The organism is Brevibacterium sp. 50QC2O2, assembly GCF_024580675.1.
Taxonomy (GTDB): domain Bacteria; phylum Actinomycetota; class Actinomycetes; order Actinomycetales; family Brevibacteriaceae; genus Brevibacterium; species Brevibacterium moorei.
Genome location: NZ_JANIJZ010000005.1, coordinates 57672 through 115342, shown reverse-complemented (window position 1 = coordinate 115342; position 57671 = coordinate 57672). Strand labels below are relative to the sequence as shown.

Here is a 57671-nt window from a genome sequence, read left to right as displayed (position 1 = left end):
TGCGGGGGCCCACAGGCCCACCGATTGGTAGGTCGGCAACATGCCGATGGCCAGCGTGGACACGCCCATGATGAGCAGGGTGGCCAGCAGCATGGGCTTGCGGCCCCAGCGGTCGCCGAAGTGGCTGAAGACGATGCCGCCGATGGGCCGGCCGATGTAGCCGATTGCGAACGTCAGCAGCGCGCTGATCGTCTGCGCGGCGGGCGACTGGCTGGGGAAGAACAGCGGGCCGAAGACCACTGCTGCGGCCAGGCCGAACAGGGTGAAGTCGTAGAACTCGATGATGCTGCCGACGATGCCGGCCGCCGCTGTCCGTTTGACGTTCTTCTTCCGGTCCGCGGGTATTGCGGGTGCGGTCTGCGATCCGTCCTTGGATCGATCGAGCGCGATTGCCATCGGGCATGCTCCTTTGCACGGGGTCACGGCGGAGGCTCTCACCGTTCCGTCATGTCACTTATCGGGCGTTCCTATAGGAACTTCAAGTAACCTATAAGACATCGGGGTTATGCGCAAGGAGACACCGAATTCGGTTGACCGCGCGAAACATCCTATGTTTGAATCAAGACATGACGGGCAGCGCCGCCAGATGTCGAGTATCGTGCACTGGCCGCCGCCCGAATCCACCAGTGATCTCCACGGAAAGGCCATCATGTCCACCATCTCCGACATCGATGTCGTCGACCTGCGCTTCCCGACGTCCAAGAGCCTCGACGGCTCGGACGCCATGAACCCGGACCCTGACTACTCAGCCGCCTACCTGATCGTGCGCACCACGGACGACGCCGCGGGCGCCCCCGACGCCGGCCACGGCTTCGTCTTCACGATCGGACGCGGCAACGACATCCAGACCGAGGCGATCCGCGTCATCGCCCAGACGATCAAGGGCCGCGAGGTCGAACCGATCCTCGAAGACATGGGATCTTTCTGGCGTGAGCTGGTCCACGACTCCCAGATGCGCTGGCTCGGCCCGGAGAAGGGCGTGAGCCATATGGCGATCGGCGCCGTGGTCAACGCCATGTGGGACCTCAAGGCCAAGCGCGCCGGCATGCCGCTGTGGGAACTGCTGGGCACCATGAGCGCCGAGGACCTGCTGGACCTGGTCGACCTGCGCTACCTGAGCGACTTCATGACCCGCGAGGACGCCCTGGCGATCCTCAAGCGCGGCGAGGCCGGCAGGGCCGAACGCATCCAGTACCTCAAGGACAACGGCTACATGGCCTACACGACCAGCCCCGGCTGGCTGGGCTACTCGGATGAGAAACTGGCCCGACTGTGCCGCGAGGCGATCGCCGACGGCTTCGAGCAGATCAAGCTCAAGGTCGGCGCCGACCGCGCAGACGACATCCGCCGCCTGTCGATCGCCCGCGAGATCTGCGGTGAGGGCTTCCCCATCGCGATCGACGCGAACCAGCGCTGGGACGTCGCCGAGGCGATCTCCTGGATCAACGACCTGGCCAAGTTCGACCTGCGCTGGGTCGAGGAGCCCACCAGCCCCGACGACGTGCTGGGCCACGCCGCGATCCAGCAGGGCATCTCGCCGACCCCGGTGGCCACCGGCGAACACTGCCAGAACCGCATCCTGTTCAAGCAGTTCCTGCAGGCCGATGCGCTGCGCGTCATGCAGATCGACGCCTCCCGCGTGGCCGGCGTCAACGAGAACATCGTGAACCTGCTGCTGGCCGCCCACGCCGGCGTGCCCGTGTGCCCCCACGCCGGCGGCGTGGGGCTGTGCGAGCTGGTCCAGCACATGTCGATGTTCGACTTCGTGGCAGTCTCCGGCACCATGGAGGGCCGCTGCATCGAGTTCGTCGACCACCTGCACGAACACTTCGTCACCCCCACCGATGTGCACGCCGGACGCTACTGGGCACCGGCCGCACCCGGCTCCGGCGCCGAGGTCCTGCCCGCCACCCTGCACGACTTCGCCTTCCCGTTCGGCCCCGAATGGGCCGACACCCCCGAGGGACGCGCCGCCATCGCAGCGGCGCCGGCGGCTCCCGCCGCCCAGTAGTCCACCATCGAACCACCGCTTCACGAAAGAAGGCATCCAGCCTTGACTACAACCTCGGCCCACGCCGCTGTGGACCATTCGAAGGAGCCGATCACGGGCAAGGTCGTGTTCATCGCGATCCTGGCCGGATTCTCCGGACTGCTCTACGGGTACGACTCCGGGGCCATCTCCGGCGCGCTGCCGCCGATGACCGAACAGCTGGGGCTCGACGCGGGCCAGCAGGGGCTCATCACCTCGCTGCTGCTGTGGGGTGCCCTGCCCTCGATCATCGGCGCCTCGATCGCCGCGCGCCGGTTCGACCGCCGCCACCTGCTCATCGTCGCGGCCGTCATCTTCCTCGTCGGCTCGCTCGTGTTCTTCTTCGCCCCCGGCGTCGGGCTGATCGGCACGACCCGCTTCTTCCTGGGCCTGGGCGTGGGGATCGCGAACATGTTCGGCCTGATCTACCTCTCCGAGCTCTCCCCCACCCGGATCCGCGGGCTGCTCACCGGCATGTACCAGCTGGCGGTGAACCTGGGCATCCTGTGCGCCTACATCGTGGGCGACGCCTTCCAGGCATCCGGCAAATGGGAGTGGATCCTGGGGTTGGGCGCCGTGCCCGCCCTGATCTTCCTGATCGGCATGATCATCGCGCCGGCCAGCCCGCGCTGGCTCATCACCCGCGGCCGCCACGAGGACGCCGTCAAGGTGCTTTCCACCCTGCGCGCCACCGAGGACATCGCCAGGGCCGAGGCCGATGACATCGCGGGCAGCCTGAGCCGCCAGACCGGCGGGATCAAGGCGCTGTTCACCTCATCGCGCAAACCGCTGATCGTGCTGTTCATCCTGACGTTCTTCCAGGTCTTCACCGGCATCAACGCGGTCGTCTACTACGCCCCGATCATCTTCCAGGAATCCGGGATGGGCGATTCGGCCGGCATGTACGCCAACTACGGCGTGGGCATCGCCCTGGTCGTGTCCACCGCGATCGCCCTGCCGATCATCGACCGGCTGGGCCGCGTGAAGCTGCTGGCCATCTCCATGGCCGGCCAGACCATCGCGATGATCGCCCTGTGGCTGCTGCCCGACGCCGGCTGGTTCTCGATCGCCGCGGTGTTCGTCTACACCTTCGCCTTCGGCATCGGCATGGGTCCGGTGTTCTGGCTGCTGGTGCCCGAGGTCCTGCCCCTGTCGGTGCGCGCGATCGGCACCGGGGTCATCACCTTCACCCAGTACCTGTTCAATGCCATCTTCTCCGCGATCTTCCCCGTCGTGCTCGCCGGGATCGGGCCGTGGGTGTTCTTCATCTTCGCCGCCCTGTCCGCTCTGGCATGCTGGTATGTGCTGGCGCGGGTCCCGGAGACCAGCGGCAAGTCGCTGGAGGAGATCGAAGCGCACTGGCGCCAGGCCTCGGCCACGGCCTGAGGCTTTCAGAAAGGGGAACCGATATGCTCAAGACTCCACTGCTCCACCCCGAGCTGCTGGCGGCCCTGGGCCGTTGCGGCCACGGCACCCAGGTGCTGTTGGCCGACGGCAACTATCCGCACAATACGGGGGCTCCGGCCGCGGCCACCCGAATCCCGCTGAACGTGACCCCGGGACTGCTGAGCGTCGATCAGGTGCTTGAGCCCCTGGCCGCCACGGTCAACATCGAGGCCGCGACCTTCATGCTCGACGCCACCGGCGGGCGGGCCCCTGCGGTCGACGGCTACGGCGCGCTGCTGCCCGATGTGCCGTTCACCGGCCTCGAGCGCTTCGCCTTCTACGATGCCGCCCGCGATCCCAACATCGCGGTGGTCGTGGCCACCGGGGATCAGCGTCAGTACGCGAACCTGCTGCTGACCATCGGGGTCGTGGCCTGATGTTCGACGCGCACCTGCACCTGTGGGACAGGGACCGCTTCGCCTATCCGTGGATGGACGGCAACGCGGACCTGCCGCAGGCCAGTCTCCCGGGAGCCCCCGGCTTCCCCGCTGGGGGCTTGCCCGCCGGCGCGGTGTTCATCGAGGCCGGGGTGGCCGAGGCCCAGCGCCTGGACGAGGTCGCCTGGGTCACGGACTTGGCCGCGGCCGCAGACATCCGCGGGATCGTCGCGGCGGCGGACCTGCTCGACACCGTGGCGCTGACCGGGCATCTGTCCGCCCTGCGGGAATTCCCCCTGGTGGTGGGGGTGCGCGATAACTTCGAGGGCCTGCCCGCCGGGGCCCTGGCCGAGCGCCTGCCCGGCCTGTTGGCCGTCTTGGCGGCCGGTCTGCGGGTGGATGTGTGCATCCGCCACGAGCAGGCAGCAGAACTCGCCGGGCTATTGGAGGCCGTGGCAGCGCAGCGCGGGGACGCCTCGGGCGTGGTGCTCGACCACATCGCCAAACCCGGCCTGGAGGGGCTGGCCGGGGTGTCCGGGGCCGCGCAGCGCTCGGCGGTGCTCACCGCGGCGCGGGACGCCTGGCTGCCGGGGATCCGGCGCCTGGCCACGATCGAGTCCCTGGCCGTGAAGGTCTCCGGCCTGCCCGGCCAGGTGCCGGGCCCCGTCGCCGGCGAACTGGCCGGTGAACTGGCACAGACCTTCATCCCACCGCTGTTGGAGGCCTTCGGAGCGGACCGGGTGATGTTCGGCAGCGACCACCCGGTCTCCACCCTGGCGCACGGACTGGACTACCGGGTCTGGTTCGGCGCGCTCCACCTCACCCTGGCCGGCATCCTTGAGGCCGATGAGCTCGAGGCGGTCCTGAGCGACAACGCCCTGCGGTTCTACGGCCTCGCAGACGTGCCGGCAGACGACGACGTGCCCGCAGACGACCAGGCCGGGAACACACAGACTATGAAGGAGTCACGATGACTGTGAAGAATCCGCTGATCGGCCGGCTGGCCGATCTGCACACGCTGGGCTTCGGCGGCGCCCCGATCGGCAACCTGTACAAGCAGATCACCGATGACGAGGCCCAGGCCGCCGTATCCGCCGCCTGGGACGCCGGGATCCGGTACTTCGACACCGCCCCGCACTACGGGCTGGGCCTGAGCGAGAAGCGCACCGGCGCGGTCCTGGCCGACAAGCCACGCGATGAGTACATCCTGTCGACCAAGGTCGGCAGGCTGATCCGGCCCGCCGAACACCCGAAGGAGTTCGACGACGAGGGCTTCGCGGTGCCCGGTGATATGGCGCGGGTGCGCGACTATTCGCCGGCCGGGATCGAGCGCTCCATCACCGAATCGCTGGAGCGCCTGGGCGTCGATCGGATCGACATCGCCTATATCCACGATCCGGACGAATTCTGGGCCGAGGCGCTCGAGGGCGCGGTGCCCACCCTCAACCGGCTGCGCGATGAGGGCGTGATCGGGGCCTGGGGCGCGGGGATGAACCAGGCGCAGATGCTGACCCGCTTCGTCCAGGAGACGGACATCGACGTCGTCATGCAGGCCGGGCGCTATACGCTGCTGGAGCAGGGCGGGCGCACCGACCTGCTCCCGGCCGCCGCGGCACGCGGCGTGGGCGTGGTCAATGTGGGCGTGTTCAACTCCGGCATCCTGGCCAATGAGAACCCGCTGACGCAGGCGAAGTACAACTACGAGGAAGCTCCTGCGGACATCGTGTCCAAGGCCCAGGCCCTGGCGGACCTCGCCAGGGCCCACGGCACCACGCTGCCCGCGGCGGCCGTGCAGTTCAGCCTGCGCGATCCGGCGGTGACGAATGTGACCCTGGGGATGCGCACGCCCGAACAGGTGGCGCGCGACATCGAACTGTTCGACGCCGAAGTCCCCGAGGCCTTCTGGGCCGAAGCGGTCTCGCGTGGCCTCCTGGAACGCGACCCCGCCGACTACCGCTGACCTGAAAACACCTATATAAGGAGACGTTATGGAATTCCTGCGCATCGGCGAGAAGGGGCATGAGACCCCCGTCGTCCACGCCGGCGACAAGCACTACGACATCAGCTCCATCGGCGACATCGACGGGAAGTTCTGGGCCGAGGGCCCGGCCCGGGTCGCCGCCGCACTGGAGGCCGGTTCCCTGCCCGTTATCGATGTGGCCGGCCAGCGCATCGGCGCGCCGATCGCCGCGGCAGGCTCCGTGATCTGCATCGGCCAGAACTACGCCGAGCACGCCGCGGAGTCCGGGGACAATCCCCCGGAGTCGCCCATCATCTTCTTCAAGACCCCCAATACGGTCACCGGCCCCTACGATGCCGTTGGCATCCCGCCGCAGGCGCAGAAGTTCGACTGGGAGGTCGAACTGTGCGTGGTCATCGGCAAGCAGGTCGAATACCTGACGAACACCGACGACGCCCTGGATGCGATCGCCGGCTACATGGTCGCCAACGACCTGTCCGAGCGCGATTACCAGCAGACCTACTCCGGTGGCCAGTGGGCCAAGGGCAAGTGCGTCAAGGACTCGATGCCGGTGGGCCCCGTGCTGGTCACCGCCGATGCCATCGACCCGCACAATCTCAACCTGTCCAGCCGCGTCAACGGCGAACCCCGGCAGGGCTCGAATACCTCCGACATGATCTTCCCGGTGGAGGAGATCGTCTACCACCTGTCCCAGTTCATGCAGCTGGAGCCCGGTGACATCATCTCCACCGGCACGCCCAAGGGCGTAGCGCTGTCGGGCAAGTTCCCGTTCCTGGCTCCGGGCGATGTCTCCGAGGTCGAGGTCGAGGGCCTGGGCGCGCAGAAGCAGGAGTACTTCCAGGTCACCGTCCCCGCCGGCGCGGGTGCTGTGACCGCTATGGATCGTCTGAAGGGAGACAAGTGAACATGGGTGCTATCGAGAGCATCGATACGGAATTCGCGGGCCTGTCGGCCATCGTCACGGGTGGGGCCTCGGGAATCGGCAAGGCCGTAACCGAACTGCTGCTGGCCCGTGGGGCCAAGGTCGCGGTCTTCGACCTCAACCCGGATGCGGCACCGGCCGGTGCCCTGGGCATCAAGTGCGACGTCTCCGACCGTGATTCGGTCAACGCCGCCGTCGCGTCGGCCGCCGGCGAATTCGGTGGGATCGACATCGTCATCAACAACGCCGGGATCGGCGCGCAGGGACAGGTCGACGCCAACGACGATGCCGAGTGGAACAAGGTGCTCAACGTCAACGTGGTCTCGGTGGCCCGGGTGACCGCTGCGGCCCTGCCCCACCTGCGCAAGTCCGAGCACGGCGCCGTGGTCAACACCGCCTCGATCGCCGCGACCGCGGGCCTGCCCGAGCGCGTGCTGTACTCGGCGACCAAGGGCGCGATCTACTCGATGACCCTGGCCATGGCCGCCGACCACATCCACGAGGGCATCCGCGTCAACGCCGTATGCCCCGGCACCGCCAACACCCCCTGGGTCACCGGTGGACTGCTGAGCAAGGCGGAGAACCCGGAGGAGGAGCTGCGCCAGCTCAACGCCCGCCAGCCCCACGGCCGCCTGGTCGAGCCGACCGAGGTCGCCAGGACCATCGCGTTCCTGGCCAGCCCCCTGCAGGGTTCGACCACCGGCACCGCAGTCGCCGTGGACGGCGGCATGCAGGGCCTGCGCCTGCGCAACTGACGCCGGGGCTGATTCCGGGGCCGGGCCCGGGCCCAGAACCCAGAACGCCGCCCCGTCACACATATTCCTCGGTTCAACCGATGCGCGAATATGTGTGACGGGGCGGCGTCTTTCTCGGGGTCTCTATTCGGGTCCGCCCGTCTCCGCCGCCCAGTCCTGGACTCCGGAGACGTGCACGATCATCGCCGCCTGCGCCCGCTGCGGGTCGCCGGCCGCCAGGGCGTCGAGGATCGCCTGGTGTTCCTGCAGGGTCTGTTCCACCGCGCCGTCCTGGGTCAGCCCACGCCAGGTGCGCGCCCGGCTGGTCTTGACGGACACCGCCTGCAGCAGGGCCGCCAGGTAGTCGTTGTCCGCATAGCCCGCGATGGTGCCGTGGAACTCGAAGTCCTTGTCCACCAGCGATTCGATGGACTGCGGGTCGGTCTCGTCGATCAGCCGTTGTAGTTCGGCCAGCCCGGCCGCGTCGATCCGCTGGGCAGCGCGATAGGCGGTCTCCGCCTCGAACACGCGGCGCACATCGAGGATCTGGGCCAGGGAGCCCGAGGAGTGGACCTCGACTAAGAACCCGATGGCATCGGTCAGGTCCGCCGCTGACAGGGATGTGACATAGGTGCCGGAGCCCCTGCGCACGTCGAGCACGTTGATGAAGTCCAGGGCTTTGACCGCCTCCCGCAGGGAATTGCGCGACAGGCCCAGGCGTTCGGAGAGTTCCGCCTCCGGGGGCAGGCGGTCCCCGGGTTTCAGCTCACCGGTGACGATGAGGTCCTTGATCTTCGCCAGTGCATCGTCCGTGAGCGCCATGCCACTATCCTACCGGTGCAGTAGGGCTGTTCTGCCCCGAACGGCCCGAGCGGATCTGCGCGATTCCGGGCCGCTGCGCGGGTTCGATGCCCTGGGCGAAGCGGTCCAGGGAACCCCGCAGATGCTCCTCCATCGCAGCCCTGGCAGCGGCCGGATCGGCATCCGCGATCGCCTGGGCGATCGCCTGGTGCTCGGTGATGGTCGCGGTGGAATCCGCGCCGGGCGGGTACAGCCGGTACAGGTGCAGATGGGCGTGCAACTGGGTGAATGCCGTGGTCAGGAAGGGGTTGTCGACCGAATCGAAGATCGCCCGGTGGAACGCCTCGTCGTGGTGCGACATCTCGCGGACCAGCTCGTCCCCGGCGGCGCCCGCGGCCTCGAGCGCCCGGAACCGGTCGAGCTCGGCGAGCATCGCCCGGCCCGGATTGCCCACCCGGCTGGTCGCGGCCGCGCCCGCGGCCCAGGGCTCCAACAGCAGCCGGACCTCGTACATATCGCGCAGCGCGGCACCGTCGAGCAGGCCGGTGGTGGTGTAGCCGCGGGGGGCCGCCACCACCAGGCCCGCGCCCTCGAGCATCCGCAGGGCCTCACGTACGGGGGTCTGCGAGACCCCCAGCTCACGGGCCAGGCGATCCATGTTCAACCGGGTGTCCGGAGGCAGGTCCTTCGCGGAGATCCGCTCGCTGATCGACTCGTAGACCGCAGCGACGGTGTCCTGCTTGGCGCGGTCGGACTTGGCGGTGCCGGTGGTGCTCATGGGCGCAGATCGGCCATGAGCTCGCGCAGCCCGTATGTCCACGGGGCCAGCTCCTCGCAGGCGCCCACCCGGTTGACCAGGCGGCCCACCAGGGGGTTCTCGATTGAGACCACGTCCCCGTTCGCATGGGTGAAGCCCTCGCCGGGGACATTGCGGTCCTGGGTGGGGGCGAACAGCGTGCCGGTCATAATGGCGCAGCCGTCCGGGTACTGGTGATGGGCACCCAGGGTCGCGGCGACGAGGCGCTCGAAGGTCCGCGAGAGTGAACCCACGGAGTTCTCCCCGTGCAGTTCGTAGCCGTCGGTGCCCTTGACGCTCAGGTCGATCGTGAAGGTGCGCGCGTCCTCGATCGTGAACTTCTCGTCGAAGACGCGGATGACCGGGCCCAGGGCGGTCGAGTGGTTGTTGTCCTTGGCCATGCCCAGCAGCAGGGCGGACCTGCCCTCGACATCGCGCAGGTTCACATCGTTGCCCAGGGTGACACCGGCGATCCGGCCCGTCGGGGTGACGAGGAGGACCAGTTCCGGCTCCGGATTGTTCCAGCTGGAGAAGGCGGGAATGCCGATCGTGTCCCCGCTGCCCACGGCGGACAGCACCTGGCCCTTGGTGAAGACCTCGGGGTCGGGGCCCAGGCCCACCTCCAGGTACTGCGACCACCAGCCGGCGGCGATCAGCTGTTCCTTCACGGCGGCGGCCTCGGGGCTGCCGGGGACGATCGTGGACAGGTCGCGTCCCACGGCCTCGGCCATCTGGGTGCGGATCGCGGCGGCGCGGGCGGGATCGCCGGCCGCGCGCTCCTCGATGACGCGTTCGATCATGGAGCCCGCGAAGGTCACACCACAGGCCTTGAGCGCCTGCAGGTCGACCGGTGGCAACAGCGTCAGGCGCTCGGGCCGGGGCCCCGCCTGTGCGTGGTCGGGCAGCTGCACCTGGTCGATCGTCCACGTCGCGGGCCCGGTCATCAGGCCGGCCAGGTCGCCGGCCAGGTTCTCGCGCTCGAGCAGATCGGCACAGGTCAGTCCCAGCGCCGAGGCGTCCCAGAGCTCTTCGCCGCGGTAGGCCGCGACGACGGGGCGGGATTGGGCGGGGTCGTACAGGCGGGCGACGAAGGTGCCGTCCGTCTGGTCGACGGGTAGGACCTCGCGCACGGTGGCGGGGAAGGCCGCGGTCAGCGGGCCGGTGGTGCTCATCGGGCGGCCTGCCAAACGCCGTCCACACGGCGGGCGATGCCGGTCGGGTTGGCCTCCTGGAGTTCGGCGGGCAGCTGCGCGTCCTCGTAGTCCTGGAAGGCCACCGGCCGCATGAAGCGGCCGATTGCGGCGGTGCCGACCGAGGTGCCGTACATCGTGGCGGCAGGATACGGCCCGCCGTGCTGCTGGGCGTAGGACACGGTGACGCCGGTGGGCCAGCCCCCGCGCAGCACGCGGCCGGCCTTATCGGCCAGAGCGGTCAGCACGTCGGCGACGTCCTCGCCGTCCTCATTGTGCAGGGTGCCGGTGAGCTGGCCGCCGAGCAGGCCGATTGTCTCGATGAGCTCTTCGCGGTTCGCATACGTGATGATGACGGCGGCGGGGCCGAACATCTCGGTGTGCAGGGCCGGGTGGTCCGCGCTCAGGTCCGCGGCCGCGATGGTCAGGATCGCAGGGGCCGGCGGATTGGCGTTGTCGCCTGCGACCTCCGTGGTCACGCCGGGGGCGGCTGCGACCTCATCGCGGTGGACGGTGAAGTTGTGCGCGATGCCCTCGGTCAGCATGCCGGCGCCCATGTCCTGGGCGGCCAGCAGGGCCGGCAGTTCGGCGTTCGCCTGCGTGGCGGCGGCAGCCGGCAGGAAGACCATGCCGGGGTTGGTACAGAACTGGCCGACACCATTGGTCAAAGAGCCGGCGAAACCGGAGAGCAGCTCGGTGGCGCGGGCGTCCCAGGCGGCCTCGGTGATGACCACGGGGTTCAACGAACCCAGTTCGCCGTAGAACGGGATCGGGGTGGGTCGGGCCACGGCGCGGTCGAACAGGGCGCGGCCGCCGGCCTCGGAGCCGGTGAAGCCGATGGCCTTGGTCAGGGGGTGGTCGACCAGGGTCTGTGCGGCCTCGAGGCCGGAGACTCCCGCGAACAGGCCGGCCGGCGCGCCGGCGGCTGCCAGAGCGGCGGTGACGGTCTCGACGACCAGAGTGCCCAGGCCCATGTGTGCGTCGTGGACCTTGTGGACCACTGCATTGCCGCCGGCCAGGGCCGCGGCCGAGTCCCCGCCGATGACGGAGAAGGCCAACGGGAAGTTCGAGGCGCCGAACACGCCGATGACGCCCAGCGGGACGTTGATGCGGCGCAGGTCGGGGCGCGGGCCCATCCCCCAGGTCGAATCGGCGTGGTCGATCGTGGCGTCGAGGAACTGGCCCTCGCGGGCCTCCTGGGCCAACAGCTTGAGCTGGAAGCAGGTGCGAGTCAGTTCGCCTTCGAGGCGGCCGGCGGGAAGGTTGGACTCCGCGACTCCCAACGGCACGATTTCGGCCCGGCGGGCCTCCAGCGCGTCGGCGATCGCGTCGAGCCAGGCGGCGCGTTCCTCCCTGGTGTGGGTGCGGGCCGTGCGGAATGCGGCATCGGCGGCCACGATGGCGGCCGAGGCGGCCTGGGCTCCGGAGACCACGGGGCTTTCGGAATTCGGGTTTTCGGGATTCGCGGGATTGGACACGGTGTCAGTCCTTCCTGAGATGATGCAACGACTTTGTTGTCCCCACCATATCAAACACCTATAGGAAACCCTAGGTTCCTATAGGTGTTTGATGGGGGCTGGGGCTACGACTCACTCGTAGAGCAGCGGCTTGATCTTCTCGTCATCGATATTCGACTTGTCATACCAGTAGTAGCCGGTCGGAGTCGTCTTCTTCAGGTCCTTGCCCTCGATCGCGTCGACGGCCGCCTGCACGGTCTGTGCGCCGATCGAGATCGGATCCTGTGTCACCGCGCCCAGCTCTGTGCCACCGCGGATCGCGTCCATCTGCGTCTTCGTCGAATCGAAGCCGACGACCTTGACCTTCTTATCGCCCAGTTCCTTGACGCCCTGCAGCACGCCGACGGCCGCGCCCTCGTTCGTGCCGTAGATCCCGACCAGATCGGGGTTGGACTGGATGATGGCCTTCGTCGTGTCCGCCGACTTCGCCTGATCGCCGTCAGCGTTCTGCTGCGCGACGATCTCGATGTTGGGCTCGTTCTCCTTCATGTACTCCACGAAGCCGTCTCGGCGGTCGATGCCGGTGACCGCCGTCTCCGAATGGGTCACAACGGCGATCTTGCCCTTGTGGTCGATGGCCTCGGCCAAGTGCTTGGCGACCTCGGCCGCGGCGGCCTTGTTATCCGTGGCCACGGTGGTCACGGGGATATCGCTGTCCACCCCGGAGTCGAAGGCTATCACCGGGATGTTGGAGGACTTCGCCTGGTCGAGCAGCGGGATGACCGCCTTGGAGTCCAGTGCGGCGATGCCCAGGGCGGCCGGCTGCTTGTCCAGGGCGCCCTGCAGCTGGGTCACCTGCTGATCGACGTTCGTCTCCTTATCGGGGCCCTCGAAGGTGACGTTGACGCCCAGTTCCTTGCCCTTGTCCTCGGCGCCCTTCTTCACAGCCTGCCAGAACTGGTGCTGATAGCCCTTGGACACGATCGCCACTGTCTTGCCCTTGGCGTCATCGCCACCGGTTCCGCCGTCCGACGAGCCGCCGGAACCGCAAGCGGTCAGCAACAGGCTCGCCGCGGCGATGCCGGCTGCCAGGGACCAGATTCTGTTCTTCTTCATGGTGTTCTCCTTTGAACGGGGTGGGGGTGGATTGAGGTTCGGATACTTCTGATCGACGTTCGGGTTCCGCCTGCGAATCAGCTGCTCGACGACGAGCGCTTGCGCACGATGTCCAGGTAGACGGCGACCAGCACGACCACGCCGATGGCGACCTGCTGCCATTCCTGGGCTACACCGGCCATGCGCAGGCCGTTGTCCAGCACCGCCATGATGAGGGCGCCGATCACGGTGCCCACGATCGAACCGCGGCCGCCGGTCATCGAGGTGCCGCCGATGATGACGGCGGCGATCGCCTGGAGTTCGACGCCGGCGCCGCCGGTGGGCTGGGCCGAGGACAGCCGGGAGGCCGACAGCACTCCGGCAATGCCGACGAACACGCCGCACAGCACGTAGATGCCCACCAACCAGCGCTTGACGTTGACCCCGGACAGGGCCGTCGCCTTCTCATTCGAGCCGATGGCGAAGGCGTTGCGGCCCACCAGGGTCTTCTGCAACATGACCCAGGCGATCACGATGAGCACGACGAACACCACGCCACCGACCGGCAGCCGCATCCCGGGGACCAGGGAGTGATTCATGATCGCGCCGAAGGACGGGGTATCGGTGAAGTAGATCGGCTTGGTGCCGCTGATCACCAGCGACAGCCCCTGGGTCACCATCATCATGCCCAGGGTCGCGATGAACGGGGGCAGGTGTAGCACCGCGATGTTGAAGCCGTTGATCAGGCCCAGGATCGCGCCGAAGACGATGGTCAGCAGGATGCCCAGGAAGACCGGCAGGCCCAGATTCGTCACGAAGACGCCGGCCATCACCCCGCATAAGATCATGCCGGTGCCGATCGACAGGTCGATCCCGCCGGTGATGATCACGAAGGTCACGCCCAGGGCCAGGATGCCCACTGTCGTCACCGCGGTGAGGATCGTCGACATGTTCGTCAACGTCAGGAAGGTCCCCGGATTGATGATCGCGAAGACGATCACGATGAGGACCAGGCTGGCCACGGCCAGCAACTGTTGAATCGAATTGCGCAGTCCGCCCAGCAATCCGCTCGCGGGGGACTTCGTCTGCACAGTCTGCTGCATTGTCTGTTGCATCAGGCCACAACCTCTTCCGGGTTACTGAACCGGGTAGCCAGTTCCATGATCGAATCCTGAGTCGCCGTGGCCCCGTCGAGCACTCCGGCCAGTCTTCCCTCACTCATCACTGCGATTCGCTGGGACAGGGCCAGGACCTCGGGCAGTTCGGAGGAGATGACGATGATCGACTTGCCCTGCGCACTCAGGTCGCGCAGGAGCCGGTAGATTTCCGCTTTCGCGCCCACGTCGATGCCGCGGGTGGGTTCGTCGAAGATGAACACATCGCAGTCGCGCACCAACCACTTGGCGATGGCGACCTTCTGCTGATTACCTCCGGAGAGCCGGCCGACTTCCTGGCGGATCGACGGGGTCCTGATGTTGAGGCGCTCGACCATCGTCCGGGTGTCCGCGTCGATTGCGCGCTCGTCGGCGAACAGCCTGCGGAAGTACCGGGGCAGGCTGGGCAGGGCGACATTGTCCCTGACCGACTGGTCGACCACAATCCCCAGCTGTTTGCGGTCCTCGGACAGATAGCAGATGCCCAGGGCGGCCGCTCGGGCCGGATTCTGGATCCGGACCGGGCGGCCGCCGACCATGATCCGGCCCCCGCTGGTGCGGTCGGCCCCGACGATAGCCCTGGCCAGTTCGGTCCGGCCGGCTCCCATCAGGCCGGCCAGCCCCAGGATCTCGCCCGCGCGCAGTTCCAGGTCGATGTCGCGCAGCTTGTCCTTGGTGCTCAGACCCACGACTTCCAACACCGCCTCACCGGTTCCGGTATAGGGATCGGGCCCGGCCGAGGTGTCGATCTCGCGTCCGACCATCATCCGGATGACCTCCGCAGTCTCGGTCTCGGCGGTGGACACCGTACCTATATAGCGGCCGTCGCGTAGCACCGCCGTGCGCTGGCTGATCGCCTTGAGTTCGGGCATCCGGTGGGAGATGTAGATGACGCCGGTGTCGGGGCCCGCGAACTGCCGGATCAGCTGGTGCAGGGTCGCAACCTCCTCGTCGTTGAGCGCCGCGGTCGGCTCGTCCATGATCAGGATGCGCGCATCCACACTCAGCGCCTTGGCGATCTCCACCATCTGCTGGGCCGCGACCGTCAGATCGCCCACCGTCGCACGCGGGTCGAGCGCCAGGCCCAGCCGGTCGAACAGTGCCTGGGCGTCGCGGATCATCGCCGCATCGCTGATGAAGGGGCCGCGCCGGGGCTCACGGCCCAGGTAGATGTTCTGGGCCACCGTCAGATCGTCGATCAGGTTGAACTCCTGATGGATGATCGCGATGCCCAGTTCTTCCGCGCGCTTCGTGTCCTCGATCGTGACCTGCTGCCCGTCGACGAAGAATTCGCCGGCGTCAGGGCTGTAGACCCCGGACAGCAGCTTCATCAGGGTGGATTTCCCCGCCCCGTTCTCACCGATCAGTGCGAGCACTTCACCGGGGTACAGGTCGAGGTCGACCGCGTCCAGAGCCTTGACCCCGGGGAATGACTTCGACGCCCCGCGGATCTCCAGCAACGGCGGCGCCGCCGGCGCCGTCATGGTGTTCTCATCATCGTCGTGTGTGCTCCTCTTCGAGCCACGCCCGCATCTTTGCGGGCTCTATCGTGCCGAACACAGGAGACATCCTATGTTTCAGATCACAATATAGACGATATTGGACTGTTTTCCAACACTGTGCGCGAGCGGCGGACCAAACATCCGATGGACAATACCGGGAGAGAGCTCAAAAGTAGGACGGTGTCACAAACTTCCGCTCGATCGGGCCGCAGAGCACCCTTTTGTGACACCGTCCTACTTTTACGCCACCGGTAGGATGTCCGCGGGACCGACCGCTCACGCAGCCCGGCCAGGGTTCCACCGCATCGCTGAAAGGAAGTCCCGGTGAGCACTTGGCGCGCCCTCTTCACCCGCACCCAACCCCCGGTCTCCGGATTCCAGGTCGTCTCGGGCGCGCTGGCCGCTGGAATCGTCATCGCCGGTCTGGGACTGCTCGCCACCCTCACGGGGCAGCCCTTGCTGGCAGCGGCCTTCGGATCGTCTGCGGCGCTGATCTTCCTCGTCCCGGATTCTCCCCTGGCCCGACCCATCAACGTCTTGGGTGGCCATCTGTCCGCCGCCGCCATCGGCCTGGCCGTCCGGTCCGTCCTGCCGGCCACCTGGTGGGCGATCGCCATCGCGATCACCCTGTCCATCGCCACGATGGGACTGCTGCGGATCGCCCATCCTCCGGCCTGTGGGACCCCCATCGTCGTCATCACGGCCGGCGCCGGCTGGTCGTATCTGCTGCTGCCCGTCCTGGTGGGCGCAGTGGTTCTGGCAGCCGCAGGTGCCGCCTACCGGGCGTTCCTGGCCAGGCGGAGGACCGCATAGGCCGAGCGGTTCCCCATCACCCCACACGTGCCATCACTTCCCAAAGCCACCTAACTCTTGTTAGTGTCTAAACACCGAACGTACGTTCGGCCGGTTTGAAGGCTGCTTCACCCACGGAGCCGCCGGCACCCGGAAGTGCACAGATGACGACGACGTTGTCCGAAAGGGGTCGATGATGACCGATAGCACCAAGAAAGCACCCGAGCTGACCGAACTGCTGGCCGACTCACCCACCAACTGGGGCAAGTGGGGACCGGACGACCAGGTCGGCTCCCTGAACTACCTGACCAACGCCGAGGTTCTGCGCGGCATCAAGTCCGTCAACTCCGGCGACCTGTTCACCCTGCAGCGCATGATCGGCGACCCCAAGGGCGACCCGGTGTGGCCAGGCCGCGAACCCGCCACCGTTGAAATGGTGTGGGACGAGGCCAGCTGGGACGGCGAGGGCGCACCCCAGTTCCCCGGCGGCCTGCACTACGCCGACGACACCATGCACGCCTTCCTGCAGGGCTCCACGCAGTACGACGCGCTGGGCCACGTCTGGTACGGCGGGAAGATCTACAACGGCTACGACGCCCGCACCACCGTGGGCGGCCTGGACAAGGCCAGCGTCGAACCCATCGCCGAGCGCGGTGTGGCCGGACGCGGTGTGCTCATCGACATGGCCCGCTACTTCGGGGTGGACGCCCTGCCGGCACGCAAGACCTTCGACCACAACGACCTGATGGCCGCGGCTGCACAGCAGGGCGTGACCATTGAAAAGCACGACATCCTGGTCATCCGCACCAACCACCTGCAGCTGTTCTTCGAACAGGGCGATGCCTTCTACGACGACTTCTGCGAACCGGGCCTGCAGTACTCCCCCGAACTCGTCCAGTGGTTCCAGGACATGGAGATCCCCAACCTGGTCACCGACCTGATCGGCAACGAGGTCACCACCGACCCGGACACCGGGGTCTCCCTGACCCTGCACAATGCGCTCATGCGCAACCTGGGCGTGGCCTTCTCCGAGATCTGCGATCTGGAGAAGCTGGCCGCGGCCTGTGCCGCAGACGGTAAGTGGGACTTCTTCTATGTTGCCGCGCCCCTGAAGATCAACCGGGCCTCGGGCTCGCCCGTCAACCCGGTGGCGATCCGCTGATGGGCGCGACGCTGCCGTTCTCCACGCATCTCGAGCCGCCACACGACACCATGCCGGCCCTGTGGGCGGCCACGGTGGCCGAACATGGAGAGCGCCCGTTCATCCACTCCTTCGAGGACACGCTCACCTTCGCGCAGGCCGATGCCCGCGTGCGGGTCATCGCCGCCGAGCTCCACCGCCGCGGCGTCAGCAGGGGCGATCGGGTTGCGCTGTATCTGCAGAACGATCCGCTGTTCCTGCTGGCCCTGGTCGCGATCTGGCGGGTGGGCGGCGTGATGGTGCCGATCAACCCGATGAACACCGCCCATGAGCTGCGCTACCATCTGGAGGATTCCGGGGCCAAGGCCCTGGTCACTATCCCCGACCTGTGGGAGTCCGTGGCCGCCGGAGTGGTGGGCGATACCGCCGTCGAGTTCGCGCTGATCGGCGCGCACCGCGCCTGGTCGCCGCTGGGCACCGACGCTCCCGCCGGTTCGGTTCCCCCGATCACCGAGGTCGCACTGCCCGAAGGTCTGGGGGTCGAGTTGGACCTGCCCGGCGCCGGCGACTGCGAGCGCGTGGCGGTGGTCGAGGTCTCCCCCGGCCCTGTGGCCGCCGCACCCGGCGGCGAGCTGCCGGACCCGGGGCTGACGGCCGAGTCGGTCGCGGTACTGTCCTACACCTCGGGCACTACGGGCAAGCCCAAGGGCGCGATGAACACGCATGGGAACCTGACCTTCAATTCGGAGTCCTATGTCGGGTTCACGGGATTGCAGGCCGGGGAGCCGATCCTCGGCATCGCTCCGCTGTTCCACATCACGGGGCTGGTCGGGCACATCACCCTGGCGATTCGGATCGGTGCGCCGGTGGTGCTCAGCCACCGGTTCCAGCCCGAGGTCATGCTCGAATCGGTACGCCGGTGGCAGCCGGTGTTCACGATCGGTGCGATCACAGCGCTCATGGCCCTGGCGGATTGCCCGCAGGGGCAGGCGGGTGCCGATGGTGGACCCTCCCCGGACTTCGCGTCCTTCAAGGTCCTGTATTCGGGCGGGGCGCCGATCGCCCCTGCACTGCAGGATCGGCTGGAGGGGATCTTCGGAGCGTACATCCACGGGGCCTTCGGAATGAGCGAAACGGCATCGCCCGTGGTCGCCGTGCCACAGGGCGAGCGGGCACCGGTGGATCCGGAGTCGGGTGCGCTGGCGCTGGGCAAGGCGATCTACGATACGACCGTGAAGGTGCTCGACGACGACGGCAATCCGGTGCCCGACGGCACCTATGGTGAGCTGGCGGCAGCGGGCCCGCAGATCATCCCGGGCTATTGGAACCGGCCGGACGCCAATGCGACAACCTTCCACGACGGAATGTTGAAGACCGGGGACATCGGGTTCAAGGACGCCGACGGCTGGTTCTACCTGGTGGACCGGAAGAAGGACATGATCAACGCCTCGGGCTACAAGGTGTGGCCGCGCGAGGTCGAGGATGTGCTCTACGGTCATCCGGCCGTGTCCGAGGTCGCGGTCGTCGGCGTGCCCGACGAGTACCGCGGGGAGACGGTCAAGGCCTTCGTGGCCCTGAAGGCCGGGACGACTGCGACGCCGGAGGAGATCGTGGCCTACGGCAAGGAGCACATGTCGGCCTATAAGTACCCGCGCCAGGTCGAGGTCGTGGCGGAGCTGCCGAAGACCGCCACCGGCAAGATCCTGCGCCGGGTGCTGCGGGACAAGTAGCGGGCTGCACGCTGTCACTGGCCACAACGGCAGCGCCGGACCGCCATCGCAAGCGCAGATTCACATTGCGTGCGGGTATAACCGCACATGATGTGAATCTGCGCTTGCGTTGCTGTCGCGCACGATCATGCGCCTATACCGTTGAACGCAATTGGCCGCACGGACGGGATTGAGCCGCCGCTGGTTCCAAAGCCTCGAAACCGGCACGCCGGCAGGCCCAAACCGCCGATCCACTGCTAAATTTTAAGCGTTTTAAGTTTTTTAAGTCTTTTTAATATGTGAGGCCATCGGAGGTACCACACATGCCCGTTGTCATCCCTCCTCCTGCCTCACATGGCCCCAAATCCCCATTCACCCCCCAGTTTCGGCGTCAACCCACCTGCCATCGAAGGACGACAACAGTACGTCAACGACTTCGCCTACGCACTCGACCAAGGCGCCGGCGCGGCCGGACGTACAACGCTGGTCACTGGGCAGCGTGGTGTGGGAAAGAGCGTCATGCTCAATGTGTATCACCAAGTGGCGGCATCCAGGCAGTGGATCAGCGTGCACGAAGACGCCTCCGCTGGGTTCGCACATCGACTGACGGTCACGCGTCTACCGGAAGTGTTCGAACGACTCGACGACGCTTCCGCACGGAAGCAGCGCATCACTGGCGGAAGCCTCAGCGTCCTTGGCTTCGGCGGTAGCCTGCAGACGGATCAGGAGAACACCAATCCGATTGAGCCCGACTTCCGGCACCAGCTCATGCGGACCCTGGAGGTCCTTCAAGCGCACGGCACCGGGCTGCTCATCACACTTAATGAAGTCCATCGTTCGAACCTCGCCGAACTGCAGGACATCACCGATGGCATCTCCTATGCGGTCCGGGCACATGCCCCGGTTGCCTTCGTCGGTGCAGGACTACCGGAGACGATCAACAGTCTGGTCAATTCGGACGTGTCGACCTACCTGCGTCGCGCAACGAGGGTCGAACTGGGAAACCTGACCGGAGATGAAACGCGCAGCGCACTGAAACTGCCGGCAGAGGAAGCCGGCAAAACCTTCACGGCGATGCACTGGACCAGGCCGTCGCAGCTTCCGGAAACTATCCATACCTGGTCCAGCTCATTGGCGACCAGGCTTGGAGGGCATCCGCCCAGAACACGCATATCACTGTAGACGACGTGAACACCGCGGTGAGGATCGCACGGCAGCGAATGTATCTGCAGATCCACGAGCCCGTCATCACATCCCTGCGGCCCAGCGAACGTGACTACCTGCGGGCGATGGGCCAAGACGATGCAGGGTCCCGAACCTCCGACATCGCAGAACGTCTGGGCATCTCTGCCCAGAACGCGGGTGGTATCCGCGAGCGCCTGATATCCCAGGGCATCATCGAGTCGACGGGCTGGGGCACGGTCGCATTCACCATCCCCTACACCGCGGACTACTTCACGCAGCCTCCTGCACGTCCATAACCAAAGCCATCGCAAGCGCAGATTCACATTGCGTGCGGGTATAACCGCACATGATGTGAATCTGCGCTTGCGTTGCTACCCCACGAACTTCTGCAGGGTGCTCAGGCCCACCGAGCCCAGGTCCAGGGCGCGGGAGTGGAAGTCCTTAAGGTCGAAGGCCCGGCCCGCGGCAACGGCAGCACCCTGGGCGTCTGCCCGCAATTGCTCCCAGATCCGCTGGCCGATCTTATAGCTGGCCGCCTGCCCAGGCCAGGTCATGTACCGGGTCCACTCGAACCGCAGGGACGTGTCGACGGTGGCCAGGTGGGCGCGCAGATAGGTCCAGGCCTTGTCCGCATCCCAGGTCCCGCCGCCCACTGACTTCGGCGCAGCCAGTCCCAGGTGCACGCCCAGGTCCACGACCACACGGGTGGCGCGCAGCATCTGCGAGTCCAGGGTGCCCATATAGTCCCCCGGCTCGTCCATAAAGCCCAGTTCGGCCATCAGCGCCTCGGCGTACAGCGCCCAGCCCTCGCCATGCCCCGACACCCAGCACAGGTTGCGGCGCCAATTGTTCAGCGTGGCCCGGTTGTACGTCGCCCCACCCATTTGCAGGTGATGCCCCGGCACCCCCTCGTGGAAGACGGTCGTCTTCTCCTGCCAGGTGGTGAAGTCGGTGACCCCGCGCGGCACCGACCACCACATCCGGCCAGGGCGTGAGAAGTCGTCTGTCGGCCCCGAATAGTAGACCTCGCCCGAGCCATTGGGGATGACCATGCACTCGATGCGCTGCAGCGGTTCGGGAATGTCGAAGTACGTCCCGTTCACCGCGCGGATCGACTCGTCGGCCACCCCCTGCATCCAGGCCCGCAGTTCCTCGGCCCCGTGCAGTATCCGCTCCGGTTCCCGGTCCAACCGTTCCATGGCCTCGGCGACGGTGGCGCCGGGGTACAGGGCCTCGGCGGTGGCCTGCTGGGCCGCGTGCAGCCGCTCGACCTCGTCCAGTGCCCAGGCGTAGGTCTCCTCGAAGTCCACCTCGGCGCCCAGGAATTGCCTGCTGTACAGGGCGTAGTCCTCCCGCCCGCAGGCGTCATCGGCCGCGGTGGCCGGCAGGATCTCACGCGTTAAGAACTCCGCCAGTTCCCCGTAGGCGGCCTTGGCGGCGTCGGCCGCAGTGCGCAGACGGGCGGCCTGTGCCCCGGGGGCGCCTGCGATGAAGGTGTCGAAGAAGCCATCGCCCCGGGTCACCTCATCCGTCTGCTCCACGACCGAGGCGACCTGCCGGTGGGTGGGCGCCTTCCCTGCCGCTACGGCCCGGCGCAGCGACTCGGCGTAGCCACGCAGGCTGCCGGCCACGCTGTGCATCCGCGCGGCGTTGGACTCCCAGTCTTCAGTGGTGACCTTCGGCAGTAGGTCGAAGGTGTTGCGGATGAACTGCGTGGCCGATTCGATGTTGTTGATGGGAGCGAGGTCCAGGCCGGCTGAGTGCATATCGGCGGCCAGTCCCAGGCGTTCGCGCAGAGCGTCGGCGGTGACCGCGTCGACCTCGTCGAAGGCTCCGGGGGCGGCCTCGCGTTCGATCTTCTCCAGCCGGGACAGGGTCTGCGCGTTCAGCTCGGCCGCTGTGTCGACCGCGTCCGGGGAGTAGTCGTCCAGTCCGGTGGGGTCCCCCTCGATTCCCAGGTAGACCTGCCAGGAGGGCATCTGGGCGATCACCCGGTCCGCGTATTCATCGGCCAGTGCGTCGATCGCTGACGGGACGCGGGCCGGGCCGGTTGCAGGGTTCGAAGAGTTCATACCTGCACCCTATCGGGGCCCGCACCCGCACACAGCAGCAGGCCCTTTGGAACTGAACGGCCATTCAGGATAGGCTGAGAAGACGCAAGCCACCTTGAGAGGACACTCCCATGTTCAAGCCCACCTTGACGATCTGCGCCCTGTCCGCAGCCGGCGCCCTGCTGTTGGCCGGCTGCACTCCGAACACCGCGGACGCACCGGCCCAGGAGGCCGGCGGTGGGAAGTCCGAGGTCTCGGTCATGTCCGATCAGGTCTTCTACTCCATGAACGCGGAGACCAACAGCGGCAATGCCGTGACCAATTCGAACGTCACCTACATGATGAACGACGCCTTCTCCTACTACGACAAGGACCTCAAGCTGCAGCCAAATCCCTCCTTCGGCACGGTGGAGAAGGTCTCCGATAAGCCGATGAAGGTCAAGTACTCGATCGCGGACACCGCGAAGTGGTCCGACGGCACGCCCTATTCCGCGGCGGACCTGGTGCTGGCATGGGGTGCGCGCAGCGGCAACTTCAACACCAAGGAGGCCGCCGATGCCACCGACGAGGACGGGGTCGTGAAGAAGCAGAAGGGCAAGAACGTCATCTTCAACTCCGCCGATCCCGGCCTGGCACTGATCAAGGACTTCCCCGAGGTCGCCGATGATGGCAAGACCGCGACCTTCGCCTACTCCCGGCCCTTCGCCGACTGGAATATCAATATGACGATCCAGGACTCCGGCCTGCCCGCCCACATCGTGGCGAAGAAGGCCCTGGGCATCGACGATCCCACCAAGGCCAACGCCGCCATCCTCAAGGCGTTCAAAGACGACGACAAGGCCGCACTGGCGAAGATCGCCAATGTCTGGAACTCGGGCTTCGACTTCACCACACTGCCCGACGACCCGGACCTGCTCATCGGCACGGGGCCCTATAAGATGACGGAGTTCAAAAAGGACCAGTACGTCACTCTGGAACGCCGCGATGACTACCAGGGCAGCCGCAAGCCGAAGCTGGACAAGATCACCATCCGCTACAACGAGGACCCCACCGCTGCGGTCCAGGCCCTGCAGAACGGCGAGGTCGACGTGATCGACCCGCAGCCCACAGCCGATATCCGCAAGTCCCTGGACGCGCTCGACGGGGTGACCACTCAGAACGGCCTGGACGGCACCTATGAACACCTCGACACGGTATTCGACAACAGGGGCCCCTTCGATCCGGCCAGCTACGGCGGGGACAAGGAGAAGGCAAAGAAGGTCAGGCAGGCGTTCCTCATGTCGGTGCCGCGCCAGAAGATCGTCGACGACATCATCAAGCCGCTGAACCCGGACGCCACCACCCGCGATTCCTTCACCCAGGTCCCCGGAGCGCCGGCCTACGACACGATCGTTGAGAACAACGGGCTCAAGGAGGGCTTCGGCACCCTCGACACGGACAAGGCCAAGTCCCTGCTGCAGGAGGCCGGCGCGGACAAGCCGAAGGTCCGAATCCTCTATGCCAAGGACAATCCGCGCCGCGAACAGGTCTTCCAGCTGATCAAGGAGAGCGCGGAGAAGGCCGGCTTCGAGGTCGTCGCCAATGCCGATCCACTGTGGAGCGCGCATCTGAACAACACGGAGACCTACGACGCCGGGCTGTTCGGCTGGGCCACGGAGACCACCGCGAAGACGGAGACCGACTCCTACTTCCGCACGGGCGGGACCAACAATGCCGGCAAGTACTCCAACCCCACGGTGGACAAGCTGCTGGACGATCTGCAGACCCAGACGGACGAAACCAAGCAGACGGCCCTGCTGGGCGATATTGAAAAGCACTTGGTCGACGACGCCTATGGCACGATCCTCTACCAGTTCCCCGCAATCGTGTCCTCTCGCGACAGGGTGCAGGGAGTCGACCCCATCACCGTCATGCCCACCCTGTTCTGGAACTTCCAGGACTGGACCGTGCAGGACTGACGGTGACGCGCAAGACCTCGCAGGCCCGCCGCGCGGAGATCCTGGAGACGACCGCCGACCAGATCGCAGCACACGGCACCGGCGGCGTGCGGGTGGCGGATGTGGCACGCGAATTGGGGGTGAGCCCCGCGCTCATCATGTACCACTTCTCCACCCTCGACGCCCTCATCACCCGGGCCCTGCAGTTCGTGGCCGACCGCGACATCGCCCGGCTCGAGGTCCTGGCCGGCGCCGGCGGCAGCGTCTGCGAGCGCCTGCCGGGCATGCTGCGCTGGTATGCGCCCAGCGAGCGGGCAGCCGGCTGGCGCTTCTGGATCGAGGGCTGGGCCTTCGCCGGGCGCGATGAGCGGGCCACCGCGATCACCCGGGAGCTCGACGACCGGTGGAAGGCCGCCTTCTCCGATCTGCTGGCCGAAGGCCGGGCGGCCGGTGAGTTCCGGGTGGCCGATCCGCGCGCGACCACACTGCGGGTCCACGCCCTGCTCGACGGGCTGGCCATCCAGCAGGTCGTCTACCGCCGCGACCTGCCCGACGACACCCTGCGGGCCTGGGCGACCGAGGCGTTGGCCCGGGAACTCGGCATCCCCGCCGACCGCTTGACCCCACAACTGACACAGCAAGAGCCCCCACAACGCTAAGGAGCCCCATGCAGAATTTCCTGGAAATCGCCTGGCACGACCGCCACTCCCCTGCGACCGCCCACGTCGTCATCACCGAACTGCTCGGCGGGGCCGCCAGCGGGGGCCTGCGGATGCGCCCCGGCTGCACCCTCGACGAGGTCAGGGGCCTGGCGCGGGCCATGTCGCTCAAAGAGGCCCTGCACTTCCGGCCTGGCGCGAACTACCTGCCCTTCGGCGGGGCCAAGGGCGGGATCGACTACGATCCGGACGCCCCCGACGCACAGGCGGTGCTCGATCGGTTCATCGCCGATCTGCGCCCGATCCTCGAATCCTATTGGGCCGTCGGCGAGGACCTGGGGATCCGCCAGGAGGGCCTCGACGCGGCCGTCACCGCCGCCGGGCTGCGCAGCGGAGTGCAGGCGGCCTACCAGCGCCTGGGAGCCTCGGCGCAGACGATAACCGCGGCCGAGGCGAAGCTGGCCGCCGCGGCGGCCGTCACCTCGGGCGGGATCGGGCTGGACCTGCTGGTGGGCGGGCGCGGCGTGGCACGGGCGGCCCTGAGCGCCCTGGACACCCTGGGCATCCCGGTCCGGGGCGCGCGCGCCGTGGTCCAGGGCTTCGGCTCGATGGGCGGGGCGAGCGCCCGGTTCCTAGCCGCCGCCGGCCTGCGGATCGTCGCCGTGTCCGATATCGACGCGACGATCGCCAACCCGGCGGGTCTGGACGTCGAGGCCCTGCTGGCCGCGCGGACCACCGCCGGGCGCATCGACCGCTCGGCTCTGGGCCCGGGCGATGCGGTGCTCGAGCGCGACGCCTGGCTGGGCATCGACTGCGAGGTCCTGGTGCCGGCGGCGGTGTCCTACTGCATCACTCCGGACAATCAGGACCGGATCACCGCAGCGCTCATCGTGGAGGCGGCGAACATGCCGGTGCTGCCGGTGGCCGAATCCCTGCTGGCCGCCCGCGGGGTGCCGGTGGTGCCGGACTTCCTGGCCAATTCGGCCACCAACGCCTGGTGGTGGTGGACCCTGTTCGGCGATGTCGAACCCAACGTCGATTCGGCCTTCGCGATGATCGACCGGGAATTGGACCGGCTGACGCGCCTGGCCTTCGAGCTGGCCGGCGATCACACCGTGCGCTCCGGTGCCCTGTGCATCGTGGAACACAATCGACGGGCACTGGCCGATCCTACTGCGACCCACACCTCTGGAGGACACAATGACTGAGCACGCCGCCGCATCTAAGAACACCGTGCCACAGGACGCCAGGACCGGCGCCCAGCTGCTGGTCGAGGCCCTGGCGGCCCACGGCGTCGACACCGTCTTCGGCATCCCCGGCACCCATAATCTGGACCTCTTCGCAGCACTGGCCGCCTCCGGCATCCGGACGGTCAATCCGCGGCACGAACAGGGTGCGGGGTTCGCGGCCGACGGCTATGCGCGTCTGTCCGGGCGGCCCGGGGTGTGCATCACCACGACCGGCCCCGGCATCCTCAACGCGGTCACCGCCGTCGCCCAGGCCTACTCCGATTCGATCCCCCTGCTGACCATCTCCCCCGGCCTGCCCCTGGCCCATCCCAGCGGCGGCAACGGCTATCTGCACGAGGTCAAGGACCAGTTGGGCGCGCTGGAGGCGGTCGCGGGTGCGGCCTGGCGGATCGAGTCCCTGGCCGACATCCCGGCTGCCGTGACTCGGGCCTTCGCACTGCTGACAGGGGGCCGGCCGCGTCCCGTGCACCTGGAGATCCCGCTGGACCTGCTGCCGGCCGCGCTGCCCGCGGACGGTCCCGGGCTCGCAGCCCCCGTGCCCGTCCTCCGCGCTCCCCTGCAGCCTGCACCACAGGCAATACGCGCGGCCGCAGCGCTCCTGCAGGGGACCCAACGCCCGGTCATCATCGCCGGCGGCGGGGCCTCGCATGCGGCCGCCCAGGTGCTGGAATTGGCCCACCTGCTCGCGGCCCCCGTGCTGACCACCGCAAATGGCAAGGGCATCGTGCCCACCGACGATCCGCTGTTCGCCGGGGCTGGAATCCACGAGCCGGCACTCGTGGAGTACCTCGCACAGCCCGGTGCGGTGCTCGTGGCGATCGGCACGGAACTGGCGCCGGCGGATATGTGGGCCGGCCCCGTCCCGCCTGACACACCGGTGATCCGGATCGACGTCGACCCCCACGGGCTGGGCGCCAATGCCACGGCCACCGTGCCCGTACTCGCCGATGCGGCGGTGGGGACGACCGCGCTGACCGCCGCTCTGCGCACTGCCGGGGCCGAGGACGGCGCAGACGTCGGGGCCGAGGCCGCAGCGGGTTCCGCACCCGCGCAACCGACCGTGCAGCAGACCACGCCGGTGGAGTCGGTCGGGCTGCCGGAGTCGGCCGGGCGGCTGCGCGAGGCGATCCGCGCCCAGGCGCTGCGCACCGCAGGTGAACACCTCCCCGTGCTCGAGGCGATCGACCGGGCCACCGCAGGCCGGGCCGTGCTGGCCGCGGACAGCAACCAGGCCTCGTACTACGGCGCGCTGGGCCTGCTGCCGGCGCACCGGCCCCGCTCCCTGCTCTACCCCTCGGGCCTGGGGACCCTGGGCTATGGGCTGCCGGCCGGGATCGGCGCGAAACTGGCCGAACCCGAGGCCCCCGTCGTGGTGCTCGAGGGCGACGGCGGGATCATGTTCACGGTCTCGGAACTGGCGTGCGCCGCCCACCTGGGCCTGGCCCTGCCCATCGTGGTCGTCGACAACGGCGGCTACGGTGAGATCCGCGATGAGATGGTGGCCCGCCACGATCCCGTGCAGGCCGTGGACCTGCCGGGCGTGGACTTCGTGGCCCTGGCACGGGCCATGGGCTGTGCCGGCGAAGCGCCCGAGGACGCCGCAGCGCTGCGTGAGGGACTTCAGCGCGCGCTGGCGGCCGATCGCCCCACCGTGCTGCACGTGCGCTGGTGAGCCGGGGCCGGGGTCCCGGCCCCAAGCAGCTGGAACCCCGGCCGGAACGCAGTCGCGGTCAGCCTGCACCCTGCAGGTACTTGACCCCCGAGGGCGATACCGCGCGCAGCAGCCAGGCCAGCAGCTGGTCGAGCAGGATCGCCAGCAGGGCGACCCACAGGGCGCCGGCGACCACGCCGGCCATCCCGTAGGCGACCTGGTTGAGGATGATATCGCCCAGCCCGCCGGAGCCGGCGATCGTGGCGACCGTCGCCGATGACACCGTGAGCACCACGGAGGTCCGGATGCCGCTGATAATCATCGGCAGGCCCAGGGGCAGTTCCACCCGGGTCAACACCTGCAGGGGCGTCATGCCCATTCCCCTGGCGGCCCTGCTCAGGTCCCGGTCGACCGAGTCGACCGCCTGGAAGGCGTAGCTGAGGATCGGCGGGAAGGCCAGCAGGAACAGCGCGATGACGGCGTTGAGCATTCCAATGCCCACCAGGCCGATGAGGATCGCGACGAGTGCCAGGCTGGGCAGTGCGCGCCCGATGTTCGTCACGCTCACCGCCAGGAACTCACCGCGGTGGATGTGGCCCAGCCACACGCCCAGCGGCACGCCCACGATGATCGCGGCGGCGATCGGAATGAGGCTGATGACCAGGTGCTCGCCGGTCTTCTCCAGCAGCAGGCCCAGATTGTTCGCAATGAACGGGAAGGCCCCGAATACGGATTCCATGGCTCAGGCCCTCGCTTTCGTCCAGGGGGTCACGATCCGGCCCAGGATGACCAGCAGGCCGTCCAGTACGAAGGCCAGCAGCACGGCGAGCGCGCCGGCGGCGATGAACTGCGTGTTGAACGGCGATGACACGGCCTTGATGATCGGCGAGCCCAGGCCCGCATCGACGACGAAGGCCGCGACTGTCGCGATGCTCACGGTCAGCACCGTGGCGATCCGCACCCCGGAGATGATCGCGGGCAGTGCCAGCGGCAGCTCGACCTGGCGCAGCAGTTGGCCGGTGTCCAGTCCCATCCCGGCCGCAGCCCGTTTGACGTCGGCCGGCACCCCGGCCAGACCGGAGAGCACCGCCTGGAAGATGATGAGCAGGGTGAAGCAGACCAGCGCGATCTCCACCGTCCACATGCTCAGGCCAGTGAAGGGGACCAGCAGCTGGAACAGCGCCAGCGGTGGCAGGGTGTAGAGGATCGTCGCGACCCAGTTCAGCGGCCCGGCCAGCCACTTCTTCCGGTACGCCAGTAGGGCGGCGGCGAAGGCGATGATGAAGCCCACGACCACCGCGATGACGACCATGTAGATATGGGAGACCAGGGCGGGCCAGAACACGCTGGGCCACTGCTGGACGAACCAGCCGGTGCAGAACAGCCCATCATTGGCCACACAGTCGGTCGCGGTGCCGTAGTCGGGGATGACGGGATCGCCCGCCGGCGCGAACTCACTCATCGCTGCCCTCGGCGACCCCGGTGCCCGGTGCGCACACCAGCTCATGCAGGCTCACCGTGCCCAGCGCCCGGCCTGCTTCGACGACCCTGGCACCCCCGGCTCCTGCCGCCGACACCAGCGACAGGGCCTCGCGCAGAGTCAGGGCGGGTGCGGCCTCGGGCCAGGAAGCCGTTTCGGCCGAGGCTGCAGTGCCCGGGCTGCCGGCCGGGCCGCCAGTGCCCTGCCTGCCGGCCGAGGCCGCAGTGCCCGGGCGCGCGGCCAGGACCTCGCCCACGGTGGCCAGGGCCAGGCGTTTGAGGCCGCGTTCGGCGCCCAGGAACTCGGCGACGAAGTCATCGGCCGGGTGGCTCAGCAGCTCCTGCGGGGTGCCGTACTGGGCCAGCCTGCCGCCGGGCTTGAGCAGGGCGATCTTATCGCCCATCTTGATCGCCTCGTCGATGTCGTGGGTGACGAACAGCGTCGTCTTGCCCACGGCCCGCTGGATCCGCAGGAACTCGTCCTGCACGGACACCCGGGTGATCGGGTCCAGGGCCCCGAAGGGCTCGTCCATCAGCATCACCGGCGGATCGGCCGCCAGGGCGCGGGCGATCCCCACGCGCTGCTGCTGCCCGCCGGAGAGCTGGCCGGGATAGCGCTTGAGCCAGGTGTCCACAGGGGTCAGGCCCACCAGTTCCAGCAGTTCGACGGTGCGGTCCTTGATCCGCTGCTTGTCCCAGCCCAGGATCTTCGGCACCGTGGCGATGTTCTCCGCGACCGTGTAGTGCGGGAACAGGCCGGATGCCTGGATCGCATAGCCGATCGTGCGGCGCAGTTCGATGGGCGAGATGTCCATAATGGACTTCCCGTCGATCAGGATCTTCCCCGAGCTCAGGTCGATCAGCCGGTTGACCAGCTGCAGGGCCGTGGTCTTGCCACCGCCCGATGGCCCCACCAGGCACACCAGCTCGCCCGCGCCCACGCTCAGGTTCAGCCCGTCCAGGGCCGGTTCGCTCTGGCCGGGATAGACCTTGGTGACGTCGACGAATTCGATCATCGTGTTCTCAACTCGCATTCGTATCGGATCGGGTCCGCTCAAATCAGCCGGTTGGCCTGCAGAAAGGTCTTGGCCACCTGTGCCGGGTCCAGCCGGTTGATCGCCTGCGCCTCGTTAAGCGCCTGGATCGCGGTGGTGGTGAGCAGGGAGTGCAGGGTGTCGAGGAACTCTGTGAGGTCATCGTCGACGGTATCCATCACGTCCTGACGGATCAGCGGCACCACGTTCTGGAAGCCGTAGATCTTCTTATCGTCCTCGAGCACCACCAGGTCCGAGCGCAGCAGCTGCGGATCGGTGGTGAACACATCGGCCGCCTGGATCTCTCCGCGTTCGATCGCCCGGTAGTTCAGGCCGATGCTCAGGGTCTTCAGCTTCATATTGTCCAGCCCGTAGGCCTTCACAATGCCCTCATAGCCCTGGGCGCCCGTGACATTGTCCGGGTAGGTCGAATAGGTGAAGTCGCCGATCCCCTTGAGGTCCGACATGGTCTTCAGGCCGTGTTCGCGCGCGAACTCCCGGCGCACCGCGATCGCGTTCTTGTTCTCGAACGGGGTGGCCTTGAGCATGCTCAGATGCTCGCCGGCGGCCCATTTCGCCGCCAGATCGTAGGTCTCGCGCGCCGAATCCATCAGCCGGTCCTCGTGCATGAAGTTCACCAGGATCACGCCCGTGTATTCGGGGTAGATGTCGATCTGCCCGGACTGCAGAGCCGAATAGATGATGTCGCTGGAGCCCACATTGGTCTTCAAATCGACCCGGTAGCCGCGCTCCCGCAGGCCCTGGGCATAGAGCTCGCCCATCACCCAGCTTTCGGCGAAGCCCTTGGAGCCGACCGTCAGGCTCCGCTTCCCACCCTTCCTCCCCGAGGCCTCGGCCCCTGCCGGTCCCGTGCACCCGGCCAGGGACGCCAGCCCCAGACCGGCGCCCAGGCCCACGCCCAACAACCCCAGGGCGCCGCGGCGGGTCAGTGGCCCGCGGCTGCGCGGTTCACGTGTTCTGGGTCCGTCGTTTCCAATTCCGTCGTTTCCGGGTCCATTCATCCGCATGCACCTCAGTTCAGATCGCGGGGCACCGTGGTGTTGGTCCTCCGCCGGTGGAAGGGCACCCCATCGTGGTAGGCGACGAGCTCGTTCGTCACGGTGAAGCTCGTGGCGTCCCCGGTCATCCGGCTGCGCGTGCGCAGTTCGACGTCCCAGCCGTGATCAGCCGCCACCGGGGCGTCCGCCTGCGCGGTGTGAGCCCGGCCGGGGGCCTCCTGCACATCGGGCAGTCCGGGACGGCGATAGCGGATGCTGCGCTCGCACACGGCCTCGGGAGAGGAGGAGTCCCCGGCCGTCCGGAAGTAGGAGTCGCGTTCGGAGGAGTAGTAGAACAGTCCATCGGCGAGGTCCGTCTGCCAGGATTCGGTGAAGGTCTCCACCTTGGTCCGGCCCGTCACCAGGTCGGTCTCCAGGGTCCGCGTCATCGGCGCATAGTCCGCGTCGATCGTGTTCTCCGGTGGCTCCGGCGGCGTGCCCAGGGCCGCGGTGACCCGTGCGCTCAGCGCCGAATCCGCCACCGGGTCCGCAGCCGTGCGCACGGGGGCGAGCAGGTTCGCATCGTGCACGGTGATGAGGGTTTCCCCGGGCGAGGGCCACAGGTTCGGCCAATAGCTTGCGGAGATGCTCAGGCGCAGGCTGTGACCCGGAGCCAGCCGAGCCGCGGTCGCCAGCAGCGGGAAGTCCAGCTCGACCGGGGTTCCCGGCGTCAGTGGTTCGGGGAACTCGTGGCCGGTGTGGTGGGTCAGATTGAACAGGCCCAGGGTCAGCAGGCGAGATTGCCCGGCAGGGTCCACATCACACAGGCGCGCTGCGATCACGCCGCGGTCGGCACTCGAGGACACGGTGGCCCGCACTCGCGGGGTGCCCAGAATCTCCAGACCCTCGGCGGCCGGCCAGCTCAGGGTGAAGGACTGGGCGTCGTCCCTGGCCTGATCTCCCGGGATGCCGGCGGCCTCACCGAACTGCAGCCAGCTGCCGCCGTCGAAGCCCAACAGCACCGACGAGGACAGGGTCCGGGGACCGGCGGGGGTTGCGGTGAGTGCAGCAGGGGTTGCAGAGCCGGCGGGTGTTGCGGTGCCGTATTCGACCTCGGCCACCTGCGGGCTGGGCCAGACCTGTTCGGCCACCCAGCGGCCGGACCGGGTTTCCCGATCGGAGCCGATCGGGGCACTGTCGGGGACGAAGGCGCGCAACTGCGGATCGTCCTGCACCCCGTTGTCCACGCCCTTCATCCACTTGTCCCACCAGCGGATCGCCTCGCCGATGAAGTCGTAACCGGGCCCGGGCGCGGCCTGGTGCGGATAGTTGTGGGCGTGCCCGCCCAGCAGGGCGTGGATGGGCGGGTAGTCGGGGTTGGTGCGCCGCTGCTCGGCGGCGTTCTCCATCAGCCGGAACAGGGTCGTGCGGTATTCGTCCTGCAGGCCGCCGACGGCCAGCACGGGGACCTCGATGGCCTCGGGGGTCTCGCACACCGACGCGTGCTTCCAGTAGGCGTCGCGACGCTGGTGCCCCAGCCATTCGGCGATGTTGTTCGGCGATTCGTCGATCCGGTGCTTCCAGTCCTCGAGCCAGCCGGCGCCGGCCACGGCCGGGTCCTGCGGGCGGGCGTTGTAGGCCCACATGGTCGAGGCCCAGGACAGCATCTGGTCGCCCACGATGGCCCCGCCGTTGTAGTGGACGTCGTCGGCGTAGCGATCGTCGGTCGAGCACACGGTGATGACGGCGGCCAGTTCCGGCGGGCGCAGGGCCGCCAGCTGTAGGCCGTTGAACCCTCCCCAGGACTTGCCGATGATGCCGACCTTGCCGTTGCACCACGGCTGGGCGGCGATCCAGGCCAGTGTCTGCAGGCCGTCGTCCAGTTCCGTGGCCGAGTACTCGTCGGTCATCACGCCGGTGGAATCGCCGCAGCCGCGCAGGTCGACGCGCACACTGGCGTAGCCGGCACGGGCGAACTCCGGGTGGATCGTCTGGTCGCGCGCGGCGGTCATGTCGTTCTTGCGGTAGGGGATGTACTCCAGCACTGCCGGCACGGGCTCGAATCCCTGCGTACCGGCGTCTCCCCGATCGCCCGAGGTCTGGGTCGCGTCGAGCTGCGTGTGCCGGTCGGCCGGCAGCCAGACGCGGGCGGACAGCTCGACGCCGTCGGCCAGGGGGATGCGGGCGTTCTCGATGACGTGCACGGGCAGGGGATCGCTGCGGTAGCGGAAGGAGTCCGTGGAGGTCTGCTGTGCGGGCGTCATCGGTTCAGGCGTCGGTTCAGTCATGATGGGCCGAGTCTATCAAGGAGGACTGTGGGAAATGAGGGCATCTCACCAGGTGACATGGGGTGCGGGGTCCGATTGGAGGGTGTTCGGTAGCGCCGTTCCCAGGGGACGCGGCGAGTTCTGCCAAGTCCCCACGTTATCCACATATACACAGGTCTAATCCACAGATGTGTATCTAGATGTGACTGTGCGTCAACAGTCTGTGGATAGAAAAATATCTCTGTGACAATCTTCGATTAGCTCTACCCAAAGCGTTCACAATGTAATAGAATATGGATATCGGTAGATCATCGGCGATCCACCGCAGTCCGGCTCCTTCAGACTACGAATCGGCACGGACACGACACCTGTCAAGGAGGTGAATGATGACCACTCTCCCCAGTCTCCGCGCGGTACAAGACGACTACCAACACATCCAATCCGGACGCTGGTCCACCATCATCGACTACCTCCTCACCGCCACCGGCACCACCGTGAAGGAAATCGAACACGCCGGTAACTCTGATGATGCCCCGAACGCCCGCAACCCACAGGCCATCATCGAAGCCCTCAAAGACCTACTCGCCGCCGTACCCGCCACCACCTGGATGGAACTGGCCACCACCCTTGGGAAAACCCGCGGACAGACCCGCGCGCTGGCCACCCGCATCCTCAAAGGCCGGTTCCTCCTCCCCCGGCTGACCACAGCCATGCAATCCGGGAATCTATCCTTCGACCTCTACGACCACACCACCACCCGCGCCCAAGACATCGAAGCCAGCTCCTACGACTACCTCGACCAAGCACTCACCCTGCTCGCACCCACCACGGACGCCACCCACTACCGCGCCACCCTCACAGCCGCCATCACACTGCTCAAAACCCCCGAACACTCCGCAGAACACGCCTTCGAAGAACGCAGCACCCACCTGACCGACCTGGGCAACGGACTCGGCCTCCTCGAACTCACCGGACCCATCCACACCCTCACCGCCCTCGACGCCAGACTCAAAGCCTTCGCCAAAGCCATCCGCGCCGCCGACCCCATCCTCCTCAAAAACGCCGGCAACCACACCATCACCGACGACCGGAACCTCGGCCAACTCATGTTCGACATCCTCGCCAACACACCCCACAGCCTCGACATCACAGTGACGGAAGTTGCCACGACAACACCCTCAGAAACACCCGCAGGCGACACCCCGGATGCGCACACCACGAACGATTCCAACGACTCCACCCCCACTCACCAGACCGACGCTACCCAGCAGATCACCGTGACCATCCCCACCAACGACTCCTGGCTCGCCTCCCAAGCCCAGGTCTCCACTACGATCCCCTTCCTCACCCTCACCGGCGACGAACCGCTCCCCGGACAACTCGCAGGCAAAGCACCCATCCCCGCCGACATCGCCTGCCACCTCGCCTCACAAACACCCTCACTACGCCGCCTGGTCACCGACCCGGCAACCGGGGCCGTGCTCGACGAACAGGCCAAGTCCTACTCCATCCCCACAGCCCTGCGCACCACCCTGCAAAACAAATGGGCCTGGTGCACAGCCCCCGGCTGCACCCGACCAGCCCAAACCTGCGACCTCGACCACATCGAACCCTTCAACCACGCCGATCCAGCCACGGGCGGACCCACCACCGCAGCAAACCTCCACCCCCTATGCCGCGGACACCACCTCCTCAAAACCAACCGCAACATCACCATCACCACCGGCAAAGACGATTCACTGACCTATACGTGGACCTCCACCACAGCACCCACGGGGTTCACCCACACCATCGACCCACCACCGGACCTGATCAACGCCGCCCAGGCCCGCCACATCATCGACCAACTCACCGGCACCACTTCTTACCCGCCGAATCCACCACCCGAACCCCAGGGGACCACTGTGCCCACCGACCCAGCGGCCTCAGAACCCGCGCCCCCAGACCCCGGCCTCTACCCACTCGAACGCAACCTACGTGCATTGTCCGCTGCCGAACGTGCAATCCCCGCCATCGCCGACCTCGAACACCTCTTGGCACAGGACCACCTCCTGCCACCACGCCCCGAACGCAAACTCACCACCTGGGAAGAACTCGACATCCTCTACCGGATCGCCCACCCAGACCACACCACACCCAGACCCAAAACCTGGCGCCCCACAGACTGGACCCCCTGGGCCCACCACCGCACCCGCACCCAAATCATCACCGACCCCTGGCGCCACACCACCCCACCGATCGACCACCAAACCGAATACGAAACCGACCTCCCACCCTTCTAAGGGCAGGAGGCCGGTATACAGAAGCCGGGGTCGCGGCGTCAATGCGCTGAAATCGTGAAAACCTCGTCCGCGAACTCCGCCTCACCGGTCAGCGCGAGCTCGGCCATCACCTCACCCCAGACGGGGGCGAACTTGAAACCGTTGCCAGAGAAGCCCGTGCCGATGACGATGCGCCCATCGGCCATCGTGTCGATGATCGGCACATGCGATTCGGTCACGGCATCGGGATGGGCGGACCACCTCACCGGACCGCCCACCAGATCGGGAATCATCATATGGGCGACCCTGGTGGCCCGCTCCAACGCCTCCGGACTCACGGTCGTAAACCGCTCGGCATAGTCCCCGACCTCGGGCAGATCCAAATGTGCGCTGACCTTGATCGACGCCCCGTCCAATGTCGGCACCCCGAAGACGTGCTCTCCGTTCAGATCGCGCATGAACCCGGGCAATTTGTCAGGAGTGAACATCTCCGGATGCCGGGGCAGGAACCAGGTCAGCGTGAAGTTCCCGACCCTCACCTTCCTGCGCAGGGCCGGCAGGAGCCGGGTGCTCCAGGGCCCGGTTGTGACGATCACCCGATCTGCTTGGACGACACCGCGCGTGGTGTGGACCAGAACTCCGTCGCCCGTGTCCTCGAGGTCCAGTACTTCGGTATCGAACCATGCCTGGGCTCCCAATGCCAGCGCCTGCTGGGTCGCCGTGGCCACCGCGGCCTCGGGACGCATGGCCCCGCCCAGGGTATCGAGCACCCCGGTGTCATCGTCCTCGATGTGGAACTGCGGATACGACCGACGCAGCTCGGCGGCGTCGAGCACCCGGTGGGGCAGCTGATAGTCGGAAATCGACTTCAGCGTCTGTTCCAGATCCGGGAAGCCCTCCGGGGCGATGCTCAGCGCACCTGCCTTGACGAGCAGCTCCCGACCCGATTCCGCTTCGAGCTCCGTCCACAACTGACGCGAGCGCAGCAGCGCCGGAGTGTAGAGCGCGCCCTCCTTCGCCGCGACCCGGAACAGTCTGGACTCACCCGGATACGCACCATTCCCATGGACCTGGCCGAACTGTTCGATCCCCAGAACGGAACGCCCATCGTTTGCCCCCGCCAGCCGCCACAGGGCCATCGATCCGACACTGCCCAGGCCGATGACCACTATCCCGGCACGCGCCACCACATGTTCGGTCATAACTCACGCTCCCTGTAGTTCGGCGAAGAAGGTCTGTGCACGTTCGTTTCGGGTTCCGGTGATCACCTCGGCCGGTGTGCCGTCCTCGACGATCACCCCACCGTCCATGAACACCACGCGATCGGCCACGTCCATGGCGAACTGCACCTGATGGGTCACGACGATCATCGTCATGCCCTCCGCCGCCAGCTGCTTCATCACGTTGAGCACCTCGCCCACCAGTTCCGGGTCCAGCGCGGATGTCGGCTCGTCGAACAGCATCACCCTGGGCTTCATCGCCAGAGCCCTGGCGATGGCCACTCGCTGTTGCTGACCGCCGGACAACTGGGCCGGATAAGCATCGCCGCGATCCCCCAGGCCGACCCGCTCGAGTTGTCTCCGACCCTCGGCCAGCGCCTCGGCCCTGGGCATCCGCTTGACGTGGATGGGGGCCTCTACGACATTCTCCAGCGCCGTCATATGCGGGAACAGGTTGAAGCGCTGGAACACCATGCCGATGTTCTGCCTACTCTTGGCCAGGGCGTCTGACTTGGCGATGCGCAGGACGCCGGGGCTCTCCTCCACATAGCCCACCCGCTCGCCGAAGACGAAGATGTCGCCGCCGGAGACGATCTCCAGCCTGTTGATGCATCGCAGGAGCGTCGATTTGCCCGAACCGGAAGGCCCCAGCAGGCACACCACCTGGCCTTCGCCCACCTGGAAGGTGATGTCCTTGAGGACCTCGTTGTCGCCGAAGCTCTTGGACACGTGCGAGAGTTCTACCGCAGGACCGGTAGCGGTTGTTGTGTCGACCATGGCGAGTCCCTACTTTCCGGTGATGACGTGGGTGCTGCGGTTGAAGTGCCGTTCGATCCGGTTCTGCACCAGGGTCAGGAGCGACACGATGATCAGGTACCAAATCGACGCGACGAGCAGCAGCGGAATGACCTGGAAGTTCGTCGAGTAGATGATCTGGGAGGAGTACAGCAGGTCGTTCAAGGCGATCACGCTGACGATCGACGTGGTCTTGAGCATGGAGATGACCTGGTTCCCCGTGGGCGGGATGATCACGCGCATCGCCTGCGGCAGAATGATGCGGAACATGACCTGCGAGGGTCGCATCGCCACCGCCTCGGCCGCCTCGGTCTGCCCCTTGTCGATCGACATGATGCCCGACCGGATGATCTCGGCCATATAGGCGGCCTCGTGCAGGGCCAGGGCGAGGAAACCGGCCATGAAGGGACTGATGAGTTCATTGGCGTTGAATCCGACGAATACATCCGTACCGGGGATCCCGATGCCGATCTTGGGGAAGAGCGCGGCCATATTGAACCAGAACAGCAGCTGCACCAGCAGGGGGATTCCGCGGAAGATCCAGATGTAGCCCTCGGCCAGAATCTGCAGTTGAGTGGCGTTGGACAGCTTCATCAGCGCCAGCACCGCACCCAGGACGATGCCCGCGGCCATCGCGCAAACGGTCAGGAGCAGGGTATTGACGATGCCGACCAGGATGTTCGGGTCGAACATGAAGGAGCCGACGGTGCCCCATTTGAAGTTGGGGTTGACCGCGATGACGATGACCAGTGCGATCACCAGGACCAGCACGATGTACCCGAAGACCCGGGTCCCGGTCTTCTTCGGCGCCAGGATCGTGCGGCTCGCGGTGCGGGAACCCGCCCCGGGAATGGTGGGAGTGGGAGAACTCATTTCACGACCTTCGCTTCCTTCACGGCCAGATGGTCCATGCCGTACGACTTGAGAATCCGTTCATATGTGCCGTTGTCGATCAGTTCCTGCAGCGCGGCCGACAGCGCTTCGATCAGCCCGTCGCCCTTGGGCGCGCCGACGCCCACATTGGAGCCCTTGACCTCGCCGGCGCGTTCGATCCGCGGCTCTTTGGAGGACGCATAGGCCAGTACCGGACCGTCCGTCACGGTGGCGTCGACCCGGCCGCTGAGCAGCGCCAGAGCCGCTTTCTGCTGATCGGGGAAGGCGGCGATGTCGATCTTGGGTTCACCCTTGTCCGCACACGACTGTGAGTACTCGGGCAAGGTGTCGGTCATCTGGAACGAACCGTTCGACACCCCGATCCTCCGCCCGCACATATGGTCCAGGTCGATGCCCTGCGGATTGCCCGCCTGGACTCCCAACCCGGATGCGGAGAAGTAGTATTCGGCGAAGTCCAGGACCTTCAAGCGGGCATCGGTGATGCTGAAGTTGGAGAACACCGCATCGTAGCGCCCGGCCTCGATTCCGGGAATGATCTGGTCGATCGGCACACCGGTGATCTCGACTTTCACGCCCAGTATCGCGCCCACCTGGCGGGCCAGGTCCGGGTTGAACCCCTCGACCTCGCCCGTGGCGGTATCCGGCACGTTCAAGGGAGCGGTGCCGTCGCTCATGACGATCCGCAGTTTGCCCGCCTGTTTGAACTTCTCCGGCAGCTTGTCGGCGGCCGCCTGGACCTTCTTCGCCGCGGGGATCGGGTCCCCTTCCCTCATCGCGCCCGTGGTCTGCGTCTTCACGGGGGCGCACGCCGTGGCCGAGGCGATGGCCAGGGCCGCACAGGCGATGGCCGCCCAGCGCCTCATCTTCATCGTCTTCCGCCTTTCTGCCGGATGACCGTCCAGTGCAGACGGGCATCCTCATCGCTTCGGTTGGAGAATTCGTGTTCGACCTCGGAGGGGAAGGTGATGCTGTCCCCCGGGTCGAGGACCGCCGTCGACTGGTCGAGCCTGACGGTGACGTGCCCGGCGATCGTATAGATGACCTCGGTGCACCCGGGGTGCCGATTCGCACCGCCGGTCGCTCCACCCGGTTTGAGATCCACTTCGTACACGTCGAAGGCGGACCCCTTCTCCTTGATCAGGGCCTTTTTGACGATCCTGGCGTCGGCCCGGAGGACTTCGCGGTCCGCCGCGCGGACGGGGTCCAGCTGCGGCGCCGACTCCGCAAACAGGTCCGCGATCGTCATGTCCAGGGCCTGGCACAGGCGGCTGATGATCGAGACCGAGGCATGCGACCGACCGCTCTCGATCGCACTGACATGGCTGACGCTGATGTCGACGGCAGCGGCCAGGGCCCGCATGGACTTCCCGCTCATCAGGCGTGCGGTCTTCAGGCGCGCACCGAGCAGTTCAAGGTCCGTGTCCACTGCCTCGTTCATGCCCTCACCCCTGTCCGCCTCAGCGAACACCTATGGAAAAGTGTTCTGTGTCACGGACAGCATATATGTGATGTACGGCATATTCAATGGATGCGCACTACAGCCCTGCGGCGAACTCCAGCAGTTGCAGGTCCCACCCGGGGCGCGCGGCGACCTGCACACTCATCGGGCCACCCCGGCCATCCGCCAGCAACCCGCCGGCAGCATCGCGCAGGGGCACCATGATCGCCGGCCAGCCCAGAATGTTGAATGGCACCGTATAGGCGATCATCCTGGCGCTGATGTCAGGATCGGCCGCAGCCTCGAACCAGGTGGGGACTTGGCAGGTGAAGGCGGGGGTGAGCAGGAAGTCGGCCCCCGCCGAACCCTCCCCGTCCAGCAGTGCGAGCGCGCGCACCCGCAGATCCGCGGCCTCGGCGCAGGCGGCATCGTAGGCATCCTGGCCGATGTCCGCTCCCCGGGCCAGGCGCTCGGCCACCCGCGGCAGCATCCGCTCACGCTGCTTCGACAACAACTCGCGGGTCACCAAATAGGACTCGTGCCGGCGGATCGGTTCGTAGAGCTCGGCCGCCTTGGCGAAGACATCCTGCCAGGCCCGCGCGCGCTCATCGTCGTCCATCCACGCTTCCATGGATACGCCTTCAACGGCCGCCAGCACCGAGGCGTCAACGCGCGGCTCGACAGCCGCCTCGTCAACATCAGCGCCGGAGCGGGTCCCACCGACCAAACCGGTGAAGGCCCGGGCGACGATCTCCACGTCGGCGCCCAGCAGTCCCACCGTGTCGCAACTGGGCGCCAGCGGGAACACCCCGGCCGCAGGCAGGGCCCCGTGCGTCGGTTTGAACCCGACGACTCCGCAACACGCGGCGGGCGCCCGCACCGAACCAGCGGTATCGGTCCCGACGGCCAGGGGCACCGCGCCGGCCGCAACCAGCACCGCCGAACCGTTGCTGGATCCGCCGGTCACCAGGTCCTCACCCCGGGGATTGATCGAGCGACCATTCGCCGACTCGCCGCCGACGATGTTATAGGAGAACTCCTGGCAGTTGGCCTTCGCCACGGTGACGGCACCCAACCCCTCCAGAGCCTCGACGATCGGTGCGGTCCGCGTGGCGGGATCCACCCCCACCTCCACCCGACTGCCCACCCCGGTGCGGTATCCGGCTACGTCCACAATGTCCTTGACCGCCAATGGCACACCCGCCAACGGGCCGAGGGACTCTGCTCCGCCCGCCCCTACCAGACGTTCCGCCCGCTCCCCCGTCACCGTGGCCACCGCGTTGTAACGGTGACCGACGACCACGACCCGCTCCATCACCGATGCCAGTTCGCTTGGGTTCATACGCGCCATCCTAAGTGACGACTCGGAGACATATAAGACAGAAATTCGGACAGATAAACATCTCCTAATGGGAGTAAGCTCGTAACCAATGCACGATCATTGATCGATCGTTCCGTATGTTGTTTTAGGAGGACGGGCACACATCATGGCCTACGCATCAACGAATCCCTTCACAAACGAAGTCGTCAAAACCTTCCCCTCCGCCACCGACGCCGAAGTCGACGCAGCCCTGGACCGGGCCCAGGCGGCATTTCCGGCCTGGCGCGACACCCCACTGGCCGAACGCGCTGCGATCTTCCACCGTGCTGCGGACCTGATGCGCGACCGCGCGGATGAACTGGGCAAGCTCGCCACCCTGGAAATGGGCAAGCTGCTGACCGAGGGCGTCACCGAGGCGAAGAAAACCGTGCCGGCGATCATCGACTGGCTGGCGGACACCGCGGATGAAGCACTGCGCCCCGACGTCCGCGGACAGGACGCCCAGGGCAATGGCGGCGCCGTCGTGACCTACGCGGCCGAGGGCATCGTGTTCTCCATCGAACCGTGGAACGTCCCCTTCTACCAGGCCGTGCGCGGCTTCGCACCGGCTGCCATCGCTGGCAATGTCGTGCTCCTCAAGCACGCCTCGATCGTCCCGCAGTGCGCCCAGGCGATCGTCGATCTGTTCCACGAGGCGGGCCTGCCGGAAGGGGTCTGGCAGAACCTCTACGCCACCCACGAACAGGCCGACCGCATCATCGCCGACCCCCGCATCCGCGCCGTCACGCTCACCGGCAGCGACACCGCCGGGCGCCACGTTGCCGCCCGTGCCGGGCAGGCGGCCCGTCGGACCGTGCTGGAGCTCGGCGGCCAGGACGCCTTCATCGTGCTCGACGACGCAGAACCGGCCGCCGCCGCCCAGGCCGGCGTCGGCGGCCGTTGCTTCAATGGCGGTCAGATCTGCATCTCGCCCAAGCGCATGATCGTCCTGGACTCCGTGGCCGATGAGTTCGAAGCGACTCTGCGCGCCACGGCGGATGCCTACACCGTCCCCGGCGACCCCATGGATCCCGCGACCACCCTCGCCCCGATGTCCTCGCAGTCCCAGGCGGACACGGTCAAGGAGCAGATCGCACGGGCCGTTGCGGCCGGCGCAACCGCCATCGAACTCGGCGGTGCCGTCCCGGACACCGGTGCCTTCGTGCCTTTCACCCTGCTGACCGGTGTCACCGCTGACAACCCGCTGTTCCACGAGGAGATCTTCGGCCCCGTCATCATGCTCTTCCGCGTTCCCGACGAGGCCGCGGCAATCGACTTGGCCAATGACTCGCCCTTCGGCCTGTCCGGCTCCGTGTGGAGCACCGATCCCGCACACGCCTTCGCGGTCGCCTGCAAGGTCGACTCCGGCCAGCTGGGCATCAACATGCCGATCGGCTCCGGTGGCCCCGCCATCCCCTTCGGCGGTGTCAAGGACTCCGGTTACGGTATCGAACTGGGCATCGAGGGCATCCGCGGCTTCTGCAATATCAAGCCCGTCGACATCCCCGCCGACTATCGTGCCGAGGTCTCCTCCGACGGCGCGGTCTCCATCGTCCCGGCCCCCTGAGGGTCCGGACTCTTATCCACCCCTGTAAATCAGAAAGCGAAAACCACATGAAGGCAGCAGTCCTGACCGAAGTCGGTCAGAAGTTCCAGATCCTCGACGTCGAGATCGCCGATCCGATCGGCCACGAGGTCCTGGTGGACGTCAAGGCCTCTGGCCTGTGCCACTCCGACCTGCACGTCGCCGACCACGGCTACGGCTACTCGTTCCCGATGGTCGTGGGCCATGAGGCCACCGGCGTCGTCGCCGCGGTCGGCCCCGATGTCGAGGACTTCAAGGTCGGCGACCACGTCGTCGGTTCACTCATCGCCCCCTGTGGCAACTGCCGGAAGTGCCGTGCCGGCCAGGGCTACCGCTGCACCCGCCCCACCGCTCTGCTGCGCGGTGCAGATGAAGAGCCGCGCCTGAGCATCGACGGCAAGCCGGTCAACCAGATGTTCGGCATCGGCGGCTTCGCCGAGCAGGTCCTGGCACACGAGAACCAGCTGGCCAAGATCCCCGACGCGATCCCGTTCCCGCAGGCCGCTGTCCTGGGCTGTGGCGTGCTCACCGGCGCCGGCACCGTGATCAATACGGCGCGGGTCCGTCCCGGCGAGACCGTCGCCGTGGTCGGCCTGGGCGGTGTGGGCCTCAACGCGATCAACGGTGCCCGCCTGGCAGGTGCTTCGCAGATCATCGGCGTCGACATCCAGCCGGCCAAGGAGGACGTCGCCAAGAAGTTCGGCGCCACGCACTTCGTCAACTCCGGCGATGCCGATGCGGTCGACCAGGTCAAGGCCCTGACCGGCGGGGGCGCCGACCATGTGCTCGAGGTCGTGGGGGCGCCCGTGACCCAGCGCCTGGCCGTGCAGCTGGCCGGGCAGGGCGGTGGCGTGTACTTCATCGGCATGTCCTCACCGGACAATGAACTGCCGGTGAACACCATGGCCGAGTTCGTGCTGGGCCAGAAGTCCCTGGTGGGCGTGTACATGGGGTCGTCGGAGATCAAGCACGACATCCCGATGTACGCCCAGTACTACCAGGACGGTCGCTTCAACCTGGATGATCTGATTTCCCAGGAGGTCGCCCTGTCCGACATCAACGACGTCTACGAGGAGCTCAAGGCCGGCAAGCTGGCCCGCAGCATCATCACCTCCTTCTGAGACCGCCTTGGGTTTCTGAAGCAGTCCTAGCAGCAGCCGCCCGGGTCCCCGCACGGACCCGGGTGGCTGCTTTTTCTGTGCGCCCTTTTCGATACGGAACGCTCCGTTGCATAAACGGGGTGATATATGACACCCTGTGATCATGACCGCTGCCACAACAGACGGACGCCCGCGCGATGCGGAACTCACCGCCCGGCTCCTGCAGATCACCCGCGACGCCATCGAGGCCGAGGGCTTTGCGAGCCTGCGCATCGAGAAGATCGCCAGGGAAGCAGGCTGTTCGAAGAACGCGATCTACCGCAGGTGGGGCAGCAAGGAGGAACTGACGGCCGCCGCACTGCTCGACGGGATCGACCTCGGCAGCGTCCCCGACACCGGGTCCACCGTCGAGGACCTGCTGGATCACGCCTGGCACCACCTGCACGGCTTCGCGCGGGCAGGGCGGAACCCGGGGCTGTTTAACGCCATGGTCGATCCGGGGGTCACCCCACTGATCGCCCAGCACTACATGCGGCCCAGGCACGCCCTGGGACTCGAGATCCTGCAGCGGGCCATCGCCCGCGGCGAACTCCCGGCGGACACCGACACCGACCTGATCCTCGACACGATCGCGGGTCTGACCCTGTTCCGGGTGTCCGTCAAACCCGAACACCATGCAGACGGCATAGTCGCCCACCGGCGATCGCATCGCGCGATCATCACCGCCCTGCTCGCAACACCGCCGCGGCGCACAGCCGCCACGGCATCCGACCGACACTGAGAAAGGCCCTCAACAGGTGACAAACGCAGGGGCACAAACCCCACAGACAACGGATTCCAGAAGCGGCAAACGCGTATTGGCAGTCGTCGGATTCCTGGTATTCGTGGAATTCTCCTCCGGCTTCCTCCAGGGCTTCTACCTGCCGGTGATCAATGAGATCAAGGAGCACCTGAACGCGACCGATGCCAGCATCGCCTGGTTCATCACCGTCCAATCCCTGGCCGCCGGCGTCTGCGTTCCCGTCCTGGCCAAGCTCGGCGACATCTTCGGACACCGCAGAATACTGCGCATTGCAATCCTCGCCGTCCTCGTGGGCACCGCACTCGTCGCCTTCGCGCCCAACCTGCCCCTGGTCCTGTTCGGCCGGGTGCTGTGCGGACCCCTGGCGGTCTGGCTACCCCTGGAATTGGCGATCGTGCACAATCAGATCCACGGCGAGACCGCGCGCAGGGCGATCGGCATGCTGATCTCGGCCCTGACGATCGGCGCCCTGATCGGCTCCCTGGCCGCCGGCGCGGCCTCGGCCCTGATCGGCTCCCTGGTGGTCCGCCTGGCGATCCCCGTCATCATCGTCGCGATCTCCGCCGTCTTCGTCTTCACCCTGGTGCCCGAGTCCACGGTCCGCGCCAATCCCCGGATCGACTGGCCCGGCTTCATCCTGCTGGCCGTCTTCATGCTGGTCCTGCTCTGGGGCATCAACATGCTCAAGGCCTCCCCCGGCCTGGGCGTCGTGCTCGTCGTCGTGGCCCTGGTCCTGATGGCCTGCTTCGTCTGGTTCGAACTGCGCGCCGACGCCCCCGCCATCAACCTGCGGGTCCTGTTCTCGAACCGGCTGTGGCCGGTCTACGCGACCTCGTTCCTGTTCGGCATCGTGCTCTTCGGCACCCAGTCGATCACCACCACCTTCCTGGCCGGCAAGCCTGAGCTCGTGGGCTACGGCTTCGGCCTGACCGCGGGCCAGATCTCGCTGTTCACCGGGTTGAACACCCTGCTGGGCGCGGTCGGCGCGGCCGTCTACGCCTTCATCGCCCAGAAGATCACCCTGCGCGGCGTGCTGATGACTGGCACCGGCGCGATCGCGGTGGCCCAGCTGCTGCTCATCTTCGGCCACGCGGCCTTCCCCGTGGTCATCGTCTCGGTGGCCCTGGCCGGCCTGGGCGGCGGCTTCCTGCTCGGCGGCCTGCCCGCCGCCACGGCCGAGGTCGCACCGGCCGACGAGACCGGTATCGCCACCGGCATCTACAATTCCGTCAAGACCCTGGGCGGCGCCGTGGCCGGCGCGATCTTCGCCAGCGTGCTCGCAGCCTTCGTGATCCCCGAAGCCCACGCGGCCTCGGCCACGGGCTATGTCACCGTGTGGATCATCTGCGCGGTGGCCACCGGAGTGTGCCCCTTCATCCTGCTGCTTCTGCGCAGCAGCCACTCGCGCACGCCTGTAGCGTGAGACAGACCACCCGAAGAATAAAAGGAGCGACAATGCAAACCGCACTTCTCCCGCAGGTGCCCGCCAGCGATACCCATCTTCTGCTGACAGGCGCCCGGCTGATCGACGGCACCGGCAATGCGCCGCTCGACGGCGCCGAAATCGAGGCCGCCGACGGTCGCATCGTCTACGCCGGTCCGTCCCGCGACGCGCCGCCGGCCGGTGCCACCGTAGTGGACCTGGCCGGCAAGACGATCATGCCCGGCTTCATCGACGCCCACGTCCACCTGGCCATGTCGATCGAGGACCGCGCGGCCGACACCGCCCGGTTCATGTCCGAACGCGTCTTCCGCGGGGCCCTCAACGCCCGCAAGACGCTCATGGCGGGCGTCACCACCGCCCGCGACCTGGGCGGGATCGACCCCGGCTTCCGCGCCGCGATCGCCGCCGGACTGGTCCAGGGCCCCCGCCTCCACCTGGCGCTGACACCCCTGTCGCCCACCGGCGGGCACTCGGACCACCACCTGCCCAATGGAACGCAGACCGGGGACCTGTCCCCGATCGACCCGATCATCGACACCGACGACGACGTCCGCCGGACCGTGCGGACCCTGGTGCGCACGGGTGCCGACGTCATCAAGGTCTGCACCACCGGCGGCGTTTCCAGCCCCTCGGACACCCCGGACGACGTGGGCGTGCCGGCCGAACACGTGGCCCTGATCAACCACGAGACCGCCAAGCGCGCGGGACAGCCGGTGGCCGCCCACGCACAGGGCGCAGAGGGCATCAAGGAGGCCATCCGCGGCGGCGTCCGCTCGGTCGAGCACGGCTACGACATCGACGACGAGGGCATCGCCCTGATGCTCGAGCACGACACCTTCCTGGTGCCGACCCTCTCCAGCGCGCTGCGCGTGCCGGACCCCGCCCTGGTGCCGGACTACCTGTACCAGAAGAAGGTGAAGTGGTCGGCGATCGCACGCGAGCGCGTGGCCGCGGCCTTCGCCGCGGGCGTCAAGGTCGCCCTGGGCACCGATGCGGGCATCTGCCCCCACGGTGTGAACCTGCGCGAGGCCGCGCACGCGGTCGAGCTGGGTCTGAGCCCCATGCAGGCGATCGTGGCCGGGACGAAGAACGCGGCGGAGCTCATGCGCCTCGACGCCGATCTGGGCACAGTGGAGGCCGGCAAGCTGGCCGACCTGATCGTGGTCGACTTCGACCCGCTGGCCGATATCGACCCGCTGGCGAAGCCGGAGAACGTCCGTGGGGTTGTCCAGGGCGGGCACATCGTCAAGGACGCATCCGGCTGGTTCGCCTCCGCCGGGGTGCCGACGACGGGAACCGCACTGGGCTAACGGCTCAGCCGCTCCCAGGCCAGGGTCGCCAGGGCCGCCGCCTGATCCGGCAGATAGGAGTCGTCGAACCGCACCAGCGGAGAGTGGTTCGCCGGCCCCGTCTCCGGGTCGACGTCGGCGGGCGCGATCTGGAAGAACACGAAGGCGCCCGGCACCTCATTGAGCACCAGGGAGAAGTCCTCCGAGCCCATCAGCGGATCGGGGGACTCCACCACCCGATCGGCGCCGAAGACCCCGGTCAGCGTGTCGAGGGCGAAGCGCGCCTCGGCCTCGTCGTTGACCGTCACGGGATACTGCACTTGCCAGTCGACCTCGGCGGTGCAGCCGTGGGCGGTCGCGATGGATTCGGCCAGCCGGGTCGCCACCTGCGGGAACAGCTCGGTGCTCTGGGCCGACAGGGTGCGCACGGAGGCACCGACCCCGGCCGCTGGAGGTATCACGTTGACGGCGTCCCCGCCGTGCAGCTGCGTCACCGACGCCACAACCGGGTCGAACACGCTGAACGAGCTGGTCACCGCTGCATTGAGCGCCTGGGCGAATTCCACCGTGGGCCGTACCGGGTCGATCGACTTCGACGGCTGCGAGGCGTGGCCGCCGCGACCGTGGAAGGTCACGTGGAGCTGGTTGGCCCCTGCCATGATGGTCCCGGGCCTGGTGTTGAACACGCCCCGCTCCCCCGCACCCACGTGGATGGCGTAGGCCGCATCGATCGGTCCGTCGAGCATCTCGAGCATGCCCTCGTCGATCATCGGCTGTGCGCCACCCGGGCCCTCCTCGCCCGGCTGGAACATGAAGAGCACGGTACCGGGCAATTCTGCCTGATGGGCACTGAGCAGCTTGGCGGCGCCCAGCAGGCCGGTGACGTGCAGATCGTGTCCGCAGGCGTGCATCCGGCCGTTGACCGAGGCGTAGTCCAGTCCGGTCTCCTCGGCCACAGGCAGGGCATCCATATCCCCGCGCAGCAGCACCCGGGGGCCGGGCCGGCCACCGCGCAGAATCGCCATGACGGAGTCCAGACCCGTGCCCTTGTGGATCTCCACTGGCAGGTCGGCGAGCTCCTCGAGCACCTTGGCCTGGGTCTGCGGCAGTTCCAGGCCGAGTTCCGGGATCTGGTGGAGGTACCGGCGGATCGCCACCAGTTCCTCCGCCAGGGGCGCGGCCTCGGCCGCGAAATCGATCGACATCGTCATCCTTCCCTAAGCAGTGAGTTCCAATGAGAATCCGGGTCCACCCGGCACCGAGTCCAGCAGCTGCTGGGTGTACTCGGACTGCGGCGCGGCGAACACCTCGCTGATCGGACCGGCCTCCTCGATGTGGCCGCCCTGCATCACCACCACGTCATCGCACACGGCCTGGGCGACCGCCAGGTTGTGGGTGATGAACAGCATCGAATAGTCCAGTTTGGCGCGCAGTTCGGCCAGCAGCTTGATCACACCGGCCTGCACGGAAACGTCCAGGGCCGAGGTGATCTCGTCGGCCACGTACAGGTCCGGTGAGACCAGTAGGGCCCGGGCGATGGCGATGCGCTGGCGCTGACCACCGGAGAACTCGTGCGGATAACGGTCCAGGGTGTCGGGCCCCAGCTCCATCAACGCCAGGGTCTGGGCCATCGCATCCCGGCTCTTGGCCACACTGGTGTTCTTCGGATCGTGGGCCTCGGCCAGGGTCTGGGCGATGGTCCGGCGCGGATTGAGTGAGGAATACGGGTCCTGCGGAATGTATTGCACCGTGCGGTACAGGGCGTGCCGGTCGGCCCGCGACAGGTGGTCCATATCGAAGCCCGTGGTGTGGATCGACCCGCCGGAGATCTTGTTCATCCCGACGATCGCCTTGGCCAGGGTCGACTTGCCCGAACCCGATTCGCCCACCAGCGCGATGACGCGTCCGGCCGGCACGGTCACCGACACGTCGTGGAGCACGTGAACGGGTCCGAAGTGCAGGTCGACGTTCTTGCATTCGACCAGGTTCTGGCGTGCTGCCGTATCGCTCATCGCACGTCCTCCGTATTCTGAGTGCCGACGGTCAGGGTGGGCACCGCGTCCAACAGTTTCTTCGTGTAGGGGTGTTTGACATCGCGCTCGCGCAGCTGCTGCGGTGTCATCTCCTCGACGATCGCGCCCTTCTCCATCACCAGCACGCGATCGCACAGTTCCTCGACCACGCCGATGTCGTGGGAGATGAACAGCACCGAGGTCCCGTATTCGTGACGCAGCCGCACGAACTGCTTGAGCACATCCTTCTGCACCGTCACGTCCAATGCCGTGGTCGGTTCGTCGGCGATCAGCAGCTTCGGCTCGGTCGTCAGCGCCGAACCGATGAGTGCGCGCTGTCGCAGACCGCCGGAGAGTTCGTGCGGGAACTGGTGCATCCGCTGTTCCGGATTGCCGATCCCGATCTCGCGCAGGCGTTCGGCCACGGTCTTACGCGCCTGGGACTTGGACTGGCCCACATGCTGGGTCAACACCTCGGTCAGCTGCGAACCCATCCGCAAAGCGGGACTGAAGGTGGTCGCCGGGTCCTGGTAGATGATGCCGATCTGCTTGGCCAGTTCCCCACGGGGCGCATTGCCCTGCATGTCCAGCCCGCCGACGCGCACCTCGGCCGCATCGACCTGCAGTTCGCGCGGCAGCAGACCCGCCACCGTCATCGCGGTCACGGACTTGCCGGAACCGGATTCGCCCACGATGCCCAGGATCTCGCCGGGGCCGATGTCCAGGCTGATGCCCTGCACCAGCGGCACCAGGCCGTCCTCGGACTGCCGGGAGACCGTCAGGTCGCGCACGGACACGATGGCGTCGGCCGGACCGGTGGCGCCCTTGCGCTTCTTACCGAACAACCAGCGCGAGGTCGAACGCGGGTTCGCGCGCGCCGCCAGGCCGTCGCCGATCAGCATCGCGGCCACACTGGCCAGCACAATGCCGACCACGGGACCCACGGCCTCGATCGGGTTGGTGTAGAGCGATTCGAGCGAATCGTTCAACAGTGCACCCAGATCGTAGGTCGGAGCCTGCACGCCCAGTCCCACGAAGGACAGGGCGGAGATCTCCACCAGGGTGGCGGCGAAAATCGTGGTGGCCAGCACCAGCAGGGGTTCGCTCATCGCCGGGATCATATGGCGGGTGGCCAGTTTGAACGGTGACACACCCAGGTATTTCGCGGCCGTGAAATATTCGCTGTTGGACACCTGCTGGGCCAGGTTCGCCGTGACACGGGCGAACCCGGGGATACCTGCGATACCCATCGCGACGACCGCGGTGGGGGCGCTGGGCAGCAGGATCGCGGCGATCACCAGGGCTGTGATCAGCGTCGGATAGGCCACTGCCGTTTCCAGCACGCGCAACGACCATTCGCGGACGCGCCGCGGAGCCAGCCAGATCCCGATGCCGATCGCCAGACCGACGATCACGGAGATGGCGGCGGCGGCGATCGTCATGAACAGGGTCAGACGCAGGCCCACGATAATGCGGGAGAAGTTGTCCTGACCGAAGTCGTTGGTGCCCAACCAGTGTTCGCCCGACGGCTCCAGCGCCAGGTTGTCGGTCAGGGTATTGGCGTCCTTGGTCACGAAGATCGGGCCGATCAACGCGATCAGGATCAGGATCCCCATCATCACCAGGCCGACGATCAGGCCGGTCGGCAGTTTCTTCTTCGTCTTCTTCGGCGCCGCGACGGGAGCAGCGGACGTCATTGCCTCAGTCATTCTGGCCTCCGGTCAGATTGCGCGGGTCGATCAATGCCAGCACCACGTCGACGATCAGGATCAACAGGGTCGCCAGCGTGCCCAACAGCAGGATGATGCCACGCACCACCGGGTAGTCACGGGCGATGATCGCATCCACCACGCCCTTGCCCAGGCCGGGCCAGGCGAAGACGGTTTCGATGACCACCGCACCGCCCAACATGCCGGCCAGGATCAGACCGGACAGGGTCAGCGTGGTCGTCAGCAGGTTCGGCACCACATAGCGCCGGTAGACCCGCAGCGAGGGCAGACGCCAACCGCGTGCCGTGCGCACATAGTCCATCTCCAGAATCGTCGCGGCCTCGCGGCGGACCACGCGGGCGATCACGCACGTGGGCCCGGACATGATAGCCAGGATCGGCAGGATCATCGAGCTCAGGCTCTCCGCACCATTGGCCGGCAGCCACCCGAAGTGGATGCCGATGACGTAGATGAGCAGGGTCGCCAGTACGTAGTTCGGAACCGCGTAAACCAGGCTGGTGCCCAGGTTGAACAGGTGGTCCAGCCAGTTGTTGCGCTTCCCGCGGGTCAGCACCGCGGTCCCCAGGCCCACCACGATGCCGATGACCAGGACGAACACGATGGCGATCAGGGCGATTTCAGCGGTGAATGGCAAGCGGGTCATCACCACGGTGGTGACCGGCTGCCCGGAGGCGAAGGAATTGCCCAGGTTCAAGGTCAGCACGCCCACCAGGTAGTGCCAGAACTGGACGATCAGTGGGTCCTCCAGACCCAGTTCCACCCTGACCTGGTCGATCTCCACCTGGGTCGCGCCCTCACCTGCGACGACCACTGCCGGGTCACCGGGCAACAGGGGCACGATAATGAAGGTCACCAGGATCATGATGACCAGGGACAACACCAGTCCACCCAACCGGCGGATGATGAAGTTCACCCAGGGGTGGGTGGCTTTTTTGCGGGGCCTGGAGCGTGCGGCGCCCGGCCGGTGTGCTGCGGTTACGGCAGTCATATCAATTGCTCACCCCGTCAGTTCTTGATGTACATGGCAATGGTCGGAGCCCCGCCGTTGATCTGCGGAGCTGCGAACCCCTCTTTGGCGGTCGCCTGGGTCATAATCGCCGACAGCGGCACTACGATCGCGTCTTGGTCGAGCTTCTCCTGGGCCCGCTGGTAGATCTTGCAGCGCGCGTCCTTGTCCGTGGTGGCCATGGCCTTCAGGTTGAGGTCGACGATCGACGTGTGTTCGTCACCGGACATATTGCGCCCACCGTCGTCGACGGTCGGGCCGGTGAAGTAATTCAGCCCACCGCCCATGGTGCGGCTGGGGTTCAGCGAGGCCATCACGGTGAGATCCCAGGTGTCCTTCTTCGTTTCCGTCGCCCAGGTGGTGTTGTCCAGGTTGCGCAGTTTGACCTTGGCACCGGCGGCTTCCAGGGCCTGGGCCACATAGGAGTTGCCGGCGCCATTGGGGCCGGCAGCCAGGGTGCCGACCATCCGGATGGTCTTGCCCGCCAGCACCTTCTTCGCGGCCTCGGCGTCCTGCTTGATGATCGAGGCGTCCGAGGTGGCGGCGCATTCGACGTCGTCGCTGGCGAAGCTGTTGAGCACCTTGGACAGGCCCCCGCCGATCGTCTGGTTGAAGGTCGTGCGGTTGAGCGCCTGAGCCACGGCAACGCGGGTCGCCTTGTCCGCCATCGGCTGGCCCTTGCGCTCGTTGAACATCGCGTACAGCGTCGCCGAGGCGTAACGGTTGGCCGCGTACTCGTCCTTGCCGTCGAAGCGCGACATGGCATCACCGCTGACCGCCGAGGCGTCGTAGGTGCCGGTCAGCAGGCCGTTGGCGATCGCGTTGTTGTCCGCGTTGATCGCGAAGTTGATCTTCTTCGCGTACTCTCCGTCTGGCTTCTCCTTGTATTCGGGGAAGGTGTAGCCGTCATCGCGCAGCGTGAACTCCAAGGACGCACCTGGCTTGTTGTCCGTCAGCGTGTAGGGGCCGGAGAAGGCCCCCTCGACCGTTCCCTTGGCCAGGCCCGCCGGGTCCTTCAGACCGGCCGGGCAGACGATGCCGGCCTCGTTCATGGTCAGACCGCGCGCGGAGTCCGACCAGCCCGTGGCCAGATCGACGGTCACCTTCTTGGCCGCGTCGTCGGCGGCGATTTTCGGTGTGGACGGGCCGAACACCAGAGACTTCTGCTGGGAGTTCTTCACGAAGTACTCCAACGAGTCCTTGACCACCGTGGCGGTGATTTCCGTTCCGTCCCCGCACTTCATGCCGTCGCGGATCGTGTACTCCTGGTGCTTCGGATCGTCGATCTTGAACTCACTGGCGATCCCGGGAACCAGGGTGTTGTTCTGATCCTGGTAGACCAGGGTGCCGTAGAGTAGGCCACCGGTCTGGTACGCCGAGGCTCCGGCGAACTTCGTCGGATCGAAGGTGTTGGGGTCGGCCAGAGTGGTGGTGCGGATCGTGTCCGTCTTCCCACCGGAGGAAGCGCCGCCGCCGGTCGTGCAGGCTGACAGTACCAGCGCCGCGGACGCGGCCGCGGCCAGGACTGCCAGGGCGAGTTGTTTACGTGCCATGGTTGGGCCTCTTAGTTCTTGATGTACATGGCAATGGTCGGCGCGGAGCCGTTGACCAGCGGAGCGGCGAAACCGGCACGGGTGGTCACCTGGGACATATTGGCCGCCATCGGAACCACATAGGCCTCCCGGTTCGCCACTTCCTGCACCTGCTTGTAGATCCCGCAGCGTGCGTCCTTGTCCGTTTCGGCCATGGCCTTGAGGTTCAGATCGACCAGTTCTTTGTGTTCGGCGCCGGATAGGTTACGTCCACCCTGGTCCTTGGGCAGGCCCGCGAAATAGTTCAGGCCACCGGCCATGGTGCGGCTGGGGTTCAACGAGGACATGACGGTTAAGTCCCAGGTGTCCTTACCTGTCTCCGTGGCCCAGGTGGTGTTGTCCAGGTTGCGCAGTTTGACCTTCGCGCCGGCGGCTTCCAGGGCCTGGGCCACATAGGAGTTACCTGCACCGTTCGGGCCGATGCCCAGGGTGCCGATCATCCGGATCGTCTTACCGGCCAGGACCTTCTTAGCGGCGGCCTCATCCTGTTTGATGATCGCGTCCGTGCCGCCGGCGAAGCATTCCACGTCCTCGGTCGCGAAGCTGTCGAGTACCTTGCCCTGCCCGCCACCGGCTGTCTGGTTGAAGGTCGTGCGGTTCATCGCCTGGGCGATCGCCTTACGCAGGGACTGATCGACCATCATATTGCCCTTCCGCTCATTGAACATGAGGTAGAGGCTCGTGTACATGTACTTCTCGGAGCCGAACTCGTCCTTGCCCTTGAAGCGATCCATCGCATCACCGCTGACATTGCTGACGTCGTAGGTGCCGGTCAGCAGGCCATTGGCGATCGCGTTCTGATCACTGTTGATCGCGAAGTTGATCTTCTTCGCCGGTTCCCCGTCTGGCTTCTCCTTGTATTCGGGGAAGGCATAGCCGTCCTCGCGCAGCGTGAAGCTGATCGAGGCGCCCGGCTTGTTCTCCGCGATCGTGTACGGACCGGAGAAGGCGCCCTCCACGGTGCCCTGGGCCATCCCCTTGGGATCTTCCAGCCCGGCGGGGCAGATGATGCCCGTTTCGTTCATGGTCAGGCCGCGACCGGTTCCCGCCCAGCCCGTGTCCAGATCTACTGTGACCTTCTTGGATGCGTCATCGGCGGTGATCGTGGGAGCCGAGGGCCCGAACACCAGTTCCTTCTGCTGGGAGTTCTTCACGAAGTACTCCAGCGAATTCTTCACCACCGTGGGAGTGATCTCCGTGCCGTCGCCACATTTCAGACCGTCGCGGATCGTGTATTCCTGGTGCTTCGGATCGTCGACCTTGAACTCGGAGGCGATTCCGGGGGCCAGGGTGTTGTTCTGGTCCTGGTAGACCAGGGTGCCGTAGAGCAGCGCACCGGTCTGGTAGGCCGATACTCCGGAGAAGTCCGCGGGGTCGAAGGTGTTGGGGTCGGCCACGGTGACGGTGCGGATCGTGTCCGTCTTGTCGCCGGAGGCCGAACCGCCTCCACCGGTGGTGCACCCGGTCAGGGCCAGTGTTGCGGCCGAGGCCGCGGCCAGGACTGCGAGGGCGAGTTGTTTGCGTGCCATGGTGATTCCTCGTTCTTTCGGGGATGTCAGTTCTTGATGTACATGGCGATCGTCGGGGCGGACCCGTTGATCAGGGGTGCGGCGAAACCGTCTTTAGCGGTGGTCTGGGCCATATTCGCCGACAGTGGGATGACGTAGGCGTCCTGGTTGAGCTTCTCCTGGACCTGCTTGTAAATCGTGCAGCGCGCGTCCTTGTCCGTGGTGGCCATGGCCTTGGCGTTGAGATCCACAATGTCCTGATGTTCGGTGCCGGCCATATTACGGCCACCGTCGTCCACGGTCTTACCCGTGAAGTAGTTCAGCCCGCCGCCGATCGTGCGGCTGGGGTTCAGGGAGGCCATCACGGTTAAGTCCCAGGTGTCCTTATCCGTTTCCGTGGCCCAACTGGTGTTGTCCAGGTTGCGCAGTTTCACCTTCGCGCCCGCGGCCTCCAGGGCCTGCGCGACATAGGAGTTACCCGCCCCGTTGGGGCCGGCGCCCAGGGTGCCGACCATCCGGATAGTCTTGCCGGCCAGGACCTTCTTCGCGGCTGCCGGATCCTTCTTGATCACGGAGTCCTCACTGGTGTCGACGCATTCCACATCGTCACTGGCGAAGCTGTTGAGCACCTTGCCCACGCCACCGCCGACGGCCTGGTTGAAGGTCGCCCGGTCCAGGGACTGGGCTACCGCCCGGCGGATCTTCTGATCGGTCATCAGATTGCCCTTGCGCTCATTGAACATGACGTACAGGGTCGAATTGGCGTACCGTTCGGCCGTGTAGTCGTCCTTGCCATCGAAGCGCTTCATCGCCTCGGTCGCCACCGAGGTGGCATCGTAGGTGCCGGTCAGCAAACCGTTGGCGACCGCGTTCTGGTCGCTGTTGACGGTGAAGACGATCTTCTTCGCGTAGTCCCCGTCCGGCTTTTCCCTGTATTCGGGGAAGGTGTAACCGTCCTCGCGCAGGGTGAATTCCAGGGAGGCGCCCGGCTTGTTGTCGGTGAGCGTATACGGTCCGGAGAAGGCACCTGCCACGGTCCCCTGGGCCATTCCGTCGGGGTCCTTCAGACCCGCGGGGCAGACGATCCCGGCCTCGTTCATGGTCAGGCCGCGGGCCGTGTCCGACCAGCCGGTGTCCAGGTCTACCGTGACCTTCCTGGTCGCGTCGTCGGCGGCGATCTTCGGTGTAGACGGTCCGAACACCAGGTCCTTCTGCTTGGAGCGCTTGACGAAGTTCTCCAGCGAATCCTTCACCACCGTGGCGGTGATCTCCGTTCCGTCACCGCATTTCAGGCCGTCGCGGATCGTGTATTCCTGGTGCTTGGGATCGTCGATCTTGAACTCGGAGGCGACACCGGGCACCAGGGTGTTGTTCTTGTCCTGGTAGACCAGCGTGCCGTAGAGCAGGCCGCCGGTCTGGTAGGCCGATACCCCGGAGAACTTGGTCGGGTCGAAGGTGTTGGGATCGGCCACCGTGGTGGTGCGGATCGTGTCGGTCTTCCCGCCGGAGGTACTGCCCCCGCCGGTGGTGCAGCCCGTCAGGGCCAGCGTGGTGGCCGAGGCAGCGGCCAGGGCTGCGAGGATGAGTTGTTTGCGTGCCATGGTGAAACCTCTCAGTTCTTGATGTACATGGCGATGGTGGGAACGCCACCGTTGATCCGCGGCGCGGCGAATCCGGCCCGGGCATTCGACTGGCTGGTCAGGGTGGACAGCGGGACGATGTCCGCGTCCTTGTTGACCTGTTCCTGCACCCGTTGGTAGATCGTGCAGCGCTCACCGGCGTCCGCGGTGTCCATCGCCTTGAGGTTGAGCGCCAGGATGTCCTGATGCGGATTGCCCGAGGAGTTTCGACCGCCGTCCTCCGTCGAGGTCCCCGTGAAGTAGTTCAGGCCACTGGAGATCGTGCGGCCCGGGTTCAGCGAGGCCATCACGGTGACGTCCCAGGAGTCCGCCTTCGACATCATGTCGGTCGACCACGTCGAGTTGTCCACATTGCGCA

Annotated in this window: 50 protein-coding genes (2 of these 50 cut by a window edge); 22 read left to right on the top strand and 28 right to left on the bottom strand. The window is 66.8% G+C overall.

The annotated features are described in order from the left end of the window. A protein-coding gene (locus NQ038_RS05975) for an MFS transporter (protein WP_257062076.1) crosses the window boundary here: on the bottom strand, positions 1–396 show its beginning. Its footprint begins 930 nt before the window's first position; only the first 396 of its 1326 coding nucleotides appear in the window; its start codon is at positions 394–396; the stop codon falls past the left edge of the window. 253 nt (positions 397–649) lie between these two features. Here NQ038_RS05975 and NQ038_RS05970 point away from each other — a divergent pair, with 253 nt between their 5' ends. Genes NQ038_RS05970 through NQ038_RS05940 form a run of 7 tightly spaced genes read left to right on the top strand, consistent with a single transcriptional unit; the run spans position 650 to position 7510 of the window. Then, a complete protein-coding gene (locus NQ038_RS05970) occupies positions 650–2011 on the top strand; it encodes an enolase C-terminal domain-like protein (RefSeq protein ID WP_257048091.1) in 1362 nt (453 codons plus the stop codon). 42 nt (positions 2012–2053) lie between these two features. Beyond that, on the top strand, positions 2054–3415 hold the full coding sequence (locus tag NQ038_RS05965) for a sugar porter family MFS transporter (RefSeq protein ID WP_257048090.1): 1362 nt from the start codon (positions 2054–2056) through the stop codon (positions 3413–3415). A gap of 23 nt (positions 3416–3438) precedes the next feature. Next, positions 3439–3852 carry an RbsD/FucU family protein gene (locus NQ038_RS05960; protein ID WP_257048089.1) on the top strand — a complete coding sequence of 138 codons (414 nt, stop codon included), beginning with the start codon at positions 3439–3441 and terminating at the stop codon, positions 3850–3852. Beyond that, the gene (locus NQ038_RS05955) at positions 3852–4826 is read left to right on the top strand and encodes an amidohydrolase (protein ID WP_257062075.1); all 975 of its coding nucleotides are present in this window, start codon (positions 3852–3854) and stop codon (positions 4824–4826) included. The genes NQ038_RS05960 and NQ038_RS05955 overlap by 1 nt, the downstream gene beginning before the upstream one ends. Further along, positions 4823–5812, top strand: coding sequence for an aldo/keto reductase (locus NQ038_RS05950; RefSeq protein WP_257062074.1), 990 nt, complete (start codon positions 4823–4825; stop codon positions 5810–5812). Before NQ038_RS05955 ends, NQ038_RS05950 begins: the two co-directional genes overlap by 4 nt. 28 nt (positions 5813–5840) lie before the next feature. Next, positions 5841–6737, top strand: a complete 897-nt coding sequence (locus NQ038_RS05945) for a fumarylacetoacetate hydrolase family protein (protein ID WP_257062073.1) — start codon at positions 5841–5843, stop codon at positions 6735–6737. A 2-nt stretch (positions 6738–6739) separates the two neighbouring features. Beyond that, a complete protein-coding gene (locus NQ038_RS05940) occupies positions 6740–7510 on the top strand; it encodes an SDR family NAD(P)-dependent oxidoreductase (protein WP_257062072.1) in 771 nt (256 codons plus the stop codon). Between the two features lie 123 nt (positions 7511–7633). Here NQ038_RS05940 and NQ038_RS05935 read toward each other — a convergent pair whose 3' ends face one another. The 7 genes from NQ038_RS05935 to NQ038_RS05905 form a co-directional block, all read right to left on the bottom strand. Next, positions 7634–8311, bottom strand: coding sequence for a FadR/GntR family transcriptional regulator (locus tag NQ038_RS05935; RefSeq protein ID WP_257062071.1), 678 nt, complete (start codon positions 8309–8311; stop codon positions 7634–7636). Between the two features lie 4 nt (positions 8312–8315). Next, entirely contained in the window at positions 8316–9068 is a 753-nt protein-coding gene (locus NQ038_RS05930; RefSeq protein ID WP_257062070.1) for a GntR family transcriptional regulator, read from the bottom strand. Then, entirely contained in the window at positions 9065–10258 is a 1194-nt protein-coding gene (locus NQ038_RS05925; RefSeq protein ID WP_257062068.1) for a fumarylacetoacetate hydrolase family protein, read from the bottom strand. The genes NQ038_RS05930 and NQ038_RS05925 overlap by 4 nt, the downstream gene beginning before the upstream one ends. Then, positions 10255–11754 carry an aldehyde dehydrogenase (NADP(+)) gene (locus tag NQ038_RS05920; protein WP_257056979.1) on the bottom strand — a complete coding sequence of 500 codons (1500 nt, stop codon included), beginning with the start codon at positions 11752–11754 and terminating at the stop codon, positions 10255–10257. Before NQ038_RS05920 ends, NQ038_RS05925 begins: the two co-directional genes overlap by 4 nt. Before the next feature lie 111 nt (positions 11755–11865). Next, positions 11866–12849, bottom strand: a complete 984-nt coding sequence (locus NQ038_RS05915) for an ABC transporter substrate-binding protein (protein ID WP_257062067.1) — start codon at positions 12847–12849, stop codon at positions 11866–11868. 77 nt (positions 12850–12926) lie between these two features. After that, complete coding sequence (locus NQ038_RS05910; RefSeq protein ID WP_257062066.1) at positions 12927–13943, bottom strand: ABC transporter permease; 1017 nt, start codon at positions 13941–13943, stop codon at positions 12927–12929. Continuing rightward, complete coding sequence (locus NQ038_RS05905; protein WP_257062065.1) at positions 13943–15466, bottom strand: sugar ABC transporter ATP-binding protein; 1524 nt, start codon at positions 15464–15466, stop codon at positions 13943–13945. The genes NQ038_RS05910 and NQ038_RS05905 overlap by 1 nt, the downstream gene beginning before the upstream one ends. A gap of 342 nt (positions 15467–15808) precedes the next feature. Here NQ038_RS05905 and NQ038_RS05900 point away from each other — a divergent pair, with 342 nt between their 5' ends. The 5 genes from NQ038_RS05900 (at position 15809) to NQ038_RS05880 (ending at position 20607) form a co-directional block, all read left to right on the top strand. Next, entirely contained in the window at positions 15809–16297 is a 489-nt protein-coding gene (locus tag NQ038_RS05900; RefSeq protein ID WP_257062064.1) for an HPP family protein, read from the top strand. A 175-nt stretch (positions 16298–16472) separates the two neighbouring features. Further along, the gene (locus NQ038_RS05895; protein ID WP_257062063.1) at positions 16473–17438 is read left to right on the top strand and encodes a cyclase family protein; all 966 of its coding nucleotides are present in this window, start codon (positions 16473–16475) and stop codon (positions 17436–17438) included. Continuing rightward, positions 17438–19147: an AMP-binding protein gene (locus tag NQ038_RS05890; RefSeq protein WP_257062062.1), complete on the top strand. Its 1710-nt coding sequence runs from the start codon at positions 17438–17440 to the stop codon at positions 19145–19147. Before NQ038_RS05895 ends, NQ038_RS05890 begins: the two co-directional genes overlap by 1 nt. Positions 19148–19480: 333 nt before the next feature. Beyond that, positions 19481–20308, top strand: coding sequence for an ATP-binding protein (locus NQ038_RS05885; protein WP_257062061.1), 828 nt, complete (start codon positions 19481–19483; stop codon positions 20306–20308). 38 nt (positions 20309–20346) lie between these two features. After that, positions 20347–20607: a hypothetical protein gene (locus tag NQ038_RS05880; protein ID WP_257062060.1), complete on the top strand. Its 261-nt coding sequence runs from the start codon at positions 20347–20349 to the stop codon at positions 20605–20607. A 75-nt stretch (positions 20608–20682) separates the two neighbouring features. Here NQ038_RS05880 and NQ038_RS05875 read toward each other — a convergent pair whose 3' ends face one another. Beyond that, positions 20683–22383, bottom strand: a complete 1701-nt coding sequence (locus NQ038_RS05875; protein WP_257062058.1) for a DUF885 domain-containing protein — start codon at positions 22381–22383, stop codon at positions 20683–20685. Between the two features lie 110 nt (positions 22384–22493). Here NQ038_RS05875 and NQ038_RS05870 point away from each other — a divergent pair, with 110 nt between their 5' ends. Genes NQ038_RS05870 through NQ038_RS05855 form a run of 4 tightly spaced genes read left to right on the top strand, consistent with a single transcriptional unit; the run spans position 22494 to position 27880 of the window. Beyond that, the gene (locus tag NQ038_RS05870; protein WP_257062057.1) at positions 22494–24320 is read left to right on the top strand and encodes an ABC transporter family substrate-binding protein; all 1827 of its coding nucleotides are present in this window, start codon (positions 22494–22496) and stop codon (positions 24318–24320) included. Between the two features lie 2 nt (positions 24321–24322). Then, a complete protein-coding gene (locus NQ038_RS05865; RefSeq protein ID WP_257062056.1) occupies positions 24323–24958 on the top strand; it encodes a TetR/AcrR family transcriptional regulator in 636 nt (211 codons plus the stop codon). A gap of 8 nt (positions 24959–24966) precedes the next feature. Next, entirely contained in the window at positions 24967–26166 is a 1200-nt protein-coding gene (locus tag NQ038_RS05860) for a Glu/Leu/Phe/Val dehydrogenase dimerization domain-containing protein (RefSeq protein WP_257048050.1), read from the top strand. Next, positions 26159–27880, top strand: a complete 1722-nt coding sequence (locus NQ038_RS05855; RefSeq protein WP_257062055.1) for a thiamine pyrophosphate-binding protein — start codon at positions 26159–26161, stop codon at positions 27878–27880. The genes NQ038_RS05860 and NQ038_RS05855 overlap by 8 nt, the downstream gene beginning before the upstream one ends. Before the next feature lie 58 nt (positions 27881–27938). Here the strand turns inward: NQ038_RS05855 and NQ038_RS05850 are convergent, their stop codons facing one another. Genes NQ038_RS05850 through NQ038_RS05830 form a run of 5 tightly spaced genes read right to left on the bottom strand, consistent with a single transcriptional unit; the run spans position 27939 to position 33658 of the window. Then, a complete protein-coding gene (locus tag NQ038_RS05850; RefSeq protein WP_257062054.1) occupies positions 27939–28598 on the bottom strand; it encodes an ABC transporter permease in 660 nt (219 codons plus the stop codon). Positions 28599–28601: 3 nt separating this feature from the next. Next, positions 28602–29321: an ABC transporter permease gene (locus NQ038_RS05845; RefSeq protein WP_257062053.1), complete on the bottom strand. Its 720-nt coding sequence runs from the start codon at positions 29319–29321 to the stop codon at positions 28602–28604. Then, a complete protein-coding gene (locus NQ038_RS05840) occupies positions 29314–30372 on the bottom strand; it encodes an ABC transporter ATP-binding protein (RefSeq protein WP_257062052.1) in 1059 nt (352 codons plus the stop codon). Before NQ038_RS05840 ends, NQ038_RS05845 begins: the two co-directional genes overlap by 8 nt. A gap of 20 nt (positions 30373–30392) precedes the next feature. After that, entirely contained in the window at positions 30393–31394 is a 1002-nt protein-coding gene (locus tag NQ038_RS05835) for a glycine betaine ABC transporter substrate-binding protein (protein WP_257062051.1), read from the bottom strand. A gap of 11 nt (positions 31395–31405) precedes the next feature. Next, positions 31406–33658: a CocE/NonD family hydrolase gene (locus NQ038_RS05830; RefSeq protein ID WP_257062050.1), complete on the bottom strand. Its 2253-nt coding sequence runs from the start codon at positions 33656–33658 to the stop codon at positions 31406–31408. 365 nt (positions 33659–34023) lie between these two features. Between NQ038_RS05830 and NQ038_RS05825 the strand changes: the two genes are divergently transcribed. Continuing rightward, a complete protein-coding gene (locus NQ038_RS05825; protein ID WP_257062049.1) occupies positions 34024–35919 on the top strand; it encodes an HNH endonuclease signature motif containing protein in 1896 nt (631 codons plus the stop codon). Positions 35920–35957: 38 nt separating this feature from the next. Here NQ038_RS05825 and solA read toward each other — a convergent pair whose 3' ends face one another. The 6 genes from solA to NQ038_RS05795 form a co-directional block, all read right to left on the bottom strand. Then, on the bottom strand, positions 35958–37100 hold the full coding sequence (gene solA, locus NQ038_RS05820; protein ID WP_257062048.1) for an N-methyl-L-tryptophan oxidase: 1143 nt from the start codon (positions 37098–37100) through the stop codon (positions 35958–35960). A gap of 3 nt (positions 37101–37103) precedes the next feature. Further along, positions 37104–37895, bottom strand: coding sequence for an amino acid ABC transporter ATP-binding protein (locus tag NQ038_RS05815; RefSeq protein ID WP_257048436.1), 792 nt, complete (start codon positions 37893–37895; stop codon positions 37104–37106). Positions 37896–37904: 9 nt separating this feature from the next. Continuing rightward, positions 37905–38786: an amino acid ABC transporter permease gene (locus NQ038_RS05810; RefSeq protein WP_257048435.1), complete on the bottom strand. Its 882-nt coding sequence runs from the start codon at positions 38784–38786 to the stop codon at positions 37905–37907. Continuing rightward, a complete protein-coding gene (locus tag NQ038_RS05805) occupies positions 38783–39676 on the bottom strand; it encodes an ABC transporter substrate-binding protein (RefSeq protein ID WP_257048433.1) in 894 nt (297 codons plus the stop codon). Before NQ038_RS05805 ends, NQ038_RS05810 begins: the two co-directional genes overlap by 4 nt. Continuing rightward, positions 39673–40245 (bottom strand): helix-turn-helix domain-containing protein, encoded by a 573-nt coding sequence (locus NQ038_RS05800; protein ID WP_257048431.1) that lies wholly within the window; start codon positions 40243–40245, stop codon positions 39673–39675. Before NQ038_RS05800 ends, NQ038_RS05805 begins: the two co-directional genes overlap by 4 nt. 97 nt (positions 40246–40342) lie before the next feature. Then, entirely contained in the window at positions 40343–41587 is a 1245-nt protein-coding gene (locus NQ038_RS05795; RefSeq protein WP_257062047.1) for an amidase, read from the bottom strand. A gap of 145 nt (positions 41588–41732) precedes the next feature. Here NQ038_RS05795 and NQ038_RS05790 point away from each other — a divergent pair, with 145 nt between their 5' ends. The 5 genes from NQ038_RS05790 to NQ038_RS05770 all read left to right on the top strand — a co-directional run bounded on the left by NQ038_RS05790 (position 41733) and on the right by NQ038_RS05770 (position 47846). Next, a complete protein-coding gene (locus NQ038_RS05790) occupies positions 41733–43172 on the top strand; it encodes an aldehyde dehydrogenase family protein (RefSeq protein WP_257062046.1) in 1440 nt (479 codons plus the stop codon). A 47-nt stretch (positions 43173–43219) separates the two neighbouring features. Beyond that, positions 43220–44311, top strand: coding sequence for a Zn-dependent alcohol dehydrogenase (locus tag NQ038_RS05785; protein ID WP_257062044.1), 1092 nt, complete (start codon positions 43220–43222; stop codon positions 44309–44311). A 142-nt stretch (positions 44312–44453) separates the two neighbouring features. Next, positions 44454–45071, top strand: a complete 618-nt coding sequence (locus NQ038_RS05780; RefSeq protein WP_257062042.1) for a TetR/AcrR family transcriptional regulator — start codon at positions 44454–44456, stop codon at positions 45069–45071. A 76-nt stretch (positions 45072–45147) separates the two neighbouring features. Further along, complete coding sequence (locus tag NQ038_RS05775) at positions 45148–46515, top strand: MFS transporter (protein WP_257062040.1); 1368 nt, start codon at positions 45148–45150, stop codon at positions 46513–46515. A gap of 32 nt (positions 46516–46547) precedes the next feature. Further along, a complete protein-coding gene (locus NQ038_RS05770) occupies positions 46548–47846 on the top strand; it encodes an amidohydrolase family protein (RefSeq protein ID WP_257062039.1) in 1299 nt (432 codons plus the stop codon). On the opposite strand, the gene NQ038_RS05765 is transcribed toward NQ038_RS05770, so the two are convergent. The 8 genes in view from NQ038_RS05765 to NQ038_RS05730 are tightly spaced (at most 26 nt apart) and all read right to left on the bottom strand, a layout consistent with a single transcriptional unit that may run on beyond the window. Then, the gene (locus tag NQ038_RS05765; protein WP_257062038.1) at positions 47843–49030 is read right to left on the bottom strand and encodes a M20 family metallopeptidase; all 1188 of its coding nucleotides are present in this window, start codon (positions 49028–49030) and stop codon (positions 47843–47845) included. The genes NQ038_RS05770 and NQ038_RS05765 overlap by 4 nt on opposite strands. Positions 49031–49042: 12 nt before the next feature. Continuing rightward, positions 49043–49837 carry an ABC transporter ATP-binding protein gene (locus NQ038_RS05760; protein ID WP_257062037.1) on the bottom strand — a complete coding sequence of 265 codons (795 nt, stop codon included), beginning with the start codon at positions 49835–49837 and terminating at the stop codon, positions 49043–49045. After that, complete coding sequence (locus NQ038_RS05755; RefSeq protein ID WP_257062036.1) at positions 49834–51546, bottom strand: dipeptide/oligopeptide/nickel ABC transporter permease/ATP-binding protein; 1713 nt, start codon at positions 51544–51546, stop codon at positions 49834–49836. The genes NQ038_RS05760 and NQ038_RS05755 overlap by 4 nt, the downstream gene beginning before the upstream one ends. Then, positions 51539–52555 carry an ABC transporter permease gene (locus tag NQ038_RS05750; protein WP_257062035.1) on the bottom strand — a complete coding sequence of 339 codons (1017 nt, stop codon included), beginning with the start codon at positions 52553–52555 and terminating at the stop codon, positions 51539–51541. The genes NQ038_RS05755 and NQ038_RS05750 overlap by 8 nt, the downstream gene beginning before the upstream one ends. Before the next feature lie 17 nt (positions 52556–52572). Further along, a complete protein-coding gene (locus tag NQ038_RS05745; RefSeq protein ID WP_257062034.1) occupies positions 52573–54126 on the bottom strand; it encodes an ABC transporter substrate-binding protein in 1554 nt (517 codons plus the stop codon). Positions 54127–54137: 11 nt separating this feature from the next. After that, positions 54138–55694: an ABC transporter substrate-binding protein gene (locus NQ038_RS05740; protein ID WP_257062033.1), complete on the bottom strand. Its 1557-nt coding sequence runs from the start codon at positions 55692–55694 to the stop codon at positions 54138–54140. Positions 55695–55720: 26 nt separating this feature from the next. Continuing rightward, positions 55721–57274: an ABC transporter substrate-binding protein gene (locus NQ038_RS05735; RefSeq protein ID WP_257062032.1), complete on the bottom strand. Its 1554-nt coding sequence runs from the start codon at positions 57272–57274 to the stop codon at positions 55721–55723. 11 nt (positions 57275–57285) lie between these two features. After that, positions 57286–57671, bottom strand: partial view of an ABC transporter substrate-binding protein gene (locus NQ038_RS05730; protein WP_257062031.1) — the 3' portion only. The gene runs 1192 nt beyond the window's last position; 386 of the gene's 1578 nt are visible here — the last part of the coding sequence; its start codon lies beyond the right edge, outside the window; it ends in the stop codon at positions 57286–57288.

Excerpts from the sequence above, each read along its gene's own strand:
- NQ038_RS05970 (WP_257048091.1), top strand. The coding sequence starts at position 650 with ATGTCCACCATCTCCGACATCGATGTCGTCGACCTGCGCTTCCCGACG.
- NQ038_RS05960 (WP_257048089.1), top strand. The coding sequence starts at position 3,439 with ATGCTCAAGACTCCACTGCTCCACCCCGAGCTGCTGGCGGCCCTGGGC.
- NQ038_RS05955 (WP_257062075.1), top strand. The coding sequence starts at position 3,852 with ATGTTCGACGCGCACCTGCACCTGTGGGACAGGGACCGCTTCGCCTAT.
- NQ038_RS05950 (WP_257062074.1), top strand. The coding sequence starts at position 4,823 with ATGACTGTGAAGAATCCGCTGATCGGCCGGCTGGCCGATCTGCACACG.
- NQ038_RS05945 (WP_257062073.1), top strand. The coding sequence starts at position 5,841 with ATGGAATTCCTGCGCATCGGCGAGAAGGGGCATGAGACCCCCGTCGTC.
- NQ038_RS05940 (WP_257062072.1), top strand. The coding sequence starts at position 6,740 with ATGGGTGCTATCGAGAGCATCGATACGGAATTCGCGGGCCTGTCGGCC.
- NQ038_RS05935 (WP_257062071.1), bottom strand. The coding sequence starts at position 8,311 with ATGGCGCTCACGGACGATGCACTGGCGAAGATCAAGGACCTCATCGTC.
- NQ038_RS05930 (WP_257062070.1), bottom strand. The coding sequence starts at position 9,068 with ATGAGCACCACCGGCACCGCCAAGTCCGACCGCGCCAAGCAGGACACC.
- NQ038_RS05925 (WP_257062068.1), bottom strand. The coding sequence starts at position 10,258 with ATGAGCACCACCGGCCCGCTGACCGCGGCCTTCCCCGCCACCGTGCGC.
- NQ038_RS05915 (WP_257062067.1), bottom strand. The coding sequence starts at position 12,849 with ATGAAGAAGAACAGAATCTGGTCCCTGGCAGCCGGCATCGCCGCGGCG.
- NQ038_RS05910 (WP_257062066.1), bottom strand. The coding sequence starts at position 13,943 with ATGCAACAGACAATGCAGCAGACTGTGCAGACGAAGTCCCCCGCGAGC.
- NQ038_RS05905 (WP_257062065.1), bottom strand. The coding sequence starts at position 15,466 with ATGACGGCGCCGGCGGCGCCGCCGTTGCTGGAGATCCGCGGGGCGTCG.
- NQ038_RS05895 (WP_257062063.1), top strand. The coding sequence starts at position 16,473 with ATGACCGATAGCACCAAGAAAGCACCCGAGCTGACCGAACTGCTGGCC.
- NQ038_RS05890 (WP_257062062.1), top strand. The coding sequence starts at position 17,438 with ATGGGCGCGACGCTGCCGTTCTCCACGCATCTCGAGCCGCCACACGAC.
- NQ038_RS05885 (WP_257062061.1), top strand. The coding sequence starts at position 19,481 with ATGGCCCCAAATCCCCATTCACCCCCCAGTTTCGGCGTCAACCCACCT.
- NQ038_RS05880 (WP_257062060.1), top strand. The coding sequence starts at position 20,347 with ATGTATCTGCAGATCCACGAGCCCGTCATCACATCCCTGCGGCCCAGC.
- NQ038_RS05875 (WP_257062058.1), bottom strand. The coding sequence starts at position 22,383 with ATGAACTCTTCGAACCCTGCAACCGGCCCGGCCCGCGTCCCGTCAGCG.
- NQ038_RS05870 (WP_257062057.1), top strand. The coding sequence starts at position 22,494 with ATGTTCAAGCCCACCTTGACGATCTGCGCCCTGTCCGCAGCCGGCGCC.
- NQ038_RS05860 (WP_257048050.1), top strand. The coding sequence starts at position 24,967 with ATGCAGAATTTCCTGGAAATCGCCTGGCACGACCGCCACTCCCCTGCG.
- NQ038_RS05855 (WP_257062055.1), top strand. The coding sequence starts at position 26,159 with ATGACTGAGCACGCCGCCGCATCTAAGAACACCGTGCCACAGGACGCC.
- NQ038_RS05850 (WP_257062054.1), bottom strand. The coding sequence starts at position 28,598 with ATGGAATCCGTATTCGGGGCCTTCCCGTTCATTGCGAACAATCTGGGC.
- NQ038_RS05845 (WP_257062053.1), bottom strand. The coding sequence starts at position 29,321 with ATGAGTGAGTTCGCGCCGGCGGGCGATCCCGTCATCCCCGACTACGGC.
- NQ038_RS05840 (WP_257062052.1), bottom strand. The coding sequence starts at position 30,372 with ATGCGAGTTGAGAACACGATGATCGAATTCGTCGACGTCACCAAGGTC.
- NQ038_RS05835 (WP_257062051.1), bottom strand. The coding sequence starts at position 31,394 with ATGAATGGACCCGGAAACGACGGAATTGGAAACGACGGACCCAGAACA.
- NQ038_RS05830 (WP_257062050.1), bottom strand. The coding sequence starts at position 33,658 with ATGACTGAACCGACGCCTGAACCGATGACGCCCGCACAGCAGACCTCC.
- NQ038_RS05825 (WP_257062049.1), top strand. The coding sequence starts at position 34,024 with ATGACCACTCTCCCCAGTCTCCGCGCGGTACAAGACGACTACCAACAC.
- solA (WP_257062048.1), bottom strand. The coding sequence starts at position 37,100 with ATGACCGAACATGTGGTGGCGCGTGCCGGGATAGTGGTCATCGGCCTG.
- NQ038_RS05815 (WP_257048436.1), bottom strand. The coding sequence starts at position 37,895 with ATGGTCGACACAACAACCGCTACCGGTCCTGCGGTAGAACTCTCGCAC.
- NQ038_RS05810 (WP_257048435.1), bottom strand. The coding sequence starts at position 38,786 with ATGAGTTCTCCCACTCCCACCATTCCCGGGGCGGGTTCCCGCACCGCG.
- NQ038_RS05805 (WP_257048433.1), bottom strand. The coding sequence starts at position 39,676 with ATGAAGATGAGGCGCTGGGCGGCCATCGCCTGTGCGGCCCTGGCCATC.
- NQ038_RS05800 (WP_257048431.1), bottom strand. The coding sequence starts at position 40,245 with ATGAACGAGGCAGTGGACACGGACCTTGAACTGCTCGGTGCGCGCCTG.
- NQ038_RS05795 (WP_257062047.1), bottom strand. The coding sequence starts at position 41,587 with ATGAACCCAAGCGAACTGGCATCGGTGATGGAGCGGGTCGTGGTCGTC.
- NQ038_RS05790 (WP_257062046.1), top strand. The coding sequence starts at position 41,733 with ATGGCCTACGCATCAACGAATCCCTTCACAAACGAAGTCGTCAAAACC.
- NQ038_RS05785 (WP_257062044.1), top strand. The coding sequence starts at position 43,220 with ATGAAGGCAGCAGTCCTGACCGAAGTCGGTCAGAAGTTCCAGATCCTC.
- NQ038_RS05780 (WP_257062042.1), top strand. The coding sequence starts at position 44,454 with ATGACCGCTGCCACAACAGACGGACGCCCGCGCGATGCGGAACTCACC.
- NQ038_RS05770 (WP_257062039.1), top strand. The coding sequence starts at position 46,548 with ATGCAAACCGCACTTCTCCCGCAGGTGCCCGCCAGCGATACCCATCTT.
- NQ038_RS05765 (WP_257062038.1), bottom strand. The coding sequence starts at position 49,030 with ATGTCGATCGATTTCGCGGCCGAGGCCGCGCCCCTGGCGGAGGAACTG.
- NQ038_RS05760 (WP_257062037.1), bottom strand. The coding sequence starts at position 49,837 with ATGAGCGATACGGCAGCACGCCAGAACCTGGTCGAATGCAAGAACGTC.
- NQ038_RS05755 (WP_257062036.1), bottom strand. The coding sequence starts at position 51,546 with ATGACTGAGGCAATGACGTCCGCTGCTCCCGTCGCGGCGCCGAAGAAG.
- NQ038_RS05750 (WP_257062035.1), bottom strand. The coding sequence starts at position 52,555 with ATGACTGCCGTAACCGCAGCACACCGGCCGGGCGCCGCACGCTCCAGG.
- NQ038_RS05745 (WP_257062034.1), bottom strand. The coding sequence starts at position 54,126 with ATGGCACGTAAACAACTCGCCCTGGCAGTCCTGGCCGCGGCCGCGTCC.
- NQ038_RS05740 (WP_257062033.1), bottom strand. The coding sequence starts at position 55,694 with ATGGCACGCAAACAACTCGCCCTCGCAGTCCTGGCCGCGGCCTCGGCC.
- NQ038_RS05735 (WP_257062032.1), bottom strand. The coding sequence starts at position 57,274 with ATGGCACGCAAACAACTCATCCTCGCAGCCCTGGCCGCTGCCTCGGCC.